This window comes from Streptomyces sp. NPDC004721 (genome assembly GCF_053601495.1).
In genome coordinates this window covers 1-40,812 of sequence record NZ_JBSGBZ010000064.1, presented here as the reverse complement: position 1 = coordinate 40,812, position 40,812 = coordinate 1, and the positions used below count along the sequence as shown (strand labels likewise).

At 74.6% G+C, this 40,812-nt stretch carries 4 protein-coding genes; all 4 read left to right on the top strand.

The genetic code is table 11. The features are described from left to right. Positions 1 to 16,082 (top strand): type I polyketide synthase (locus ACWEK3_RS35930; protein ID WP_453251614.1); only part of this gene is annotated, 16,082 nt, incomplete at its 5' end. A gap of 20 nt (positions 16,083 to 16,102) precedes the next feature. Further along, on the top strand, positions 16,103 to 32,986 hold the full coding sequence (locus ACWEK3_RS35925; RefSeq protein ID WP_453251613.1) for an SDR family NAD(P)-dependent oxidoreductase: 16,884 nt from the start codon (positions 16,103 to 16,105) through the stop codon (positions 32,984 to 32,986). A 52-nt stretch (positions 32,987 to 33,038) separates the two neighbouring features. After that, on the top strand, positions 33,039 to 39,149 hold the full coding sequence (locus ACWEK3_RS35920) for a type I polyketide synthase (RefSeq protein ID WP_453251612.1): 6,111 nt from the start codon (positions 33,039 to 33,041) through the stop codon (positions 39,147 to 39,149). A gap of 220 nt (positions 39,150 to 39,369) precedes the next feature. Continuing rightward, on the top strand, positions 39,370 to 40,560 hold the full coding sequence (locus tag ACWEK3_RS35915; protein ID WP_453251611.1) for a cytochrome P450: 1,191 nt from the start codon (positions 39,370 to 39,372) through the stop codon (positions 40,558 to 40,560). The last annotated feature ends 252 nt before the right edge of the window (positions 40,561 to 40,812 follow it).

Genomic DNA, 40,812 nt, shown 5'->3' with positions numbered 1-40,812 from the left:
CCATGGACGCCGGCTACTGGTACCGCAGCCTGCGCGGACGCGTGCTGTTCGCGGACGCCATCCGCGACCTGATCGCCGCCGAGCACCGCGCCTTCGTCGAGGTCAGCTCCCACCCCGTCCTCGCCATGTCCGTCCAGGACATGATCGACGACGCCGGAGTGCCGGGTGTCGCCTCCGGCACCCTGCGCCGCGACAACGGCGGCCTGGACCGCTTCCTGCTCTCCGCCGCCCAGGTGTTCGTCCGCGGCGTCCACGTCGACTGGGCCGCCCTGTTCGAGGGCACCGGTGCGTCCCGCGTCGACCTGCCCACCTACGCCTTCCAGCACGAGAACCTGTGGGTCGTCCCGGCCGCCCCGGAGACCGTCACCGCGGCCGACCCCGAGGACGCCGCGTTCTGGACCGCCGTCGAGGACGGGGACGTCTCCACCCTGACCGCGGCCCTCGGCACCGACGAGGACTCCGTCGCCGCCGTGCTGCCCGCCCTGTCCTCCTGGCGCCGGGCCCGCCGCGAGCGTTCCACCGTCGACTCCTGGCGCTACCGCCCCACCTGGAAGCCCGTCACCAAGCTCCCGCAGCGCACCCTCGACGGCACCTGGCTGCTGGTCTCCGCCGACGGCGTCGACGACACCGACGTCGCCGAGGCACTGGAGACGGGCGGCGCCCAGGTGCGCCGCCTCGTCCTCGACGAGACCTGCACCGACCCCGCCGTCCTGCGTGAGCGCCTCACCGACACCGACGACCTCACCGGCATCGTCTCCGTCCTCGCCGGCGCCGAGCGGACCGGTGCCGTCCCCGGCACCGGACTCGTCCTCGGGGTCGCCCTCACCGTCGCCCTCGTCCAGGCGCTAGGAGACGCCGGCATCGAGCCCCCGCTGTGGGCGCTGACCCGCGGTGCCGTCACCACCGGCCGCTCCGACAAGCTCACCGCGCCCGTCCAGGCCCAGGTCGCCGGCATCGGCTGGACCGCCGCGCTGGAGTGCCCGGGACGCTGGGGCGGTGTCGTCGACCTGCCCGAGACGCTCGACACCCGCGCCGCCCAGCGGCTCGCGGCCGTCCTCGCCGGCGCGCTCGGCGACGACGACCAGATCGCCCTGCGCTCCTCCGGCGTCTTCACCCGCCGTATCGTCCGCGCCGACACCGCCCCCGACGGCCCCGCCCGCGACTGGAAGCCCCGCGGCACCACCCTCGTCACCGGCGGCTCCGGCACCCTCGCCCCCCACCTGGCGCGCTGGCTCGCCGAACAGGGCGCCGAGCACCTGGTCCTGGTCAGCAGGCGCGGCCCCGAGGCGCCCGGCGCCGCCGAACTCCGCGCCGAGTTGGAGGAACGCGGTACCGCGACGACCCTCGCCGCCTGCGACATCACGGATCGCGACGCGGTCGCGGCCCTGCTCGACGGTCTGAAGGCCGAGGGCCGCACCGTCCGCACGGTCGTGCACACCGCGGCCACCATCGAACTGCACACCCTCGACGCCACCACGCTCGACGACTTCGACCGCGTCCTCGCCGCCAAGGTGACCGGTGCGCAGATCCTCGACGAACTCCTCGACGACGAGGAGCTGGACGACTTCGTCCTGTACTCCTCCACCGCCGGCATGTGGGGCAGCGGCGCGCACGCCGCGTACGTCGCGGGCAACGCCTACCTGGCCGCCCTCGCCGAGCACCGGCGCGCCCGCGGCCTGACCGCCCTGTCGCTGTCCTGGGGCATCTGGGCCGACGACCTCCAACTCGGCCGCGTCGACCCGCAGATGATCCGCCGCAGCGGCCTGGAGTTCATGGACCCGCAGCTCGCGCTGAGCGGCCTCAAGCGGGCCCTCGACGACGACGAGCAGGTCATCGCGGTCGCCGACGTCGACTGGGAGACGTACCACCCCGTCTACACCTCGGCCCGGCCCACCCCGCTGTTCGACGAGGTCCCCGAGGTGCGGGAGCTCACGGCCGCTGCCGAGCGGAGCGTGGGGACCGCAGCCCAGGGCGAGTTCGCCGCCGCGCTGCTGGCCCTGCCCGCCGCCGAACAGCACCGCAAGCTGCTGGAGACCGTCCGCACCGAGGCCGCCTCCGTGCTCGGCCTGTCCTCCGCCGAGGACCTCACCGACCAGCGTGCCTTCCGCGACGTCGGCTTCGACTCGCTGACCGCCGTCGGGCTGCGCAACCGGCTCGCGTCCGTCATCGGCCTGACGCTGCCGTCCACGATGGTCTTCGACTACCCGAACCCGGCCGCCCTGGCCGGCTTCCTCCACGCCGAACTGGCCGACGTCCACTCCGCGGGCTCCATGGCCGTCGCCGCAGGCGCGCCCGTCGACGACGACCCGATCGCCATCGTCGGCATGAGCTGCCGCTACCCCGGCGGCGTCACCTCCGCCGAGGAGCTGTGGCGGGTCGCGCTGGACGAGGTCGACGCGATCTCCGTCTTCCCGGCCGACCGCGGCTGGGACGCCGAGGCCCTCTACGACCCCGACCCGGACGCGTCCGGGCGCACCTACTCGGTCCAGGGCGGCTTCCTGCGCGACGTCGCCGACTTCGACCCCGGCTTCTTCGGCATCTCGCCCCGCGAGGCCCTGTCGATGGACCCGCAGCAGCGCCTGCTCCTCGAGACGGCCTGGGAGGTCTTCGAGAACGCCGGCATCGACCCGGTCGCCCAGCGCGGCAGCCTCACCGGCACCTTCATCGGCGCCAGCTACCAGGACTACGGCGCCGCCGTGCCCGGCAGCGAGGGCTCCGAAGGCCACATGATCACCGGCTCGCTCCCGAGCGTGCTGTCCGGCCGCGTCTCCTACCTCTTCGGCTTCGAGGGCCCGGCCGTCACCCTCGACACCGCCTGCTCGTCCTCGCTGGTCGCGATCCACCTGGCCTGCCAGTCGCTGCGCAACGGCGAGAGCTCCCTCGCCCTCGCCGGCGGTGCCAGCATCATGTCCACCCCCATGTCGTTCATCGGCTTCAGCCGGCAGCGGGCCCTCGCCGAGGACGGCCGCTGCAAGGCGTACGCCGAGGGCGCCGACGGCATGACCCTCGCCGAGGGCGTCGGCCTGATCCTGCTGGAGCGGCTCTCCGACGCCCGCCGCAACGGCCACGAGGTCCTCGCCGTCATCCGCGGCTCCGCCATCAACCAGGACGGCGCGTCCAACGGACTCACCGCCCCCAACGGCCCGTCGCAGCAGCGCGTCATCCGCCAGGCCCTCGCCAACGCCGGCGTCGAGGCGGACGACATCGACGTCCTGGAGGGCCACGGCACCGGCACCTCCCTCGGCGACCCCATCGAGGCGCAGGCCCTGCTCGCCACCTACGGCAGGGACCGCGACCCCGAGCGGCCCGTGCTGCTCGGCTCGGTGAAGTCCAACATCGGCCACACCCAGATGGCCTCCGGAGTCGCCAGCGTCATCAAGCTGGTCCACGCTCTCAACGAGGGCGTCGTCCCCAAGTCGCTGCACATCGACGAGCCGTCCACCCACGTCGACTGGTCCTCCGGCGCCATCCAACTGCTCACCGAGCGCACCGAGTGGCCCGAGACCGGCCGTCCGCGCCGCGCCGCCGTGTCGTCCTTCGGCCTCAGCGGCACCAACGCCCACACCGTCCTGGAGCAGGCCCCCGCCGACAGCGCCCCGGCCGCCCCCGAGGACACCCCCGCGCCGCGGGACGCCCTCGTGCCCGTCCTCGTCTCCGGACGCGGCGAGGCGGCCCTGCGCGCCCAGGCCGGAGCGCTGCTCGACCTGCTGGCGCAGCGCCCCGGCGTCCACCCGACCGATCTCGCGTTCTCCCTCGCCACCGCGCGTGCCGCCCTTGAGCACCGTGCCGCCGTCGTCGCCGACGACCACGAAGGACTGGTGCGCGGCCTGACCGCACTGCGCGACGGACTGCCCGGCGCCGGACTGGTCCAGGGCCGCACCGGCCGCGGACGCACCGCCTTCCTGTTCACCGGGCAGGGCAGCCAGCGCCTCGGCATGGGCCGCGAACTCTACGAGCGCCACCCGGTGTTCGCCGACGCCCTGGACGCGGTCCTCGCCAGGATCGACGGCACCACCGAACTCCCCCTGCGCGACGTGCTGTTCGCCGCCGAGGGCGCCGAGGATGCCGCCCTGCTCGACCGCACCGGCTACGCGCAGCCCGCGCTGTTCGCCCTCGAAGTGGCGCTGTTCCGGCTGCTGGAGTCGTGGGGCATCACCCCCGACTACCTGGCCGGCCACTCCGTCGGCGAGATCGCCGCCGCGCACGTCGCCGGCGTCCTCGACCTCGACGACGCGTGCGCCCTGGTGGCCGCCCGAGGCCGGCTCATGCAGGCGCTGCCCGAGGGCGGCGCGATGGTCGCCCTGGAGGCCGCCGAGGACGAGGTGCTGCCGTATCTGGAGGGCCTCGCCGACCAGGTCTCCGTGGCCGCCGTCAACGGGCCCCGGTCCGTCGTCGTCGCCGGCGAGGAGGAGCCCGTGCTCGCCGTCGCCGCGCACTTCGCCGAGCAGGGGCGCCGCACCAAGCGCCTGCGGGTGAGCCATGCCTTCCACTCGCCGCTCATGGAGGCCATGCTGGACGACTTCGCCGCCGTGGCCCGCACGCTGACGTACCACGCGCCGACGATCCCGTTCGTCTCCAACGTGACCGGCGCCCTCGCCACCCCCGAGCAGGTGTGTACCGCCGACTACTGGGTCTCCCACGTCCGCTCCGCCGTGCGCTTCGCCGACGGCATCGGCTGGCTGTCCACCCAGGGCGGCGTCCAGACCTTCCTGGAGCTCGGCCCCGACGGCGTGCTCAGCGGCATGGCCCGCGAGAGCCTCACCGACGCCTCCCGCACGGCGCTGCTGCCCACGCTGCGCGGCGACCGCCCGGAGGAGCAGGCCCTCGTCACCGCCGTCGCCGCGGCCCACACCCACGGCTTCGACGTCGACTGGGCCGCCTGGTTCGAGGGCGGCGGCGCCCGCCGCGTGGCCCTGCCCACCTACGCCTTCCAGCGCGAGCGGTACTGGCCCGACACCACCGCGGCCGGCACCACCACCGCCGCCCCCGGCTCCGCGCTCGACGCCGAGTTCTGGGCCGCGGTGGAACACGCCGACGTCGCGTCGCTCGCCGCCTCCCTCGGCCTGGACGACACGACCGTCACCGCGATGGTCCCGGCGCTCACCGCCTGGCGGCGGCGCCGCGGCGAACAGTCCGCGCTCGACTCCTGGCGCTACCGCGTCACCTGGAAGCCGCGCGGCGGCGCCCCCGCCGCCCCCACGGGACGCTGGCTCGTCCTCGTTCCGGCCGAGCACCGCGACGAGGCCACCGCAGCCTGGGCCGCGGACGTCGAGGCAGCCCTCGCCACCGCCACCGTCCGCGTGGAGGTCACCGGCACCGACCGCGCCGCCCTCGCCGCCCGGCTCACCGAGGCCGCCGACGGGGACACCTTCCAGGGCGTGCTGTCGCTGCTGCCGCTCGCGCCCGGCGACGCCGGACACCCCGGCGCCCCGGCCGCGCTCACCCTCACCGTCACCGCCCTCCAGGCGCTCGGTGACGCCGGCCTCGACGCCCCGCTGTGGAACGTCACCCGGGGAGCCGTCGCCGTCGGCCGCTCCGAGCAGGTCACGGCGCCCGAGCAGGCCGCCGTGTGGGGCCTCGGCCGGGCCGCCGCCCTCGAACTGCCCGCCCGGTTCGGCGGCAGCGTCGACCTCCCGGAGAACCTCGACCCGCAGGCCGCCCGTCGGCTGCGCGGGATCCTGGCCGCCGGCGACGGCGAGGACGCCGTCGCCGTCCGCGCCAGTGGTGTCTTCGTGCGCCGGCTGGCTCACAGCCCCGCCGCCGACACCGTCCGCTCCGCCTTCGACCCGGCGGCGGGCACCGTCCTGATCACCGGTGGCACCGGCGGCATCGGGGGACACGTCGCCCGCCGCCTCGCCCGCGACGGCGCCGCCCACCTGCTGCTCACCAGCCGCCGCGGCCCCGACGCCCCGGGCGCCGCCGAACTCCGCGCCGAACTGGAGGAGCTGGGCGCCCGCGTCACCGTCGCCGCCTGCGACGCCGCCGACCACGACGCGCTCGCCGCACTCCTCGCGGCGGTGCCCGAGGACGCGCCGCTCACCGCCGTCTTCCACACCGCGGGCGTCGTCGACGACCACGTGGTGGACGAGCTGACCCCGGCGAGCTTCGCCACCGTCCTGCACGCCAAGACGGTCGCCGCCCGCCATCTGCACGACCTCACCGCCGGCCACGACCTCGCCGCGTTCGTCCTGTTCTCCTCGACCGCCGGCCTCATCGGCGCCGCCGGACAGGGCAACTACGCCGCCGCAAACGCCCAGCTCGACGCCCTCGCCGAGCAGCGCCGCGCCCAGGGCCTGCCCGCCCTGTCCGTGGCCTGGGGACCCTGGGCCGGCTCCGGCATGGTCGCCGACGCCGCCGAGATCGCCGCTCGTGTACGCCGCGGCGGATTCGAACCGCTCGACCCCCCCTCCGGCGTCGCCGCGCTGCTGCGCGCCGTCGACAACGGCGACACCACGGTCGCCATCGCCGACATCGACTGGGAACGCTTCCTGCGCGCCTTCGCGGCGGCCCGCTCGCTGCCGCTCGTCGCCGACCTCCCGGAGACGGCCGGCGCCACCGCTCCGGCGGCGGCCACCGCCACCGCGTCCGGCCTGCGGCAGCGACTCGCCGACATGCTCGCCGAGGAGCGCGCCGGACACGTCCTCGACCTGCTGCGCACGCAGGTGGCGGCCGTCCTCGGCCACGCCGACGCCCGCACCGTCGACGACGACCTGGCCTTCCGTGACCTCGGCTTCGACTCGCTCACCGTCCTGGAGCTGCGCAACGCGCTCAACGCCATCACCGGCCTGAGCCTGCCCGCCTCCCTCGTCTACGACCAGCCCACGCCGCGCGAGATGGCGGACTTCCTGCTCGCCGAACTCCTCGGCACGCTCCCGGAGTCCACCGCCCACGCCGTCGCCACCCGGGCCGTCGACGACGACCCGATCGCGGTCGTCGGCCTCGCCTGCCGCTTCCCCGGCGGCGTCACCACGCCCGAGGAGATGTGGCGGCTGCTCGCGGAGGGCCGCGACGGCATCACCCGCTTCCCCGACGACCGCGACTGGGACATGGCGGCGCTCGGCGCCGGCGCCTCCGACACGCTGCACGGCGGATTCCTCGCCGGGGTCGCCGACTTCGACGCCCGCTTCTTCGGCATCTCGCCCCGCGAGGCGCTCGCCATGGACCCGCAGCAGCGGCTGCTCCTGGAGACCACCTGGGAGGCCCTGGAGCGGGCCGGCATCGACCCGGCCGCGCTGCGCGGCTCCACCACCGGTGTCTTCGTCGGCACCAATGGCCAGGACTACCCGAACCTGCTGCGCCGCTCGGCCTCGGACGTCGCCGGCTACGTCGCCACCGGCAACACCGCCAGCGTGATGTCCGGCCGCCTCTCCTACGCCCTCGGCCTGGAGGGCCCCGCGGTCACCGTCGACACCGCCTGCTCCTCCTCCCTGGTCGCCCTGCACTGGGCGGGCCGCGCGCTGAGCGCCGGCGAGTGCGACCTCGTCGTCGCGGGCGGCGTCTCGGTGATGTCGACCCCCGACTCCTTCGTCGAGTTCAGCACCCAGGGCGGCCTGGCCCCCGACGGCCACTGCAAGCCGTTCTCCGACGACGCCGACGGCACCGCCTGGTCCGAGGGCGTCGGCATCCTGGTCCTGGAACGGCTCTCCGACGCGATCCGCAACGGCCACGAGGTCCGCGGGATCATCCGCGGCACCGCCGTCAACCAGGACGGCGCCTCCAACGGACTGACCGCCCCCAACGGCCCGTCGCAGCAGCGCGTCATCCGCCAGGCACTCGCGGACGCCCGCCTCGCGCCGTCCGACATCGACGCGGTCGAGGCGCACGGCACCGGCACCACCCTCGGCGACCCGATCGAGGCCCAGGCCCTGCTGAACACCTACGGCCGGGACCGGGACGCCGAGCAGCCGCTGCTCCTTGGCACCGTCAAGTCGAACATCGGCCACACCCAGGCCGCCGCGGGCGTCGCCGGCGTCATCAAGATGCTGCTGGCGATCCAGCACGGCACCCTGCCGCGCACCCTGCACGTCACCAGCCCCACCAGCCACGTCGACTGGAGCGGCGGCGCCGTGTCGCTGCTCACCGAGGAACGCGACTGGCCCGAGACCGGACGGCCAAGGCGCGCCGGTGTCTCCGCCTTCGGCGTCAGCGGCACCAACGCGCACGTCATCGTGGAGCAGGCTCCCACCGACGAGCCCGCCCCCGCCCCCGCCCCCGCCGTCACCACCGTTCCGTGGATCGTCTCCGGCCGCAGCCGCGAGGCCCTCCAGGACCAGGTCGACCGGCTCACCGCGTACGCCGCCGCCCACCCGGAGCTCTCCCCGCTGGACGTCGGCCGCTCCCTGGCCACCGACCGCACCCTGTTCCCGCACCGCGCCGTGCTGCTCGCCGGCCCCGACGGGGTGCGCGAGACGGCCCGCGCGGTCGCGTCCCGCACCCCCGGCCGTACCGCCTTCCTGTTCTCCGGCCAGGGCGCCCAGCGCGCCATGATGGGCCACGGCCTGTACGAGCGGTTCCCGGCGTTCGCCGACGCGCTGGACACGGTCCTCGCCCAGTTCGACACCGCGCTGGACTTCCCGCTGCGCCAGGTCCTGTTCGCCGGGCCGGACACGCCCGACGCCGCGCTCCTGGACCAGACCGGCTGGACCCAGCCCGCGCTGTTCGCCGTCGAGGTCGCCCTCTACCGCCTCCTGGAGTCATGGGGCCTGACCCCCGACCACGTCGCCGGCCACTCCATCGGTGAGATCGCCGCGGCGCATGTCGCCGGTGTGTTCTCGCTGGAGGACGCCTGCCGACTGGTGGCGGCCCGCGCCTCCCTGATGCAGGAGCTGCCGCGGGGCGGTGCCATGCTCGCGGTGCGCGCCACCGAGGGGGAGGTGCTCCCGCATCTGACGGAGCGGGTGTCGATCGCCGCGGTCAACGGGCCGTCGTCGGTGGTCGTCGCCGGTGACGAGGACGCGGTCGCCGCGATCGCCGCGCACTTCGAGGCGCAGGACCGCAGGACCACCCGGCTCAAGGTGAGCCACGCCTTCCACTCGCCGCTCATGGACCCGATGCTCACCGCCTTCGCCCGGGTCGCGGAGTCCCTCACCTACCACGAGCCCCGCACCCCCCTGGTCTCCACCGTGACCGGCGCCCCCGCCGGAGCCGAACTCCTCACCCCCGGCTACTGGGTGCGGCACGTCCGCGAGGCCGTCCGGTTCGCCGACGGCGTGCGGACCCTGCGCGAGGCCGGCGTCACCGCCTTCGTCGAGATCGGCCCGGACGGCCGGCTCACCGCCGCCGCCCAGCAGACCCTGGACGCGTCCGCCGACGAGGCACCCGCCACCGTCGTCCCGCTGCAGCGCCGCGACCGCGCCGAGGAGACGACCCTCCTGGAAGGGCTGGCCACCCTGCACACCCAGGGCGCCGGACCCGACTGGACCGCCTGGTTCGCCGGCGCCGGCGGACACCGCGTCGAGCTGCCGACGTACGCCTTCCAGCGCGAGCGCTACTGGCCCGAGCCCGCCGCGCCCGGTACCACCGGCACGCCGGACCTCGTCGACGCCGCCTTCTGGGCCGCCGTCGAGCGGGAGGACCTGGAGAGCCTCACGGCCTCCCTGGGCCTGGACGGCGACACCGTCACCACGATGGTGCCCGCGCTGTCGGCCTGGCGCCGCCGCAACGACGCCCGCTCCACCGCCCGCGACTGCCGCTACCACGAGAGCTGGACCCCGCTCGGCACCCCGGAGCGATCCGCGCCGGTCGGCCGCGTCCTGGCCCTCGTGCCCGCCGAGCACGCCGGCGCCGACTGGGCGGAGACCCTCGTCGCCGCCCTGGGCGCCGACCCGCTCGTCGTCGACGGCGCCTCCGGCTCCCTCGCCCGGGAACTCGACGACCTCGACCCGGCTGGCTGGACCCTGGTCGTCTCCCTGCTCGCCGCGGGCACCGGCACCCTGCCGGCGCCCGACGCCGCACCGGCCGCCGTCCTGGAGGCCCTGCGGGCCGCCGGCGTCGACGCCCCGCTGTGGTGCGTCACCCGCGGCGCCGTCTCCGTCGCCGGGGAGGCACCCGCCGCCGTCGGCCAGGCCGCCCTGTGGGGCATGGGCCGGGTCGCCGCGCTGGAGCACCCCGAGCGCTTCGGCGGTCTCGCCGACCTCGCGCCCGACGCCGACGCCGCCACCGCGGGCCTGCTCGCCGCCCACCTGGCCGAGCCCGGTACCGAGGACCAGATCGCCGTCCGCGCCGGCGGTCTTCTCGGCCGCCGCCTCGTGCGCACCGCCGTCGCCCCCGGCGACGCCGGATGGCGCCCGCACGGCACCGTCCTCGTCGTCGGCGGCACCCGCACCATGGGTGCCCGCGCCGCCCGCTGGCTCGCCCGCGAGGGTGCCGCCCGCCTGGTGCTGACCACCTCGCCCGCCGTCGGCGCCACCGACACCGATGAGCTGCGCGCCGAACTCGCCCGGCTCGGCGCCGAGGTCACCGTCGCGCCGTACGACACCGGCGACCGGGACGCGGCCGCCGCACTCCTGCGCGGCCTGACCGACCTCACCGCGGTCGTGTACGCCGACGACGCCCCGACGGACGGCCTGGCCGCCGCCCTCGCCCCGGTGGACACCCTCGCCGAGGCCGTCGCCGGCCGCGCCCTGGACGCGTTCGTTCTCTTCGGCTCCATCGCCGGGGTCTGGGGCGTGCGCGGCCGGTCCGACGAGGCCGCGGGCGGAGCCTACGTCGACGCCCTGGCCCGCGCCCTGCGCGCCGACGGGACGCCCGCGCTGGCCGTCTCCTGGGGCGCCTGGGCCGAGCTGGCCGACCCGTCGACCACCGCCCATCTGCGGATGAACGGGCTGCCGGTGATGGACGCCGACGCCGCCCTGACCGCGCTGGCCGGTGCCGTCGCCGACGGCTCCGCCGCGGTCACCGTCGCCGACGTCCGCTGGGACACCTTCGCCCCGGCGCACCACGAGGCCCGGCCCACCGCGCTGTTCGACGGCCTGCCCGAGGCCAGGACCGCCCTCGCTGGCACGGACCGCGCCCCTACCGAGGGGGCCGCCGCCCCCGACGGCTACGGCCAGTGGCTCCTGGAGCAGCCCGCCGCCGACCGGGACGACATCCTGCTCGCCCTCGTCGGCGAGAAGGCCGCCCTGGTCCTCGGCCACGCGGACACCGCGCCCGTCGAACCCGACCTGCCCTTCCGGGACCTCGGCTTCGACTCGCTGACCGCCGTCGACCTGCGCAACCAGCTCACCGCGGCCACCGGCGTCACCCTGCCCGCGACCCTGGTCTTCGACCACCCCAACCCGGCGGCGCTCGCCGCGCACCTGCGCACCGAACTGCTCGGCGGCGCCACGGACATGGCCGCCCCGGTGGCCGCGCCCGTCGTGACCGGCGACGACCCGGTCGTCATCGTCGGCATGGCCTGCCGCTACCCCGGCGGTGTCAACTCGCCCGAGGACCTGTGGCAGCTCCTCGTCGACGAGGCCGACGCCGTCGGCGACTTCCCGACCGACCGCGGCTGGGACCTCGACGCCCTCGCCGGCGACGGCCCGGGCCGCAGCGCCACCGACCAGGGCGGATTCCTCTACGACGCCACCGACTTCGACCCCGGACTGTTCGCCATCTCGCCGCGCGAGGCCATGGTCATGGACCCGCAGCAGCGGATCCTCCTCGAGGCGTCCTGGGAGGCCCTGGAGCGGGCCGGCATCGACCCGGCGGCCCTGCGGGGCAGCGGCACCACCGGCGTCTTCGTCGGCGGCGGCTCCGGCGACTACCGGCCGCCGGCCGAGTACGGCCAGTGGCAGACCGCCCAGTCCGCCAGCCTCCTGTCCGGCCGCCTCGCCTACACCTTCGGCATCCAGGGCCCCACGGTGTCCGTCGACACCGCCTGCTCCTCCTCCCTGGTCGCCCTGCACCTGGCCGCCCAGGCCGTGCGCTCGGGCGAGTGCTCGATCGCCCTGGCCGGCGGTGTCACCGTGATGGCCACCCCGGTCGGCTTCGTCGAGTTCAGCGCCCAGGGCGCGCTGTCGCCCGACGGCCGCTGCCGCGCCTTCTCCGAGGACGCGAACGGCACCGGCTGGTCGGAGGGTGTCGGCATGCTCGTCGTCGAGCGCCTCTCCGACGCCCGGCGCAACGGCCACCGCGTGCTCGCCGTGCTGCGCGGCTCCGCCATCAACCAGGACGGCGCCTCCAACGGCCTGACCGCGCCCAGCGGCCCCGCCCAGCAGCGCGTCATCCGACAGGCCCTCGCCAACGCCCGGCTGGAGAGCGCCGACGTCGACGCCGTCGAGGCGCACGGCACCGGCACCAGGCTCGGCGACCCGATCGAGGCGCAGGCCCTGCTGGCCACCTACGGCCAGGACCGCGAACGGCCCGTCCTTGTCGGCTCCCTGAAGGCCAACATCGGCCACGCGCAGGCCGCGTCCGGCGTCGGTGGCGTCATCAAGATGGTGCTCGCCATGCGGCACGGTCTGCTGCCGCGCTCGCCGTACGCCGAGAACCGCTCCTCGCACGTCGACTGGACCGCGGGCAACGCGCGCCTGCTCACCGAGCTGACCCCCTGGCCCGAGTCCGAGCGGGTGCGCCGGGCCGCCGTCTCCTCCTTCGGGGCCAGCGGCACCAACGCCCACCTGATCCTGGAGCAGCCGGAACCCGTCAAGCAGCCCCCGCAGCCGGCCCGGCCCGCCGCCGACGGCTCGCCCGTTCCCGTCCTGCTGTCCGGCCGCTCGCAGAACGCGCTGCGCGCCCAGGCCCGCAAGCTCCTGGCCCATGTGGCGGGACACCCCGAGGAGACGGTCACCGACCTGGCCCGCACCCTGGCCACCACCCGCGCCGTCTTCGAACACCGGGCCGCGGTCACCGCCGCCGACCGGGACGCGCTGCTCGCCGGACTCACCGCCGTCGCGGAGGGCACCACCGCCGCGCACGTCGTCGAGCACCACGTGGAGCGCACCGGCAAGCACGCCGTGCTCTTCTCCGGCCAGGGCTCCCAGCAACTCGGCATGGGCCGGGACCTGTACGAGCGGTTCCCGGCGTTCGCCGAGGCGTTCGACGCGGTCCTCGCCCGGCTCGACGGCCACCTCGGCGCCCCGCTGCGGGAGATCGTCTGGCACGGCGACCAGGAGACCCTGAACGAGACCGGGCACACCCAGCCCGCGCTGTTCGCCTTCGAGGTCGCCCTGTACCGCCTGGTGGAGTCCTGGGGCGTGACGCCGGACTTCGTCGCCGGCCACTCCGTCGGCGAGATCGCCGCCGCCCACGTCGCGGGCGTCCTCTCCCTGGACGACGCCTGCCGGCTGGTCGCCGCACGGGCCCGCCTGATGCAGGAACTCCCGCGTGGCGGCGCCATGGTCGCGGTCGAGGCCACCGAGCAGGAGGTCGCCGCCGAACTCACCGACGCGGTGTCGATCGCCGCGGTCAACGGCCCCACCTCCGTGGTGCTCGCCGGTGCGGAGGACCCGGTGCTCGCCCTGGCCGCCGTCCTCACCGAGCGGGGCCGCCGCACCACCCGCCTCAAGGTCAGCCACGCCTTCCACTCGGCGCTGATGGATCCGATGCTCGCCGAGTTCCGCAAGGTCGCCGAGAGCCTGCGCTACGAGGCACCCCGCATCGCCGTCGTGTCGAACCTGACCGGCGACGTGGCGGGCGCCGAGGAACTGTGCAGCGCCGACTACTGGGTGCGCCATGTGCGCGGCACCGTCCGGTTCGCCGACGGCGTCACCGCACTGGCCGGCCGGGGCGTCCGCGTCTTCCTCGAACTCGGCCCCGACGCGGTGCTGTCCGCGCTCGCCGAGCAGAGCGCCCCGGACACCGTCGCCATCCCCGCGCAGCGCCGCAACCGCGACGAGGTGGAGACCCTGGTCGCCGCCCTCGGCCGGCTGCACGCGCACGCCGCCGGACCCCGCTGGGACGCCTTCTTCGACGCCGCCCCCGGCTCCTGGCTGGACCTGCCGACGTACGCCTTCCAGCGCGGCCGGTTCTGGCCGGACACCCTGCCCGCCACCGCGCAGGGCGGCGGGTCCGCCGGAGAGGCCGACCGCACCGACACCGCCTTCTGGGACGCCGTCGCACAGGAGGACTTCGGCTCGCTCGAGTCCGTCCTCGACGTCGAGGGCGACGCCCTGTCCAAGGTGCTGCCGGCGCTGCTCGACTGGCGCCGCCGCAATTCCGAGAAGACCCGGCTCGACAGCTGGCGCCACCGCATCGTCTGGAAGCGTCTGACCGGTGCGGCGATGGCCCACCGCAAGCCGCTCACCGGCACCTGGCTGGCCGTCGTCCCCGAGGGCCTCGGCGAGGACCCGTGGGTCACGACCGCGCTGGACGCCCTCGGCACCCGGGTGGTGCGCGCCGAGGCCGGCGGCGCCGACCGGGACGCCATGACCGCCACGCTGCGCGAGGCCGCCGGGGAGGGCACCCGCTTCGCCGGCGTCGTCTCCCTGCTCGCCCTGCGCGAGACCGTGCACGGTGACGTGCCGGAGGGCGTCGCCCTCACCGGCACGCTGCTCCAGGCACTCGGCGACGCCGGGATCGAGGCCCCGTTGTGGTGCGTCACCCGCAGCGCCGTGTCAGCCAACCGCACCGACCGCCCGCGCCGGCCGCTCCAGGCCGCCGTGTGGGGCCTGGGCCGGGTGGCCGCGCTGGAGTACCCGGACCGCTGGGGCGGCCTGGTGGACCTGCCGGAGCGCGCCGACGAGCGGGCCGCCGCCGGACTCGGCGCCGTCCTCGCCGGACTCGACGGGGAGGACCAGGTCGCCGTGCGCGGCTCCGCCGTCCTCGCCCGTCGCCTCGTGCCGGCCCCGGACCGCGGGCAGAGCGGCGCCTGGGACCCGACCGGCACCGTGCTGATCACCGGCGGCACCGGCGCCCTCGGCGCCCATGTGGCCCGCCGCCTGGCCAAGGACGGCGTCCAGCACCTGGTGCTGCTCGGCCGCCGCGGCCCCGAGGCGCCCGGCGCCACCGCCCTGCGCGACGAACTGCAGGCGCTCGGCACCGGCGTCACCCTCGCCGCCTGCGACGCCGCCGAACGTGACCAGCTGGCCGCGGTGCTCGACGCGATCCCGGCCGACCGGCCGCTGACCGCGGTCATCCACGCGGCGGGCGTCCTGGACGACGGCGTCATCGACCGGCTCACCCCGGAGCGGTACCAGCAGGTGTTCCGCGCGAAGGTGACCTCGGCGCTGCTGCTCGACGAGCTGACCCGCGACCTCGACCTCGCCGCGTTCGTCCTGTTCTCGTCCGCCTCCTCCGCGGTCGGCAACCCCGGCCAGGCCAACTACGCGGCGGCCAACGCGGTCCTGGACGCCCTCGCCGAGGCCCGCCGGGCGCGGAACCTGCCCGCGACCTCCGTGTCCTGGGGCGCCTGGGGCGGCGGCGGCATGGCCGACGGCCACGGCGCGGACGACGCGGCCCGCCGGGCCGGCGTCGCCGCCATGGACCCGGACCTCGCCGTGGAGTCGCTGCTGCGGCTGGTCACCGGCAAGGAACCGACCGCGGTGGTCGCCGAGGTCGCCCTCGACCGGTTCGCCTCCGCCTTCGGCGGCACCCGGCCGAGCGCTCTGCTGCGGGAGTTCCCCGGCTACCGGGAGACCGTCGCCGCCGCGGCGCCCGAGTCCCCGGAGGGCACCCTCGCCGACCGGCTGGCGGGCATGCCGCCGACCCGCCGCCTCGACACCGTCGTGGACCTGGTGCGCACCCGTGCCGCGCAGGTCCTCGGCTACCCGGACACCGGCGCCGTCGGCGCCGAACGGTCCTTCCGGGACCTCGGGGTGGACTCACTCGGCGCGGTCGAGCTACGCAACCAACTCGGCGCCGCGACCGGTCTGAGCCTGCCCGCGACGCTGGTCTTCGACCACCCGACGCCGCTGGCACTGGGTGAGTTCGTCCTCGACCGGCTCGTCCCCGACGAGCCGGCCGAGTCCGACGAGGAGGCCGAGATCAGGGCCGTACTGGCCTCCGTACCGCTCGACCGGCTGCGCGAGATCGGTGTCCTGGAGCCCCTGCTCCAGCTCGCCGGGCGCGGCGGTGGCGACGACGAAGACGACGAGTCGGTCGACTCGATGACAGTGGCAGACCTGGTGCGGGCCGCGCTGGGCGGCCAGTCCGACCTGTAGCGCGAAGTGATGGAGCAGAGATGAACGCCCCCGCTGAGAACGTAGTCGAGGCACTGCGCGCCGCGGTCAAGGAGACCGAGCGGCTGCGGCGCCGCAACCGGACGATCGTGGCCGCCGCCCGGGAGCCGATCGCCGTGGTCGGCATGGGCTGCCGCTTCCCCGGCGGCGTCGACTCCCCGCAGGCCCTGTGGGAGATGGTCGCCGGCGGCACCGACGTGATCTCCGAGTTCCCGGACGACCGCGGCTGGGACCTGGAGGCGCTGCGCAACGGCGGCGTCGACGACCGGGACACCTTGGTGAGCCAGCGCGGCGGGTTCCTCGACTCCATCGCCGATTTCGACCCCGGCTTCTTCGGGATCTCGCCGCGCGAGGCGGTCACCATGGACCCGCAGCAGCGGCTGCTCCTGGAGACGTCCTGGGAGGCGATCGAGCGTGCCCGCATCGACGCCACCGGTCTGCGCGGCACCCGCACCGGCACGTTCATCGGCACCAACGGACAGGACTACGCCTACCTGCTGGTGCGGTCCCTCGACGACGCCACCGGCGACGTCGGCACCGGCATCGCCGCCAGCGCCGTCTCCGGCCGGCTGTCGTACACCTTCGGCCTGGAGGGGCCGGCGATCACCGTCGACACCGCCTGCTCCTCCTCGCTGGTCGCGCTGCACCTCGCCGTGCAGTCGCTGCGCAACGACGAGTGCAGCCTGGCGCTGGCCGGCGGTGTCAACGTGATGTCGACGCCGGGATCCCTGGTCGAGTTCAGCCGGCAGGGCGGTCTCGCGCAGGACGGTCGCTGCAAGGCGTTCGCCGACTCCGCCGACGGCACCGGCTGGTCGGAGGGCGCGGCCGTGCTCGTCCTGGAGCGCCTGTCCGACGCCCAGAGCAACGGCCACCCCGTGCTCGCCGTCATCCGCGGCTCCGCCGTCAACCAGGACGGCGCCTCCAACGGCTTCACCGCCCCCAACGGCCCCTCCCAGCAGCGCGTCATCACGCAGGCCCTCTCCAACGCGGGCCTGAACGCCGGCGACGTCGACGTGGTCGAGGCGCACGGCACCGGCACCCCGCTCGGCGACCCCATCGAGGCCCAGAGCATCCTCGCCACCTACGGCCAGGACCGTGAACAGCCCCTGCTGCTCGGCTCGATCAAGTCGAACATGGGCCACACCCAGGCCGCGTCCGGCGTCGCCGGGATCATGAAGATGGTCATGGCGATGCGCAACGGGGTGCTGCCGAAGACCCTGCACGTCGACCGGCCCTCCACCCACGTCGACTGGATGGCGGGCCAGGTCGAGCTGCTCACCGAGAACCGCCCCTGGCCCACCGCGCCCGACCGCCCCCGCCGTTCCGGCGTCTCCTCCTTCGGCGTCAGCGGCACCAACGCGCACGTCATCGTCGAGCAGGCGCCCGACGTCCCCGCCGGCCAGCCGGAAGAGGCTCCGGCCGCCCCCCGCACCGCCGGCGTCCTGCCCTGGGTGCTCTCGGCGCGCTCCGCCGCCGCCCTGCGCGAGCAGGCCGCCGCCCTCCTCGCCCACCTGGACACCACCGGCGCTCCCGGCGCACTGGACACCGCGTACTCGCTGGCCACCACCCGCGCGGCCCTGGAGCACCGGCTCGCCGTCGTCACCGACGCGGACGGCACCGCCGGCCGCGACGCGCTCACCTCCTGGCTGGCGGGCGATCCCGCCCCCGACGCCCACGAGGGCCAGGCCGTCGGCCGTACCCGAAGCGCCTTCCTGTTCTCCGGGCAGGGCGCCCAGCGCCTCGGCATGGGCCGTGAACTCCACGCCCGTTTCCCGGCGTTCGCCGAAGCCCTGGACCGTATCCTGGACCTGCTCGACGAGGAACTCGGCGTCTCCCTCGCCGACATCGTCTGGGGGGACGAGGAAGGCCCGCTGAACGAGACGGGCTTCACCCAGCCCGCACTCTTCGCCATCGAGGTCGCCCTCTACCGCCTGGTGGAGTCCTGGGGCGTCACCCCCGACTTCGTCGCCGGCCACTCCATCGGCGAGATCGCCGCCGCGCATGTCGCCGGGGTGTTCTCGCTGGCGGACGCCTGTCGGCTGGTCGTCGCGCGTGCCGGTCTGATGCAGGCGCTGCCGCGTGGCGGTGCCATGGTCGCCGTGGAGGCGACCGAGGACGAGGTGCTGCCGCTGCTCGGCGAGGGCGTCGCCGTCGCCGCGATCAACGGCCCGACCTCTGTTGTCGTCTCCGGTGAGGAGGAGGCCACCCTCGCAGTCGCGGAGCAGCTTGCCGCGCAGGGCCGCCGCACCAGCCGCTTGCGCGTCAGCCACGCGTTCCACTCGCCGCTGATGGACCCGATGCTGGAGGACTTCCGGGCGGTTGCTGAGACGATCTCGTACGACGAGCCGCGGATCCCGGTCGTCTCCAACCTGACCGGCACGGTCGCCGCCGACGGGCAGTTGACCGACCCGGAGTACTGGGTGCGTCATGTCCGTGAGGCCGTCCGGTTCGCCGACGGCGTCCGCACGCTCGCCGAGGCCGGCGCCGACGTCCTGCTCGAACTCGGCCCCGACGGCGTACTGGCCGCCCTGGCCCAGCAGTCCGCCACCGCCGTCACCATCCCGGTCCTGCGCAAGGACCGCCCCGAGGAGCACAGCGCCGTCACCGCGCTGGCCCGGCTGCACACGGCCGGCGTCACCGTCGACTGGGCGGCCTTCCACGACGGCACCGGCGCCCACACCACCGAACTGCCCACCTACGCCTTCCAGCACGAGCGCTACTGGCCCAAGGTGACCCCGACCGCCGTCGACGCCACCGGTCTCGGCCTCGCCTCCACCGACCACCCGCTGCTCGGCGCCGCGATGTCGGTGGCCGGATCCGACGTACTCCTGCTGACCGGCACCCTGTCGCTCGCCACCCACCCGTGGCTCGCCGACCACAGCGTCGGCGGCACGGTCCTCTTCCCGGGCACCGGATTCCTGGAGCTGGCCGTCCGCGCCGCCGATCAGGCCGGCTGCGACCGGGTCGAGGAACTGACCATCGCCACGCCGCTGGTGCTTCCCGCCACGGGCGCCGTGCAGATGCAGATCTCCGTCGGCGCCGCCGACGAGAACGGCCACCGCGAGCTGCGCTTCTTCACCCGGCCCGGCGAGGACCAGGACACCGACTGGACCCGGCACGCCACCGGCCGCATCGGCTCCGGCGAGCACGTCCTCGGCTTCGACACCACCGTGTGGCCGCCGCGTGACGCCGAGGCCGTCGACATCGAGGGGCTGTTCGACCGTTTCGCCTCGGACGGCCTGGAGTACGGTCCGGTCTTCCGCGGGCTGCGCGCCGTATGGCGGCAGGACGACACGGTCTACGCCGAGGTCGAACTGCCCGACTCGGTCGAGGACTCCGATGCCTTCGGCCTGCACCCGGCGCTTCTGCACGCTGCCCTGCACGGCACCGTCTTCCTCTCCGACGACAGCAGTCTGCTGCCGTTCGCCTGGAACGGCGTGTCCCTGCACGCGGACGGGGCGAGCACCTTGCGGGTGCGGATCGCCTCGTGCGGTGAGAACGCGGTGCAGATCGCGGCGGTCGACCCGGCGGGTCAGCCGGTCGTCTCCGTGGAGTCGCTGACGCTGCGCACCGCGGACGCGGGAGCCGGTGCCCAGCCGCGCCGTGACGACGCCAACTCGCTGTTCCGCATCGACTGGACGCCTCGTACGGTCGCCGCCCCGGCTGCTCCTGCCACCTGGGCGGTGCTGGGTGAGGACCCGTTCGGCCTGACCGCTGTGCTCGCGGCGGACTCCGAGGCGGTCGCGGGCGTGCATGCTCCGGCTGCGACGCTTGAGGAGTTGGCTGCCCGGAGTGGCGCCGTTCCGGACATGGTCGCGGTGACGGTCCGTGGCGACATCGATCAACGACCCGGAGACGCCCATGAGTTGGTCCGTGAGGTGCTTGCTCTGGTGCAGGGGTGGCTGGCCGAGCCGGCCTTTGCCTCCTCCCGGCTGGTCGTGATCAGCCGCAGCGCTGTCGCCGACGGCGAGCGTGGCCCGCTCGATCTGGCCGCCGCCCCTGTGTGGGGTCTGGTGCGTTCCGCCCAGTCCGAGAACCCGGGCCGGCTGCTGCTCGCCGATGTCGATGACACGCCTGACTCGCTGGCCCGACTGCCGCTGCTGGCAGGGCTGTTCGACGCGGAGGAGCCGCAGGCCGTCGTCCGCGACGGCACTGTCCGCGTCGGTCGGCTCGCCCGGCTGGAATCCGGTGACTCTGCCGTTCGGCCCCTGGATGACGAGGGCACTGTCCTGGTCACCGGTGGTACTGGTGGTCTCGCTTCCGAGCTGGCCCGTCACCTGGTCGCCGAGCACGGCGTCAAGCATCTGCTGCTGACGAGCCGCCGCGGTCCTGACGCCCCCGGTGCCTCCGATCTCGTACAGGCGCTGGCCGATCTCGGTGCCGAGGCCAGGGTCGCCGCGTGCGACGTCGCCGACCGTGACGCGCTCGCCGCGCTGCTCGACTCCGTACCGGCCGGGCACCCGCTGACTGCCGTGGTGCACACGGCCGGCGTCCTCGACGACGGCATCCTCGCCTCCCTCACCCCCGACCGCCTCGACTCCGTGCTGCGGCCGAAGGTCGACGCCGCCTGGCACCTGCACGACCTCACCCGTGACCTCGGTCTGGCCGCCTTCGTCCTGTACTCCTCGACGGCCGGTGTCATGGGCAGCCCCGGGCAGGCCAACTACGCGGCGGGCAACAGCTTCCTGGACGCCCTCGCGGCTCACCGCCAGGCCCTCGGCCTGCCCGCCACCTCGCTCGCTTGGGGCGCGTGGGAGCAAGGCGTCGGCATGACGGGCCAGTTGAGTGGCCAGGACGCACGCCGGATCAGTGACGCCGGTGGGATGCCGCTGCTGTCCGTCGAGCGGGGCCTGGCCCTGTACGACGCCGCCATGCACGCCGACGAGCCGCTCGTGGTGCCGCTCGGTCTGGGCGGCGGCGGTCCGTTGCCCGCCGGTGTCGGTGTCCCCGCGATCCTGCGCGGACTGGTCCGTACCGGTGGGCGTCGGGCCCGGGCGGCCACCGCCGCGGTCGCCCGCGCCGGACTGGCCGAGCGTCTCGCCGTTCTGCCCGAGGAGCAGCGTCGGCCGTTCGTCGTCGATCTGGTGCGTGCCGAGGCCGCCGCGGTCCTCGGGCACGGTTCCGCGGATGCCGTGGACGCCCGCCGCGAGTTCCGCGGTCTCGGCTTCGACTCGCTCACCGCGATCGAGCTGCGCAACCGGCTCGGCAGGGCAACCGGTCTCACCCTCCCTGCCACGCTCGTCTTCGACTACCCGACGCCCGAGCGGCTCGCCGACCATCTCCTGGACGAACTGCTCGGCGCCGATGCCATTGAGGTCTTCGCCGTTCCGGAGACCGCCGCCAAGGTGACGGACGATCCTGTCGTCATCGTCGGGATGGGCTGCCGCTTCCCGGGCGGTGTCGGGTCGCCCGAGGACCTGTGGGACCTCCTGGCGTCCGGAACCGACGCCATCACCGGCTTCCCCGCCGACCGTGAGTGGGAGTCGTCGCCGCTCGTCGGCGGTGAGACCGGTGGTGTGTCCGGGCGGGGCGGATTCCTGAGCGACATCGCCGGCTTCGACGCCGGGTTCTTCGGGATCTCACCGCGCGAGGCCCTGGCCATGGACCCGCAGCAGCGCATCCTGCTCGAAGTCACCTGGGAGGCCATCGAGCGCGCCGGCGTCGACCCGGCCGGCCTGCGTGGAAGCCGTACGGGTGTCTTCATGGGCGTCAACGGACAGGACTACTCCAGTCTGGTCATGGGGTCCCACGACGACGTCGCGGGCCACGCCACCGCCGGCCTCGCGGTCAGTGTGGTTTCCGGTCGCCTCTCCTATGCGCTCGGCCTTGAGGGGCCTGCCCTGTCCGTCGACACGGCCTGCTCCTCGTCGCTGGTGTCCCTGCATCTCGCCGCGCAGGCGCTGCGGGCGGGGGAGTGCAGCCTGGCGCTCGTCGGTGGTGTCACCGTGATGACCACTCCCGCCAACTTCGCCGGGTTCTCCCGGATGGGCGGTCTCGCGCAGGACGGTCGCTGCAAGGCGTTCTCCGACTCCGCCGACGGCACGGGCTGGGCCGAGGGCGCGGCTGTGTTCGTCGTCGAGCGTCTCTCCGACGCCCGTCGCGCGGGACACCGGGTACTTGCCGTGGTGCGTGGCTCCGCCGTCAACCAGGACGGTGCCTCCAACGGCCTCACGGCTCCCAACGGCCCCTCCCAGCAGCGCGTCATCCGGCAGGCGCTGGCCAACGCGGGCCTGAACACGAGTGATGTCGACGCGGTCGAGGCCCATGGCACCGGCACCCCGCTCGGTGACCCGATCGAGGCCCAGGCCCTGCTCGCCACCTACGGCTCCGACCGTGACCCGCAGCAGCCGTTGCTGCTCGGTTCGGTGAAGTCGAACATCGGCCACACCCAGGCCGCGGCCGGTGCCGCCGGACTCGTCAAGATGGTCCTGGCGATGCGCAAGGGCATGCTCCCGCGCACGCTGCACGTCACCGAGCCCTCCTCGCACGTCGACTGGTCTCTGGGTGCCGTGCGGCTGCTCACCGAGAAGACGGTGTGGCCGGAGACGGGACGGGCGCGCCGGGCCGGTGTGTCGTCGTTCGGCATCAGCGGCACCAACGCCCACGTCATTCTCGAGGGCCCTCCCGAGGAGCCGGTGCCCGTGCCGGTTGCCGGCAGGCCGGTGCCCGGCGCGCTGGCTTGGCCCGTCTCGGCGAAGTCCGAGGCCGCGCTCGACGCCCAGGTGGAGCGGCTGCGGGAGTACGCCGACGCGCTGCCCGCGCTCGACACCGCGTACACCCTGGCCACCGGCCGCTCCAGCTTCGAGCACCGGGCCGTCCTGCTCGCCGCCGACGGCAGCCTCACCGAGGTCGCCCGGGGTGTCGCCGAACCGCGCCGCACCGCCTTCCTGTTCTCCGGGCAGGGTGCTCAGCGCCTCGGCATGGGACGTGAACTGCACGCCCGCTTCCCGGTGTTCGCCGAGACCTTCGACTCCGTCGCCGCCCTCCTGGAAACTGAGTACGGTACGTCCGTCCGCGACGTGATGTGGGGCAGTGACGAAGACGCCCTGAACGCCACCGCGTTCACCCAGCCCGCGCTGTTCGCGGTCGAGGTCGCCCTGTTCCGTCTGGTGGAGTCCTGGGGCGTCACCCCGGACTACGTGGCCGGTCACTCGGTCGGTGAGATCGCGGCCGCGCATGTCGCCGGGGTGTTCTCGCTGGAGGACGCCTGTCGGCTGGTCGTCGCGCGTGCCGGTCTGATGCAGGCGTTGCCGCGTGGCGGTGCCATGGTCGCCGTGGAGGCCACCGAGGACGAGGTGCTGCCGCTGCTCACCGAGGGTGTCGCCGTGGCCGCGGTCAACGGCCCGACCTCCGTTGTGGTGTCCGGTGAGGAGAAGGCCACTCTCTCGGTCGCGGAGAAGCTTGCCGAGCGGGGTCGTCGTACCAGCCGTCTGCGGGTGAGCCACGCCTTCCACTCGCCGCTGATGGACCCGATGCTGGAGGAGTTCCGCGCGGTCGCGGAGACGCTCTCGTACGACGAGCCGCGGATCCCGGTCGTCTCCAACCTGACCGGCGAGGTCGCCGCCGCGGGCACGCACACCCACGCCGACTACTGGGTGCGGCACGTCCGTGAGGCCGTCCGGTTCGCCGACGGGGTCCGCGCGCTCGCCGACCGGGGTGTCACCGCCTTCCTGGAGATCGGCCCCGACGGTGTGCTGTCCGCGCTCGCCGCCGCCTCCTTGCCCGACTCCGACGCGGTCGTCGCGCCGGCGCTGCGCAAGGACCGCGACGAGACCGTGTCCGTCCTCGGCGGTGTCGCCCGACTGCATGCCGCCGGTGCCGACGTCGACTGGTCGGCCCACCTGTCCGGCACCGGCGCACGCGTCGTCGAACTGCCCACCTACGCCTTCCAGCACGAGCGTTACTGGCCCAAGCCGGCCCCTGCGGCCCTGGACGCCTCCGGCCTCGGCCTCGCCTCGGCCGACCACCCGCTGCTCGGCGCCGCCATGTCGGTGGCCGGTTCCGACGAACTGCTGCTGACCGGCTCCCTGTCGGCCGCCACTCATCCGTGGCTCGCCGACCACGTCGTCGGCGGCGTGATCTTCTTCCCCGGTACCGGGTTCCTGGAGCTGGCCGTGCGCGCCGCCGACCAGGCGGGCTGCGACCGGGTCGAGGAGCTGATGATCGCCGCGCCGCTGGTGCTGCCCGCCACGGGTGCCGTGCAGGTGCAGATCTCCGTCGGCGCGGCTGACGAGGACGGCTCGCGCGAACTGCGGTTCTTCACCCGGCCCGGCGAGGACTTCGACGCCGAGTGGACTCAGCACGCCACCGGCCGCATAGGCTCGGGTGAGCAGGTCATCGGCTTCGACACCACCGTGTGGCCGCCGCGTGACGCGGAGGCCGTCGACATCGACGGCATGTTCGAGCGCTATGCCTCCGACGGCTTGGAGTACGGCCCGGTCTTCCGTGGACTGCGTGCCGTGTGGCGCCAGGACGACACGGTCTACGCCGAGGTCGCGCTGCCCGACTCCGTCGAGGACGCCGACGCGTTCGGCCTGCACCCGGCACTCTTCGACGCCGCCCTGCACAGCACGGTCTTCCTGTCCGCCGAGGGCGACGACCGCAGTCTGCTGCCGTTCGCCTGGGAGGGCGTGTCCCTGCACGCGGACGGAGCCGCCTCCCTGCGGGTGCGGATCGCCTCCTGCGGTGAGGACGCGGTGCAGATCGCCGCGGTCGACCCGGGAGGCCGGCCGGTCGTCTCCGTGGAGTCGCTGACCCTGCGTGCGGCGGGCCCGGAACCCGGCGCCGAGTCGCGCCGTGATGACGCCAACTCGCTCCTCCGCGTCGACTGGACGCCACGTACGGTCGCTGCCCCGGCTGCTCCCGCCACCTGGGCCGTGCTCGGTGAGGACCCGTTCGGTTTGGCCGCCGTGCTTGCCGCGGACTCCGAGGCGGTCGCGGGCGTGCACGCCCCGGCTGCCACGCTCGATGAGCTGGCCGCCCGGAGCGGAGCCGCGCCGGACATGGTCGCCGTGACGGTGTGTGGCGACGTCGACCGGGGGCCCGAAGCCGCCCATGAGCTGGCCCATGAGGTGCTTGCCCTGGTGCAGCGGTGGCTGGCCGAGCCCGCTTTCGCCTCCGCCCGGCTCGTAGTGGTCACCCGGAACGCCGTCGCCGACGGCGAGCGCGGGCCGCTCGATCTGGCCGCTGCCCCCGTGTGGGGCCTGGTGCGTTCCGCACAGTCCGAGAACCCCGGCCGGCTGCTGCTGGCCGATGTCGACGACACGGCCGAGTCCATGGCCCGACTGCCGCTGCTGGCAGGGCTGTTCGACGCGGAGGAGCCGCAGGCGCAGGTCCGTAAGGGCACTGTCCGCGTCGGCCGGCTCGCCCGGCTGGAGTCCGGTGTCTCGCTCGTTCCGCCGGCCGGGACGCCGTGGCGGTTGGGCAGCCGTGTCAAGGGCAGCCTCGACGGTCTCGCCCTGCTGCCGCACCCGGAGGCTCTGGAGCCGCTGGTGGGCCGGCAGGTGCGCATCGGGATCCGCGCCGCGGGCCTCAACTTCCGCGACGTCCTCAACGCGCTCGGTATGTACCCCGGCGAGGCGGGCCTGTTCGGCTCCGAAGCCGCGGGTGTCGTGACCGAGGTCGGTCCGGACGCCACCGAACTGGCCCCCGGCGACCGGGTCATGGGCATGTTGTTCGGCGGGTTCGGTCCGTCGGGTGCCGCCGACGAGCGTCTGCTGACCCGGATCCCCGACGACTGGTCCTGGGAGACCGCTTCGTCCGTGCCGCTGGTGTTCCTCACCGCTTACTACGCGCTGAAGGATCTCGCCGGGCTGAAGGCGGGGGAGAAGGTCCTGATCCACGCCGGTGCCGGCGGTGTCGGTATGGCGGCGATCCAGATCGCCCGTCACTTCGGTGCGGAGGTCTTCGCGACGGCCAGTGAGGGCAAGTGGGATGTGCTGCGCTCCCTCGGGGTCGCCGACGACCACATCGCCTCCTCGCGCACCCTCGACTTCGAGGCGGCGTTCGCCGAGGTCGCGGGTGAGGAGGGCCTTGATGTCGTCCTGAACGCCCTGGCCGGTGAGTTCGTCGACGCGTCATTGCGGCTGCTCGGTGCGGGCGGCCGGTTCCTGGAGATGGGCAAGACCGATATCCGGGACAGCGGTTCCGCCCCGGACGGCATCAGCTACCAGTCCTTCGACCTGGGCATGGTCGATCCCGACCGCATCCAGCGGATGCTGCTCGACCTCGTCGACCTCTTCGAGCAGGACGTGCTGTCCCCGCTGCCGGTCCGTGCCTGGGACGTCCGTCGCTCTCGTGAGGCCTTCCGCTTCATGAGCATGGCCAAGCACGTCGGCAAGATCGTGCTGACCGTGCCCCGGCCCATGGATCCCGAGGGCACCGTCCTGGTCACCGGTGGTACTGGTGGTCTCGCTTCCGAGCTGGCCCGTCACCTGGTCGCCGAGCACGGCGTCAAGCATCTGCTGCTGACCAGCCGCCGCGGGCCCGATGCCCCCGGTGCCTCCGATCTCGTACAGGCGCTGGCCGATCTCGGTGCCGAGGCCAGGGTCGCCGCGTGTGACGTCGCCGACCGTGACGCTCTCGCCGCGCTGCTCGCCTCCGTCCCGGCCGGGCACTCGCTGACCGCGGTGGTGCACACCGCGGGCGTCCTCGACGACGGCATCCTCGCCTCTCTCACTCCCGATCGCCTCGACACGGTCATGCGGCCGAAGGTCGATGCCGCCTGGCATCTGCACGACCTCACCCGCGACCTCGACCTGGACGCCTTCGTCCTGTACTCCTCGACCTCCGGCGTCTTCGGCAGCCCCGGGCAGGCCAACTACGCCGCGGGCAACAGCTTCCTGGACGCCCTCGCCGCTCACCGCCAGGCCCTCGGCCTGCCCGCCACCTCGCTCGCCTGGAACGCCTGGGAGCAGGGCAGCGGCATGACGAGCGGCCTGAGCGACCAGGACATGCGCCGCATCAACGACAGCAGCGGCATGCCGCTGCTGTCCGTCGAGCGGGGCCTGGCCCTGTACGACGCCGCCACCCTCGCCGACGAACCGCTCGTCGTGCCACTGGGCCTCGGCGGCGGTGGCTCGCTGCCCCCCGGCATGAGCGTCCCCGCGATCCTGCGCGGACTGGTCCGCACCGGCGGCCGCCGGGTCCGGGCCGGCACCGCCGCGGTCGCCCGCGCCGGACTCGCCGAGCGTCTCGCGGGCCTGCCCGAAGAGCAGCGCCTGCCGTTCCTGGTCGACCTGGTGCGTGCCGAGGCCGCCACGGTCCTCGGACACGGTTCCGCCGACGCCGTGGACGCCCGCCGCGAGTTCCGCGGTCTCGGCTTCGACTCGCTCACCGCGATCGAGCTGCGCAACCGGCTCGGCAAGGCCTCCGGCCTCACCCTGACCGCCACCCTCGTCTTCGACTACCCGACACCCCAGCGGCTCGCCGAGCATCTCCTGGACGAACTGCTCGGCGCCGACGCCGCGGAGGCCTTCACCGCCCCCCAGACCGCTGCCGCCGCGTCCGACGACGACCCCGTGGTCATCGTCGGGATGGGCTGCCGCTTCCCTGGCGGTGTCGGGTCGCCCGAGGACCTGTGGGACCTGGTGGCGTCCGGTACCGACGCCATCACCGGCTTCCCCGCCGACCGCGAGTGGGAGTCCTCGACGATCGGCGGCGAGCTGGGCGACCTGTCCGGACAGGGCGGATTCCTGAGCGACATCGCCGACTTCGACGCCGACTTCTTCGGCATCGCGCCGCGCGAGGCCCTGGCCATGGACCCGCAGCAGCGCATCCTGCTCGAAGTCACGTGGGAGGCCGTGGAGCGCGCCGGGCTCGACCCGGCCGCCCTGCGCGGAAGCCGCACCGGCGTCTTCATGGGCGTCAGCGGCCAGGACTACTCCGGTCTGGTCATGCGCTCCCGCGACGACATCGCGAGCCACGCCACCACCGGCCTCGCCGTCAGCGTGGTCTCCGGCCGTCTCGCCTACACGCTCGGCCTGGAGGGCCCCGCCCTCTCGGTCGACACCGCCTGCTCCTCCTCGCTGGTCTCCCTGCACCTCGCCGCGCAGGCACTGCGGGCGGGGGAGTGCACCATGGCGCTGGCCGGCGGCGTCACCGTCATGACCACCCCCGCCAACTTCGCCGGGTTCTCCAAGATGGGCGGTCTCGCCCAGGACGGCCGCTGCAAGGCGTTCTCCGACTCCGCCGACGGCACCGGCTGGTCCGAGGGCGCGGCGGTGCTCGTCCTGGAGCGCCTCTCCGACGCCCGCCGCGCCGGACACCGGGTGCTCGCCGTGGTGCGCGGCACCGCCGTCAACCAGGACGGCGCCTCCAACGGTCTGACCGCCCCCAACGGCCCCTCCCAGCAGCGGGTGATCCGGCAGGCGCTGGCCAACGCGGGCCTGCGGCCCGGCGACGTCGACGCCGTCGAGGCGCACGGCACCGGCACCCCGCTCGGCGACCCGATCGAGGCCCAGGCCCTGATCGCGACCTACGGCTCCGACCGCGACCCGCAGCAGCCGCTGCTGCTCGGTTCGGTGAAGTCCAACATCGGCCACACCCAGTCCGCGGCCGGTGCCGCCGGACTCGTCAAAATGGTCATGGCGATGCGCAAGGGCATGCTCCCGCGCACCCTGCACGTCACCGATCCGTCCTCGCACGTCGACTGGTCCCTCGGCGCCGTCCGGCTGCTCACCGAGGAAGCCTCCTGGCCGGAGACGGGCCGGGTCCGCCGGGCCGGTGTGTCGTCGTTCGGCATCAGCGGCACCAACGCCCACGTCATCCTCGAAGACGCCCTCGAGCCCGCCGCGGACGAGCGCCCCACCGAGGACACCGTGGCCCCCGCCGTCACCCCGTGGGTCGTCTCGGCCCGCTCCGAGCAGGCGCTCGACGCCCAGATGGAGCGGCTGCGCGCCCATGCCGCCGCACACTCGGAGGCGTCCCGCGCCGACATCGGCCTGTCCCTCGTGACGAGCCGGTCCTCCTTCGAGCACCGGGCCGTCCTGCTGGCGGGCCCCGACGGCGTCACCGAGGCCGCGCGCGCCGAAGCCGAACCCCGCACACCGGCGTTCCTGTTCTCCGGGCAGGGCGCCCAGCGCCTCGGCATGGGACGTGAACTCCTCACCCGCTTCCCGGTGTTCGCCCGCGCCCTGGACACCGTGCTGGACCTGCTCGACGCCGAACTCGGCTTCTCCCTGCGGGAGATCATGTGGGGCGACGACCCGGAACAGCTCAACCGCACCCGCTGCACGCAGCCCGCGCTGTTCGCGGTCGAGGTTGCCCTGTTCCGCCTGGTGGAGTCCTGGGGCGTCACCCCGGACTACGTGGCCGGTCACTCGGTCGGTGAGATCGCGGCCGCGCATGTCGCCGGAGTGTTCTCGCTGGAGGACGCCTGCCGGCTGGTCGCCGCACGCGCCCGCCTCATGGACGCGCTGCCCGAGGGCGGCGCCATGGCCGCCGTCGAGGCCACCGAGGACGAGGTCCTGCCGCTGCTCGCCGACGGCGTCGCCGTCGCCGCCGTCAACGGCCCGAACTCCGTGGTCGTCTCCGGCCCCGAGGACGGCGTCGGCCAGGTCATCGCCCGTCTGGAGTCGGCCGGCCGCCGCGTCGCCCGGCTGCGGGTGAGCCACGCCTTCCACTCGGCCCTGATGGAGCCGATGCTGGACGAGTTCCGCACCGTCGCCGAGAGCATCGCCTACGACGAGCCGCGCATCCCCGTCGTGTCCAACCTGACCGGCGAGGTCGCCTCCACGGGCGTGCACACCCACGCCGAATACTGGGTGCGTCATGTCCGCGAGGCCGTGCGGTTCGCCGACGGTGTCCGCGCGCTCGCCGACCGGGGCGTCACGGCCTTCCTGGAGATCGGCCCCGACGGAGTGCTCTCCGCGCTCGCCGCCGCCTCCCTGCCCGACACCGGCACGGTCGTCGTGCCGGCGCTGCGCAAGGACCGCGACGAGACCGTGTCCGTCCTCACCGCCCTGGCCCGGCTGCACACCGCCGGCCTCGACGCCGAGTGGAGCGTCGTCTTCGACGGCACCGGGGCCCGCCGGGTGCCGCTGCCCACGTACGCCTTCCAGGGCACCCGCTTCTGGCCCGACACCACCGCCGCCCCCGGCGACGCGGGCGGACTGGGCCTGGACGCCGGAGGGCACCCGCTGCTCACCGCCGCCACGGCGGTCGCGGGCTCGGACGAGACACTGCTCAGCGGACGCCTGTCCGCCGCCGCACAGCCCTGGCTCACCGGCCGCGTGAGCGACGGCACCACCACCCTGCCCACCGCGGTCCTCGCCGAACTCGCGCTGCACGCCGCCGAGGCCTGCGACCGCACCACCGTCGAGAACCTCACCGTCGGCGCGCCCCTGGTACTCACCGGGAAGCGCCCCCAGCGCCTCCAGGTACTGGTGGGCGCCCCCGACGGGACCGGCCGGCGCACCCTCACCGTGCACACCCGCGCGGACGGCGACGGCGCCCCGTGGATCGAGCGGGCCACCGCGGCGCTCACCGACGCGCCCGCCGCCCCCGCCGAGGCCGACAGCGCATGGCCGCCCGCGGACGCCACCCCGGTCGACGACCTGCCCGAACCCGTCGGCGCGGCCGTGCTGCGCGCCGCCTGGCGGCGCGGCGGGGACGTCTTCGCCGAGGTCGAGATCACCGAACAGAGCCCGGCCGAGCAGGCGTTCGCCCTGCACCCGGCGCTCCTGGACGCCGCGGTCCGCGCCGCCGTCGTCGTCGACAGAGAAGGCGACGCCACCCTCGACGCCGTCACCTGGGACGGGCTCGTCCTGCACGCCGCGCACCCCGCCCTCCTGCGGGTGCGGCTCACCGCCACCGGCGAGGACACCTGGGCGCTGGAGGCGACCGACCCGCAGGGCGGCCCCGTGCTGTCGGTGGCCTCGCTCACCTTGGGCGCCACCGCCGCCGAACAGGGCGCGGACGCCCCCGCCGCGGACGACGCCGCGCTGCTCACCCTGGACTGGGTCGCGCCCGCCCCGGCCCCGCGCTCCGGCGGCAGCGGACCGTGGACGGTGCTCGGCGACGGCCTGCCCGGCCTGGACACCGCCCTCGCCGCAACGGACGGCGTCCTCGCCGCCCGCGCGCACTCGCTCACCGAACTGCTGGACGGCGGGGCACCCCTGCCGTCTCTGATGCTCCTGCCGGTCGAGGGCGACCCCGCCGCCGGGGACGACCTGCCCGCCGCGGTCCGCGCCGCCACCGAGCCGGTGCTCGACCTGCTGCGCCGCTGGACCTCCGACACCCGCACCGCGGACTCCCGCCTCGCGATCGTCACCCGTGGCGCCGTCGCGGCCGGCCGGGAGGGCGTGACCGACCTGGCGGCGGCAGCCGTCTGGGGCCTGGTCCGCTCCGCCCAGTCCGAGAACCCGGGCAGCTTCCTGCTCCTGGACCTCGACCCGGCCGAGGGCGCCGACGCGACCGACGCCGGCGTACTGGCCTCACTGCCCGCCCTGTTCGACGCGGGCGAGACCCAGGCCGCCGTCCGCGGCGGCGCGCTCACCGTCGCCCGCCTCACCCGCACCGCGTCCACGACCACCCCGGCCGTCGACCAGGTCCGTGCCTGGGACCGCGACGGCATCGTACTGATCACCGGCGGCACCGGCGGCCTCGGAGCCGTGCTCGCCCGCCACGTGGTGACCGGCCACGGCATCAAGCACCTGCTGCTGGTGGGCCGCCGCGGACCCGACGCGCCCGGGGCCACCGCCCTGAGCGAGGAACTCTCCGCGCTGGGCGCCGAGGTCACCGTACGGGCCTGCGACGTCTCCGACCGGGCCGCCGTCGACGCGCTGCTCGCCGGACTGCCGCCCGAGCACCCGCTGACCGCGGTCGTGCACACGGCGGGCGTCCTCGACGACGCCACGATCGGCTCGCTCACCGCCGACCGGCTCGACACCGTGCTGCGGCCCAAGGCGGACGCCGCCTGGCACCTGCACGAGGCGACCCGGGCCCTGCCGCTCGCCGGATTCGTCCTCTACTCCTCCGTGGCCGGCGTCACCGGTGGCCCCGGACAGGGCAACTACGCCGCCGCCAACACGTTCCTCGACGCGCTCGCCGCGCACCGTGCCGCCCAGGGCCTGCCCGCCCTGTCGCTCGCCTGGGGACCCTGGGGCCAGGGCGCCGGCATGACCGGCACGCTCACCGCCGCCGACATCGAGCGCATGGAGCGTTCCGGGATGCCGCCGCTCACCGAACGGCAGGGCCTCGCCCTGTTCGACGCGGCGAACGGCCAGGACGAGGCACTCGCCGTGGCGATCCGGGTCTCCCGGTCCGCCGCCGCCCCCGACGCCGGCGACGTCCCCGCGGTGCTGCGCTCCCTGGTCCGCGCCCGGCGCCGCGCGGCGGTCACCGCCGGTGCCGACGGGCTCGCCCGCCGGCTGGCCGGCCTCGGCGCCGAGCAGCGGCACGAGACCCTCGTCGCCCTGGTCCGCCAGGAGACGGCCGGGGTGCTCGGCCACTCCGGTGCCGACGCGGTCCCCGCCGACCGGGACTTCAGCCGGCTGGGCTTCGACTCGCTGATGGCGGTCGAGCTGCGCACCCGGCTCTCCGCGGCCACCGGTGTGCGGCTGCCGTCCACGCTCGTCTTCGACCACCCGACGCCCACCGCCGTCGCCCGGCACCTGGCCGGCTCCCTGGCGGGCGGAGACCGGAGCGACACGGCCGCCTCCCCGCTGGCGGCGCTCGACCGGCTGGAGGCGGAACTGTCCGCCGACGGCGTGGACGAGGCCACCCGCCGCGGGGTCGCGGGCCGGCTCCAGCGGCTGCTGGCCGCCTGGGACGGCACCGGACAGGACGGGGACGGACCGGCCGTCGGCGAACGCATCGAGGCGGCGAGCGCCGAGGAGATCTTCGCCTTCATCGACAACGAACTCGGCCGGTCGTCGAACTCCTGACCTGGGCCCACCCCGACTACGCGCGAAACATTTTGAGGAAGGTTCACGGACGATGCCGGACGAAAGAAAGCTCGTCGATTACCTGAAGTGGGTCACGGCGGATCTCCACCAGACCCGCAGACGCCTCCAGGAAGCCGAGGCGGGCCGCCACGAGCCCGTGGCGATCGTCGGCATGGCGTGTCGCTTCCCGGGCGGTGTGCGTACCCCGGAGGACCTCTGGGAGATGCTCGCCGACGGCCGCGACGCCATCGGCGGGTTCCCGGCCGACCGCGGCTGGGACCTGGAGACCCTGGCCGGTGACGGAGAGGGCCGCAGCAGCACGCAGAAGGGAGGATTCCTCCACGACGTGGCCGACTTCGACCCGGGCTTCTTCGACATCTCGCCCCGCGAGGCGCTGGCCATGGACCCGCAGCAGCGGCTGCTTCTCGAAACCGCCTGGGAGGCCGTGGAACGTGCCGGGATCGCCCCCGGCAGCCTGCGCGGCAGCCGCACCGGTGTGTTCGTCGGCACCAACTCGCAGGACTACGCCCACCTCGTCCTCGCCTCCGACGACGACATGGGCGGCTACGCGGGCAACGGCCTCGCCGCCAGCGTGATGTCCGGCCGGCTGTCCTTCGCGCTCGGCTTCGAAGGACCCGCCGTCACGCTCGACACCGCGTGCTCCTCGGCCCTGGTCGCCCTGCACCTGGCCGCCCAGTCCGTACGCTCCGGCGAGGCCGACCTCGCGCTGGCCGGCGGTGTCACCGTCATGACCACCTCGTCCAGCTTCGTGGGCTTCAGCCTCCAGGGCGGCCTCGCCGCGGACGGCCGCTGCAAGGCGTTCGCCGACTCCGCCGACGGCACCGGCTGGTCCGAGGGCGTCGGCATGATCCTCGTCGAGCGACTCTCCGAGGCCCGGCGCAAGGGCCACCCGGTGCTCGCCGTGCTGCGCGGCTCCGCCGTGAACCAGGACGGCGCCTCCAACGGCCTCAGCGCCCCCAACGGGCCCGCCCAGCAGCGCGTCATCCGCGACGCGCTGGCCTCCGCAGGCCTCTCGCCCGCCGACGTCGACGCCGTCGAGGCGCACGGCACCGGCACCACCCTCGGCGACCCCATCGAGGCACAGGCCCTGCTGGCCACCTACGGCCAGGACCGCGACGCGCACCGCCCGCTGCGCCTGGGCACGGTGAAGTCCAACATCGGCCACACCCAGGCCGCCGCCGGTGCCGCGGGCGTCATCAAGATGGTCCTGGCCCTGCGCCACGGACTGCTGCCCCGCACCCTGCACGTCGACGCGCCCTCCACCCACGTCGACTGGGACGCCGGCCACGTCAGCCTGCTCACCGAGGCCACCCCCTGGCCCGAGGGCGAGCAGGTGCGCCGGGCCGGTGTGTCGTCCTTCGGCATCAGCGGCACCAACGCCCACGTCATCCTCGAAGAGGCCCCCGCGGCCGAGGAGGACACCGACGCCGAGCCGCAGCCCGCCCCGGTCGCCCCGCGCGCCGTGCCCTGGCCCGTGTCGGCCCGTACCGCCGCCGCCCTCGACGCCCAGCTGGAGCGGGTCAGGCCGCTCGCCGCGTCCGGCGCCGACCCCGTAGCCGTCGGCCACGCGCTGGCCGGCACCCGCACTCCCTTCGAACACCGGGCCCTGCTCGTCGCCGCGGACGGCGGGCTCACCGAGGCCGCCCGCGGCACCGTCCCCTCCGGCGACCGCCCCGGCCTCGCCGTCCTGTTCTCCGGCCAGGGCGCCCAGCGCCTCGGCATGGGCCGTGAACTCCACGCACGCTTCCCGGTGTTCGCCGCCGCCCTGGACGAGACCCTCGCCCTCCTCGACGAGCGCCTCGGCCACTCGCTGCGCGACGTGCTGTGGGGCGAGGACCCCGCGGCCCTCGACGACACCGGTCACACCCAGCCCGCCCTGTTCGCGATCGAGGTCGCCCTCTACCGCCTGTTCGCCTCCTGGGGGCTGCGCCCCGACCACCTCGCCGGACACTCCGTCGGCGAGATCGCCGCCGTGCACGTGGCCGGCGCACTGTCCCTGGAGGACGCCTGCACGCTGGTGGCCGCCCGCGCCGGCCTCATGCGGGACCTGCCGGCCGGCGGAGCCATGGTCGCGTTGCGCGCCACCGAGTGCGAGGTGCGGCCGCTCCTTGACGCGCGGGTCTCGCTCGCCGCGGTCAACGGCCCCGAGTCCGTGGTGGTCTCCGGCGCCGAGGACGCCGTCCTCGCCATCGCCGAGCACTTCCGGGAGCAGGGCCGGCGCACCGCGCGGCTCTCCGTGAGCCACGCCTTCCACTCGCCGCTCGTCGACCCGATGCTCGACGCGTTCCGGGACGTCGTCGCCGAGCTCACCTTCGGCGAGCCGTCGGTCCCCGTCGTCTCCACCCTCACCGGCGACGTCGTCACCGCCGAGGAACTGGCCACGCCGCACTACTGGGTGTGCCACGCCCGGCAGGCCGTCCGCTTCGCCGACGCCGTGCGCACCCTCGTCGACGAAGGCGCACGGACCTTCCTCGAACTCGGCCCGGACGGTGTGCTGTCCGCGCTCGTCGGCGAGAACACGCAGTCTACCGACGTCACCGCCGTGCCCGCGCTGCGCAAGGACCAGCCGGAGGAGGCCGCCGCGCTCGGTGCGCTCGGCACCTTGTGGACCCGGGGCGCCGGGGCCGACTGGGACGCCGTGTTCGAGGGCGCGCTCCCCGGGCGTCCGGCCCCCGTGGACCTGCCGACGTACGCCTTCCAGCGCGGCCGGTACTGGCCGACCGTGCGCGCCCGCTCCGGCGACCCTGCCGGACTGGGCCTCGGCGCCGCCGCGCATCCGCTGCTCGGCGCCACCGTCGCCCTCGCCGACGCCGACGAGTCCGTCCTCACCGGACGCCTCTCGCCGCTGACCCACCCCTGGCTCGCCGAGCACCGCGTCAACGGCCGGATCACCGTCCCCGGCGCCGCCTTCGTGGAGATCGCGGTCCGCGCGGGCGACGAGAACGGCACCCCGCGCCTGGATCGGCTCGACCTGCTCGCCCCGCTGACCCTCGGCGACCGCGACGCGGTCCTGCTCCAGGTGCGCGTCGGCCCCGCGGACGCCTCCGGCCACCGGCCACTCTCCGTGCACGCCCGCCCGGCGACCGCGGACGACGCCCCCTGGACCACGTACGCTCGCGGTGTCCTCTCCCGCGACGAGGGCGACGAGGGCGCCGAGGACACCGCGACGGACCTCGTTCAGTGGCCGCCCGTCGACGCCCGCCAAGTCCCGCTCACGGAGCTGGAGTCCGACCGGCGCGCCCTCGGCCCGCACTTCAGCGGCCTGACCGGGGTGTGGCGGCACGAGGGCGAGGTGTTCGCCGAGGCCGAGCTGCCCGCAGGACCCGACAGCGGCTTCGGACTGCACCCCGCGCTGCTGTCCACCGCCCTGCGCGCCGCCGCCCTCGACGGCGCCACGGCCGGCGAGCCGGCCGGCTTCGACGGGCTCACCCTGCACGCCACCGGCGCCACCGCGCTGCGCGTGCGGCTGAGCACCACCGGGCCCGACACCGTCGCCCTCACCGCCGTCGACCCCGCGGGCAACCTCGTCCTGACCGCCGAGACCGTACGCCTGGGCACCCCGGACGGCCCCGCCGTAACCCCGGCCGCCACCGGCCAGGGCGACCTGTTCGCGCTGAAGTGGGTGCCCGTCAAGGCCTCCGCCCGCGCCACCGGCACCCGCTGGGCCGTCGTCGGCTCCGACGAACTCGACCTCGGCTACGCCATGCACCGCGCCGACGAGACCGTCACCGCGTACGCGGAGTCCCTGGGCGGTGCCATCGGCGACAGCGGCGTCGCGCCCGACGTGTTCCTGATCCCGCTGGCGGGGGTGAAGGACTCCGGAGCGGACGGGGTGCACACCCTCACCGCCCGGGTCCTCGGCCATCTCCAGGAGTGGCTGTCCGAGCCGCGGCTCGCGGGCACCCGCCTCGTCTTCGTCACCCGCCGCGCCGTCGCCCTCGACGACGAGGACGTCCTCGACCCGGCCGGCGCGGCCGTCTGGGGCCTGGTGCGGTCCGCGCAGACCGAGAACCCCGGGAGCCTGCTGCTCGTCGACCTCGACGACACGTTCCTGTCCGCCGGCGTGCTGCCCGACGTGCTGACGCTCGACGAGCAGCAACTCGCGGTCCGCGACTACCAGGTGCGCGCCGCCCGGCTCGCCCGGCTGCCGCGCACGGCCGACGCCCCCGCCGCCGCCGACTGGAACCCCGACGGCACCGTCCTGATCACCGGCGGCACCGGCGGCCTCGGCGCCGCGCTCGCCCGTCACCTGGTCACCGCCCGGGGCGCCCGGCACCTGCTGCTGGCCGGCCGCCGCGGCCCGCAGGCGCCCGGCTCGGCCGAACTGGTCGCCGAACTGACCGGCCTGGGCGCCCAGGTGACCGTCTCCGCCCGCGACGTCGGCGACCGCGACGCCGTCGACGCGCTCGTCGCGTCGGTGCCGGCCGAGCACCCGCTGACCGCCGTCGTGCACACCGCGGGTGTCCTGGACGACGCCCTGATCGGATCGCTCACCCCGGAACAACTGGCCGGTGTGCTGCGGCCCAAGGCCGACGCGGCCCTGCACCTGCACGAGGCGACCCTCGGCCACGACCTCGCCGCGTTCGTGCTGTACTCCTCGATCTCCGGTGTCATCGGCGGCCCCGGCCAGGGCAACTACGCCGCCGCCAACGCCTCCCTCGACGCACTCGCCCACCGGCGCAGGGCCGCCGGCCTGCCCGGTCTGTCCCTCGCCTGGGGCCCCTGGGGCCGGGGCAGCGGCATGACCAGCCAGGTCAGCGACACCGACCTGGGGCGGATGGACCGCGGCGGCACCCCGCCGATGAGCATCGAGGACGGCCTCGCCCTGTTCGACGCCGCCCTCGCCCGCCCCGAGCCGGTGGTCGTGCCCACCCGGATCAACGTCGCCGGACTCCAGGTCCAGCAGTCCCTGCCCGCCCTCTGGCGCGATCTGGTGCCGCGCACCCGGCGCGCCGCCGCCGCGGACCGCTCGCCGAAGACCGTGCTCGACGGGCTGCGTACGCTCGACACCGCCGGCCGGGAGAAGCTGCTCACCGAGCTGGTCGTCGGCTTCACCGCGGGCCTGCTCGGCCACGCCGACCCCTCCGCCGTCGACCCCGAGCGCGGCTTCCTGGAGCTGGGCTTCGACTCGCTGGTCTCGGTCAGCCTGCGCAACCAGCTCGGCGAACTGCTCGGGCTGCGCCTGCCGACGTCGGTGGTCTTCGACAGCAGGACGCCGGTGAAGCTGGCCCGCCACCTCAACGAGGAACTGGGCGACCTGTCCGCTTCCGGCCCCGCGTCCGGTACCACCGTCGCCGGCACCACGGTGCACCCCGACGACACACTGGTCGGCCTGTTCCACAACGCGGTGCGCGGCGGCAAGCTCGTCGAGGCGATGCGGATGCTGAAGGCGGTCGCCAACACCCGGCCCACCTTCGAGACGCCCGCGGACCTGGAGGAGCTGTCCGAGGCCGTCACCCTGGCCACCGGCCCCGGCACCCCGCGGCTGATCTTCGTCAGCGCCCCCGGCGCCACCGGCGGTGTCCACCAGTACGCCCGCATCGCCGCCCACTTCCGCGGCAAGCGCCATGTGTCGGCGCTACCGCTGATGGGGTTCGCCCCCGGCGAGCTGCTGCCCGCCGGCAGCGACGCGGCGGCCCGGATCGTCGCCGAGAGCGTCCTGATGGCGAGCGACGGCGAACCCTTCGTGATGATCGGCCACTCCACCGGCGGCTCCCTCGCCTACCTCGCGGCCGGTGTCCTGGAGGACACCTGGGGCGTGAAGCCGGAGGCAATCGTCCTGCTCGACACGGCGTCCATCCGGTACGACCCCTCGGAAGGAAACAACCTCGACCGGACGACCCGCTTCTACCTGGCCGACATCGACTCGCCGTCCGTGACGCTCAACAGCGCCCGGATGTCCGCGATGGCGCACTGGTTCATGCTGATGACGGACATCGAGGCACCCGCCACGACCGCCCCCACCCTGCTCCTGCGCGCCACGCGGGCCAACAACGGCTTCAAACTCGACACCTCCGCGGTGCCGGCCGACGCGGTACAGGACATCGAGGCCGACCATCTGTCCCTGGCCATGGAGCACTCGGCACTGACCGCCGAGGCCATCGAGAACTGGCTCGCCGGACTTCCGGCCGGCGAGGCCTGAGCCGGGTCCGGTCGGTGCACGCCAACCCGGCCGGGTCCTTCCTGTCCCCCCACCGCATCCGGGGCGTCGCCCTCTCACACGGCGTCGCCCCGGGTGCGACAGCGGCCCCCAGGGCCTCTCGTTCGGATCATGCCGGGCTCGCTGATCCGACCTGATCCAAACGAAAGACCCCAGCCGGGGACCCGCGCACACCACCACTGCCCCAAGGAGTAGCAGTCCCATGGTCAACCCCACGCCGCCGCCCTCTCTCGAGGACGCCGCGCCCTCGGTGCTCCGCCTCAGCCCGCTGCTGCGCGAGCTCCAGATGCGCGCCCCCGTCACCAGGATCACCACCCCGGCCGGCGACGAGGGCTGGCTGGTGACCCGGCACGCCGAGCTGAAGCAGCTGCTGCACGACGAGCGTCTGGCCCGTGCGCACGCCGACCCGGCCAACGCGCCCCGCTACGTCAAGAACCCGTTGATGGACCTGCTCATCATGGGCGACGTCGAGGCGGCCCGCGCCGCGCACGCCGAGCTGCGCACCCTGCTCACCCCGCAGTTCTCCGCCCGCCGGGTGCTCAACATGATGCCCGTGGTGGAGGGGATCGCGGAGCAGATCCTGAACGGCTTCGCCGCCCAGGAGAGCCCCGCCGACCTGCGCGGCAACTTCTCGCTGCCGTACTCGCTGACCGTGCTGTGCGCCCTGATCGGCATCCCGATGCAGGAGCAGGGCCGGCTGCTGGCGGTGCTGGGCGAGATGGCCACGCTGAACGACGCGGAGAGCGTCGCCAAGAGCCAGGCGGAGCTGTTCGGGATGCTGGTCGAACTGGCCGGCCGCAAGCGGGCCGAGCCCGGGGACGACGTGATCTCCCGGCTGTGCCGGACGGTCCCCGAGGACGAGCGCATCGGCCCCATCGCCGCGAGCCTGCTCTTCGCCGGCCTTGACAGCGTCGCCACCCATGTCGACCTGGGCGTCGTGCTGTTCACGCAGTACCCGGACCAGCTGGCGGAGGCACTCGCCGACGAGAAGCTGATGAAGAGCGGCGTCGAGGAGATCCTGCGGGCCGCGAAGGCCGGCGGCTCGGGTGCCGCGCTGCCGCGCTACGCCACCGACGACATCACGATCGGCGACGTCACCATGCGCACCGGCGACCTGGTACTGCTCGACTTCACGCTGGTCAACTTCGACGACGCGGTCTTCGACGAGCCGGAGGTCTTCGACATCCGCCGCGCGCCCAACGAGCACCTGACGTTCGGGCACGGCATGTGGCACTGCATCGGGGCCCCGCTGGCCCGGATGATGCTGAAGACCGCCTACACGCAGCTGTTCACCCGGCTGCCCGGTCTGAACCTGGCCCGCCCGGTGGAGGAACTCCAGGTGACGTCCGGCCAGCTCAACGGCGGCCTCACCGAACTCCCCGTCACCTGGTGACACCACGCCCCCCGAGACCAGCGGCGGCCCCCACTGCCGGACGAGTGGGGGCCGCCGCTTTTCCCGTACTCAGGGCCGGACGAGAGCCCCGAGGGTCTTTCGTTTGGATCAGGCCAGACCCCGCGAGCCCTGCATGATCCAAACGAGAGGCCTAGTCCCAAGGCCGTGAAGTTACGGCTCGGGCGGGGTTGTCCAGGGTCTTTGAGGTGTGGATTCGCCGGACATGAGGAGCGGAGCCCCGGTAGAACTGGC

Excerpts from the sequence above, each read along its gene's own strand:
- ACWEK3_RS35920 (WP_453251612.1), top strand. The coding sequence starts at position 33,039 with ATGCCGGACGAAAGAAAGCTCGTCGATTACCTGAAGTGGGTCACGGCG.
- ACWEK3_RS35925 (WP_453251613.1), top strand. The coding sequence starts at position 16,103 with ATGAACGCCCCCGCTGAGAACGTAGTCGAGGCACTGCGCGCCGCGGTC.
- ACWEK3_RS35915 (WP_453251611.1), top strand. The coding sequence starts at position 39,370 with ATGGTCAACCCCACGCCGCCGCCCTCTCTCGAGGACGCCGCGCCCTCG.